47 protein-coding genes and 2 tRNA genes (1 of these 49 running past the window's edge) are annotated in these 57,671 nt (G+C 37.8%); 23 read left to right on the top strand and 26 right to left on the bottom strand.

Features of this window, described 5'->3' with window-relative positions; all coding sequences use genetic code 11:
* Positions 1–1,768: the 3' portion of a cyanophycin synthetase gene (cphA, locus tag B5488_RS10010; RefSeq protein ID WP_079736578.1), read on the top strand. The gene continues 860 nt to the left of window position 1, outside the view; the window shows 1,768 of its 2,628 coding nt (coding positions 861–2,628); its start codon lies off the left edge, out of view; its stop codon occupies positions 1,766–1,768.
* Between the two features lie 153 nt (positions 1,769–1,921).
* Here the strand turns inward: cphA and B5488_RS10005 are convergent, their stop codons facing one another.
* Positions 1,922–2,893: a N(4)-(beta-N-acetylglucosaminyl)-L-asparaginase gene (locus B5488_RS10005; protein ID WP_079735132.1), complete on the bottom strand. Its 972-nt coding sequence runs from the start codon at positions 2,891–2,893 to the stop codon at positions 1,922–1,924.
* Positions 2,894–3,098: 205 nt separating this feature from the next.
* Here B5488_RS10005 and B5488_RS10000 point away from each other — a divergent pair, with 205 nt between their 5' ends.
* Together B5488_RS10000 and B5488_RS09995 are read left to right on the top strand one after the other, a co-directional pair.
* Positions 3,099–4,325, top strand: coding sequence for a metallophosphoesterase (locus B5488_RS10000; RefSeq protein ID WP_079735131.1), 1,227 nt, complete (start codon positions 3,099–3,101; stop codon positions 4,323–4,325).
* 105 nt (positions 4,326–4,430) lie between these two features.
* A complete protein-coding gene (locus tag B5488_RS09995; RefSeq protein WP_079735130.1) occupies positions 4,431–4,727 on the top strand; it encodes a thioredoxin family protein in 297 nt (98 codons plus the stop codon).
* Here B5488_RS09995 and B5488_RS09990 read toward each other — a convergent pair.
* Complete coding sequence (locus B5488_RS09990) at positions 4,724–5,521, bottom strand: polysaccharide deacetylase family protein (RefSeq protein ID WP_231919723.1); 798 nt, start codon at positions 5,519–5,521, stop codon at positions 4,724–4,726. The two genes, B5488_RS09995 and B5488_RS09990, sit on opposite strands and share 4 nt — an antisense overlap.
* Before the next feature lie 76 nt (positions 5,522–5,597).
* A complete protein-coding gene (locus B5488_RS09985) occupies positions 5,598–8,900 on the bottom strand; it encodes a DUF2723 domain-containing protein (protein WP_079735129.1) in 3,303 nt (1,100 codons plus the stop codon).
* Between the two features lie 236 nt (positions 8,901–9,136).
* Here B5488_RS09985 and B5488_RS09980 point away from each other — a divergent pair.
* Positions 9,137–9,209 (top strand) — tRNA-Gln (locus tag B5488_RS09980).
* 52 nt (positions 9,210–9,261) lie between these two features.
* On the opposite strand, the gene B5488_RS09975 is transcribed toward B5488_RS09980, so the two are convergent.
* Positions 9,262–10,020, bottom strand: a complete 759-nt coding sequence (locus B5488_RS09975) for a DUF481 domain-containing protein (RefSeq protein ID WP_079735128.1) — start codon at positions 10,018–10,020, stop codon at positions 9,262–9,264.
* 301 nt (positions 10,021–10,321) lie between these two features.
* Here B5488_RS09975 and B5488_RS09970 point away from each other — a divergent pair, with 301 nt between their 5' ends.
* The 4 genes from B5488_RS09970 (at position 10,322) to B5488_RS09955 (ending at position 14,313) form a co-directional block, all read left to right on the top strand.
* Positions 10,322–11,554 carry a PAS domain-containing sensor histidine kinase gene (locus B5488_RS09970; protein ID WP_079735127.1) on the top strand — a complete coding sequence of 411 codons (1,233 nt, stop codon included), beginning with the start codon at positions 10,322–10,324 and terminating at the stop codon, positions 11,552–11,554.
* Positions 11,555–11,594: 40 nt separating this feature from the next.
* On the top strand, positions 11,595–12,623 hold the full coding sequence (locus tag B5488_RS09965) for a response regulator (RefSeq protein ID WP_079735126.1): 1,029 nt from the start codon (positions 11,595–11,597) through the stop codon (positions 12,621–12,623).
* 84 nt (positions 12,624–12,707) lie between these two features.
* A complete protein-coding gene (locus tag B5488_RS09960) occupies positions 12,708–13,454 on the top strand; it encodes a universal stress protein (protein WP_079735125.1) in 747 nt (248 codons plus the stop codon).
* 292 nt (positions 13,455–13,746) lie between these two features.
* Entirely contained in the window at positions 13,747–14,313 is a 567-nt protein-coding gene (locus B5488_RS09955; protein ID WP_079735124.1) for a carbonic anhydrase, read from the top strand.
* 156 nt (positions 14,314–14,469) lie between these two features.
* On the opposite strand, the gene B5488_RS09950 is transcribed toward B5488_RS09955, so the two are convergent.
* From B5488_RS09950 to B5488_RS09920, 7 genes are all read right to left on the bottom strand, one after another.
* Positions 14,470–14,862 carry a group III truncated hemoglobin gene (locus B5488_RS09950; RefSeq protein WP_079735123.1) on the bottom strand — a complete coding sequence of 131 codons (393 nt, stop codon included), beginning with the start codon at positions 14,860–14,862 and terminating at the stop codon, positions 14,470–14,472.
* A gap of 9 nt (positions 14,863–14,871) precedes the next feature.
* On the bottom strand, positions 14,872–15,153 hold the full coding sequence (locus B5488_RS09945) for a hypothetical protein (protein WP_079735122.1): 282 nt from the start codon (positions 15,151–15,153) through the stop codon (positions 14,872–14,874).
* A gap of 130 nt (positions 15,154–15,283) precedes the next feature.
* Positions 15,284–16,576, bottom strand: a complete 1,293-nt coding sequence (locus tag B5488_RS09940) for an acetyl-CoA hydrolase/transferase family protein (RefSeq protein ID WP_231919722.1) — start codon at positions 16,574–16,576, stop codon at positions 15,284–15,286.
* The gene (locus B5488_RS09935; protein ID WP_170065266.1) at positions 16,563–17,141 is read right to left on the bottom strand and encodes a YceI family protein; all 579 of its coding nucleotides are present in this window, start codon (positions 17,139–17,141) and stop codon (positions 16,563–16,565) included. Before B5488_RS09935 ends, B5488_RS09940 begins: the two co-directional genes overlap by 14 nt.
* 128 nt (positions 17,142–17,269) lie before the next feature.
* Positions 17,270–18,544 (bottom strand): hypothetical protein, encoded by a 1,275-nt coding sequence (locus B5488_RS09930; RefSeq protein WP_079735120.1) that lies wholly within the window; start codon positions 18,542–18,544, stop codon positions 17,270–17,272.
* A gap of 25 nt (positions 18,545–18,569) precedes the next feature.
* A complete protein-coding gene (locus tag B5488_RS09925) occupies positions 18,570–19,157 on the bottom strand; it encodes a YceI family protein (RefSeq protein ID WP_079735119.1) in 588 nt (195 codons plus the stop codon).
* A 254-nt stretch (positions 19,158–19,411) separates the two neighbouring features.
* Complete coding sequence (locus B5488_RS09920; protein WP_079735118.1) at positions 19,412–20,290, bottom strand: cell division protein FtsX; 879 nt, start codon at positions 20,288–20,290, stop codon at positions 19,412–19,414.
* Positions 20,291–20,546: 256 nt separating this feature from the next.
* Here B5488_RS09920 and B5488_RS09915 point away from each other — a divergent pair, with 256 nt between their 5' ends.
* Positions 20,547–21,473: a ketopantoate reductase family protein gene (locus B5488_RS09915; protein ID WP_079735117.1), complete on the top strand. Its 927-nt coding sequence runs from the start codon at positions 20,547–20,549 to the stop codon at positions 21,471–21,473.
* Here the strand turns inward: B5488_RS09915 and B5488_RS09910 are convergent, their stop codons facing one another.
* The 5 genes from B5488_RS09910 to B5488_RS09890 all read right to left on the bottom strand — a co-directional run bounded on the left by B5488_RS09910 (position 21,474) and on the right by B5488_RS09890 (position 29,406).
* Positions 21,474–23,885 (bottom strand): glycoside hydrolase family 31 protein, encoded by a 2,412-nt coding sequence (locus B5488_RS09910; protein ID WP_079735116.1) that lies wholly within the window; start codon positions 23,883–23,885, stop codon positions 21,474–21,476.
* A gap of 191 nt (positions 23,886–24,076) precedes the next feature.
* Positions 24,077–24,784: a PA3715 family protein gene (locus B5488_RS09905; RefSeq protein WP_146128732.1), complete on the bottom strand. Its 708-nt coding sequence runs from the start codon at positions 24,782–24,784 to the stop codon at positions 24,077–24,079.
* 29 nt (positions 24,785–24,813) lie between these two features.
* Positions 24,814–26,724: a 1,4-alpha-glucan branching protein GlgB gene (gene glgB / locus B5488_RS09900; RefSeq protein ID WP_079735114.1), complete on the bottom strand. Its 1,911-nt coding sequence runs from the start codon at positions 26,722–26,724 to the stop codon at positions 24,814–24,816.
* Position 26,725: 1 nt separating this feature from the next.
* A complete protein-coding gene (locus B5488_RS09895) occupies positions 26,726–27,994 on the bottom strand; it encodes a glucose-1-phosphate adenylyltransferase (protein WP_079735113.1) in 1,269 nt (422 codons plus the stop codon).
* Positions 27,995–27,996: 2 nt separating this feature from the next.
* Positions 27,997–29,406, bottom strand: a complete 1,410-nt coding sequence (locus B5488_RS09890) for a glycogen synthase (RefSeq protein WP_079735112.1) — start codon at positions 29,404–29,406, stop codon at positions 27,997–27,999.
* 311 nt (positions 29,407–29,717) lie between these two features.
* Between B5488_RS09890 and B5488_RS09885 the strand changes: the two genes are divergently transcribed.
* The 3 genes from B5488_RS09885 (at position 29,718) to tnpA (ending at position 34,262) form a co-directional block, all read left to right on the top strand.
* Positions 29,718–33,152, top strand: a complete 3,435-nt coding sequence (locus tag B5488_RS09885) for a leucine--tRNA ligase (RefSeq protein ID WP_079735111.1) — start codon at positions 29,718–29,720, stop codon at positions 33,150–33,152.
* Between the two features lie 446 nt (positions 33,153–33,598).
* Positions 33,599–33,865, top strand: a complete 267-nt coding sequence (locus B5488_RS09880; protein ID WP_079735110.1) for a GIY-YIG nuclease family protein — start codon at positions 33,599–33,601, stop codon at positions 33,863–33,865.
* Positions 33,831–34,262, top strand: a complete 432-nt coding sequence (tnpA, locus tag B5488_RS09875; protein ID WP_079735109.1) for an IS200/IS605 family transposase — start codon at positions 33,831–33,833, stop codon at positions 34,260–34,262. The genes B5488_RS09880 and tnpA overlap by 35 nt, the downstream gene beginning before the upstream one ends.
* Positions 34,263–34,747: 485 nt before the next feature.
* Here the strand turns inward: tnpA and rimM are convergent, their stop codons facing one another.
* Both rimM and B5488_RS09865 read right to left on the bottom strand, forming a co-directional pair.
* Entirely contained in the window at positions 34,748–35,275 is a 528-nt protein-coding gene (gene rimM / locus B5488_RS09870; protein WP_079735108.1) for a ribosome maturation factor RimM, read from the bottom strand.
* Positions 35,276–35,289: 14 nt separating this feature from the next.
* The gene (locus B5488_RS09865; protein WP_079735107.1) at positions 35,290–35,868 is read right to left on the bottom strand and encodes a 30S ribosomal protein S16; all 579 of its coding nucleotides are present in this window, start codon (positions 35,866–35,868) and stop codon (positions 35,290–35,292) included.
* Positions 35,869–36,132: 264 nt separating this feature from the next.
* Here B5488_RS09865 and B5488_RS09860 point away from each other — a divergent pair, with 264 nt between their 5' ends.
* The 7 genes from B5488_RS09860 to B5488_RS09830 all read left to right on the top strand — a co-directional run bounded on the left by B5488_RS09860 (position 36,133) and on the right by B5488_RS09830 (position 45,158).
* Positions 36,133–36,579 (top strand): ferritin-like domain-containing protein, encoded by a 447-nt coding sequence (locus B5488_RS09860; RefSeq protein ID WP_079735106.1) that lies wholly within the window; start codon positions 36,133–36,135, stop codon positions 36,577–36,579.
* 24 nt (positions 36,580–36,603) lie between these two features.
* The gene (locus tag B5488_RS09855; protein WP_079735105.1) at positions 36,604–37,053 is read left to right on the top strand and encodes a ferritin-like domain-containing protein; all 450 of its coding nucleotides are present in this window, start codon (positions 36,604–36,606) and stop codon (positions 37,051–37,053) included.
* Positions 37,054–37,282: 229 nt separating this feature from the next.
* Positions 37,283–41,674: a DNA polymerase III subunit alpha gene (gene dnaE / locus B5488_RS09850; RefSeq protein WP_079735104.1), complete on the top strand. Its 4,392-nt coding sequence runs from the start codon at positions 37,283–37,285 to the stop codon at positions 41,672–41,674.
* A 464-nt stretch (positions 41,675–42,138) separates the two neighbouring features.
* Positions 42,139–42,456: a thioredoxin gene (trxA, locus tag B5488_RS09845; protein ID WP_075325050.1), complete on the top strand. Its 318-nt coding sequence runs from the start codon at positions 42,139–42,141 to the stop codon at positions 42,454–42,456.
* A gap of 103 nt (positions 42,457–42,559) precedes the next feature.
* The gene (locus B5488_RS09840; RefSeq protein WP_079735103.1) at positions 42,560–43,492 is read left to right on the top strand and encodes a DUF58 domain-containing protein; all 933 of its coding nucleotides are present in this window, start codon (positions 42,560–42,562) and stop codon (positions 43,490–43,492) included.
* An 86-nt stretch (positions 43,493–43,578) separates the two neighbouring features.
* A tRNA-Asp gene (locus tag B5488_RS09835) sits at positions 43,579–43,652 on the top strand.
* A gap of 240 nt (positions 43,653–43,892) precedes the next feature.
* Positions 43,893–45,158 carry a site-specific integrase gene (locus B5488_RS09830; protein WP_079735102.1) on the top strand — a complete coding sequence of 422 codons (1,266 nt, stop codon included), beginning with the start codon at positions 43,893–43,895 and terminating at the stop codon, positions 45,156–45,158.
* Between the two features lie 72 nt (positions 45,159–45,230).
* On the opposite strand, the gene B5488_RS09825 is transcribed toward B5488_RS09830, so the two are convergent.
* Positions 45,231–46,133 carry an OmpA family protein gene (locus tag B5488_RS09825; protein WP_170065267.1) on the bottom strand — a complete coding sequence of 301 codons (903 nt, stop codon included), beginning with the start codon at positions 46,131–46,133 and terminating at the stop codon, positions 45,231–45,233.
* 334 nt (positions 46,134–46,467) lie between these two features.
* Positions 46,468–46,698, bottom strand: coding sequence for a fibronectin type III-like domain-contianing protein (locus tag B5488_RS18180; protein WP_262507357.1), 231 nt, complete (start codon positions 46,696–46,698; stop codon positions 46,468–46,470).
* Between the two features lie 558 nt (positions 46,699–47,256).
* On the opposite strand from B5488_RS18180, the gene B5488_RS09815 reads away from it, so the two are divergent.
* Together B5488_RS09815 and B5488_RS09810 are read left to right on the top strand one after the other, a co-directional pair.
* Positions 47,257–47,574, top strand: coding sequence for a DUF6660 family protein (locus B5488_RS09815; protein ID WP_231919720.1), 318 nt, complete (start codon positions 47,257–47,259; stop codon positions 47,572–47,574).
* A 336-nt stretch (positions 47,575–47,910) separates the two neighbouring features.
* Positions 47,911–49,149: an IS256 family transposase gene (locus tag B5488_RS09810; RefSeq protein WP_079733433.1), complete on the top strand. Its 1,239-nt coding sequence runs from the start codon at positions 47,911–47,913 to the stop codon at positions 49,147–49,149.
* Between the two features lie 655 nt (positions 49,150–49,804).
* On the opposite strand, the gene B5488_RS09805 is transcribed toward B5488_RS09810, so the two are convergent.
* Both B5488_RS09805 and aroB read right to left on the bottom strand, forming a co-directional pair.
* On the bottom strand, positions 49,805–50,098 hold the full coding sequence (locus tag B5488_RS09805) for a hypothetical protein (RefSeq protein WP_079735100.1): 294 nt from the start codon (positions 50,096–50,098) through the stop codon (positions 49,805–49,807).
* A gap of 61 nt (positions 50,099–50,159) precedes the next feature.
* Complete coding sequence (gene aroB / locus B5488_RS09800) at positions 50,160–51,227, bottom strand: 3-dehydroquinate synthase (RefSeq protein WP_079735099.1); 1,068 nt, start codon at positions 51,225–51,227, stop codon at positions 50,160–50,162.
* Positions 51,228–51,335: 108 nt separating this feature from the next.
* On the opposite strand from aroB, the gene B5488_RS09795 reads away from it, so the two are divergent.
* Positions 51,336–52,538 (top strand): proline dehydrogenase family protein, encoded by a 1,203-nt coding sequence (locus tag B5488_RS09795; protein ID WP_079735098.1) that lies wholly within the window; start codon positions 51,336–51,338, stop codon positions 52,536–52,538.
* A 173-nt stretch (positions 52,539–52,711) separates the two neighbouring features.
* Here B5488_RS09795 and B5488_RS09790 read toward each other — a convergent pair whose 3' ends face one another.
* From B5488_RS09790 to gcvT, 4 genes are all read right to left on the bottom strand, one after another.
* Positions 52,712–53,431 (bottom strand): YebC/PmpR family DNA-binding transcriptional regulator, encoded by a 720-nt coding sequence (locus B5488_RS09790; protein WP_079735097.1) that lies wholly within the window; start codon positions 53,429–53,431, stop codon positions 52,712–52,714.
* Positions 53,432–53,526: 95 nt separating this feature from the next.
* On the bottom strand, positions 53,527–53,817 hold the full coding sequence (locus B5488_RS09785; RefSeq protein WP_079735096.1) for a 4a-hydroxytetrahydrobiopterin dehydratase: 291 nt from the start codon (positions 53,815–53,817) through the stop codon (positions 53,527–53,529).
* 88 nt (positions 53,818–53,905) lie between these two features.
* The gene (locus tag B5488_RS09780) at positions 53,906–54,721 is read right to left on the bottom strand and encodes a sugar nucleotide-binding protein (protein ID WP_079735095.1); all 816 of its coding nucleotides are present in this window, start codon (positions 54,719–54,721) and stop codon (positions 53,906–53,908) included.
* Between the two features lie 4 nt (positions 54,722–54,725).
* Positions 54,726–55,808 carry a glycine cleavage system aminomethyltransferase GcvT gene (gcvT, locus tag B5488_RS09775; protein WP_079735094.1) on the bottom strand — a complete coding sequence of 361 codons (1,083 nt, stop codon included), beginning with the start codon at positions 55,806–55,808 and terminating at the stop codon, positions 54,726–54,728.
* A gap of 237 nt (positions 55,809–56,045) precedes the next feature.
* On the opposite strand from gcvT, the gene B5488_RS09770 reads away from it, so the two are divergent.
* Entirely contained in the window at positions 56,046–57,569 is a 1,524-nt protein-coding gene (locus B5488_RS09770) for an NAD(P)H-hydrate dehydratase (RefSeq protein WP_079735093.1), read from the top strand.
* The last annotated feature ends 102 nt before the right edge of the window (positions 57,570–57,671 follow it).

The following is a 57,671-nucleotide window of genomic DNA, read 5'->3' as shown; positions in this document are numbered from 1 at the left end:
TTCAAGTTCAGTAATCGTAGAGAGTTTTATTATTGGTGATGATTATAGGTTGTTAGTAATAAACCACAAACTGGTAGCGGCGGCAAAACGTACTCCAGCCCATGTAATTGGTGATGGGAAATCCAGTATTCAGGAATTAATAGATGAAGTGAATAGCGATCCCAGGAGAGGTTATGGGCACGAGAAAGTGCTTACCATGATTACGGTAAACGATCTTACCAAAAGTATTATCCAATCTTATGGGTATACCCTGGAAACGGTAGTGAAAAAAGGAGAACAGGTTATTTTAAAAGATACCGCTAATTTAAGTACTGGTGGAACTTCAGAAGATGTTACCGATATGGTGCATCCCGCCAATATTTTTATGGCTGAAAGAATTTCAAAAATAATAGACCTGGATATTTGCGGAATCGACCTGATGACTACCGATATTAGCAAACCTCTGGAAGAAACCAATGGTGCGGTAATAGAAGTAAATGCGGGCCCTGGTTTTAGAATGCACCTTGCACCTTCAAATGGAATTCCAAGAAATGTGGCGGCAAACGTAGTGGATATGCTTTTTCCTCCGGGAACAAGTGCCAGAATTCCTATAATAGCAGTAACCGGTACCAACGGCAAAACCACTACCACCAGGCTTATTGCCCATATGCTTAAGATGAAAGGTCACCGTGTGGGATACACCACCAGTGATGGCGTGTATATTCAAAACCGAATGTTGATGAAGGGCGATTGCACGGGGCCATCCAGTGCAGAGTTTGTATTGCGGGATCCTACGGTAGATTATGCTGTACTGGAATGTGCTCGTGGCGGACTTTTAAGAGCCGGACTCGGATTTCATAAATGTGACGTGGGGATTGTAACCAACGTTACAGGAGATCATCTTGGGCTAAAAGGAATACACAGTATTGAACAGTTAGCTCGAGTTAAGGGAGTGCTTCCGGAAACGGTAGTGAAAGAAGGATATGCCATATTGAATGCTGACGATGAGCTGGTATTTAATATGAGTAAAAGTGTAGAAAGCAATGTGGCCCTGTTTTCTATGGATGAAAATAACATCCATATAAAAGCGATGGCTGCAAAAGGTGGGTTGTCTGCTATTTATGAAAATGGCTATATCACTATTTGCAAGGGCGATTGGAAATTAAGGATTATAAAAGCGGTAAATGTGCCATTAACTTACGGTGGCAAAGCTGCTTTTATGATCCAGAATGTTTTGCCGGCGGTACTTACTGCTTATGTAAGAGGTTTTAGTATTGAAGACATTAAAGTCTCTTTAGAAACTTTTATACCCTCTCCCGGGCAAACTCCGGGAAGGCTCAATTTATTTGAATTTGAAGACTTCCAGGTTTTAATAGATTATGCCCATAACCCTGCAGGTTTGAGAGCTTTAAAAGATATGGTAGCGAAAATGGAAGCCAAAACTAAAGTAGGGATAATTGCCGGGGTGGGAGACAGGCGCGACCAGGATACCCGGGAGATTGGAAGTATTGCTGCTGAAATGTTTGATGAAATTATAATTAGGCAGGATAAGAATTTAAGGGGCAAACAGGCTGATGAGATTATAAAAATACTGAAAGACGGGATTCAGGAGAATAATCCCAAAAAGAAAATAAGTGTCATATCTTCGGAAAAAGAAGCCATCACCCATGCCATTAATCAGGCAAAAGAAGGCAGCCTAATAGTAATGTGCAGCGATATGGTTTTAGAAACGCTTGATCTTGTGATGAAGTTAAAAGAAAAAGAGGCCAGTAAATTATATGGTCTTTAATCCTTGTATTTGCTTTTCGAAAGAACATTACTTTGTAGCCTAATCTGAAATGCTGTTTTTAAACACTTTGATATTTTGTTAGTTGAAAATCGGCTTTTTTTAACGGTCAATTTTTCATCTAAATAGTTATCAATAGGAAATTCTTTGTTCTATTTATAGATAAGATTTACTGGGTGTATTTGTGTTTTTTCTATCCTGGAATTTAACATACGAAAAGCCTTCGTGAATGCAATAAGAACCTATCTCTCCGTTTTTGCTTAACGCTATAAATGCCGCCTGAAAATCTTTGTAATTGGGGTTTTGTTTAATAATTCTTTGCACGGCGATTTCACAAGCTTCCTGTGGACTTTTCCCCTGCCGCATTAATTCAACAATAAGAAAACTTCCCACACTTTTCATAATTACTTCTCCCATTCCCGTGGCAACTGCACCACCAATTTCGTTGTCCAGGTACAAGCCTGCGCCAATTATTGGAGAATCCCCTATACGGCCGTTCATTTTATAGGCCAGGCCAGAAGTAGTACAGGCCCCGGCAATATCACCCTTGTCGTCAAGGCAAAGCATCCCTATGGTATCATGGTTTTCAATATTAATAATGGGTTTGTATTCTTTATCTTTAAGCCATTCTTTCCAGGCTTTTTCCGATTCTTTAGTAAATAGATTTTTTTGTTGAAATCCTTGTTGAATAGCAAATTGTAAAGCGCCTTCTCCTGCCAGCATTACGTGCGGAGTTTCTTCCATAACTTTTCTAGCGACTGAAACCGGGTGTTCAATTTCTTTTAAATAGACTACACTGCCGCAGTCTCCCGAAGGTGCCATAATACACGCGTCTAAAGTTACATTGCCATCACGGTCTGGTGCGCCGCCATTTCCAACCGTAGTATTTTTAAGATTGGCTTCTTCAATTCTAACACCTTGTTCTACGGCATCTAAAGCTGAAGTTCCTTTATATAGAAGTTCCCCTGCAGTTTTACTGGCTTCGTGAAAATTCCAGGTGGCAATACAAATAGGTGTAGGTTTTTTCTCTTTTCTAAATGTTGCGGCGTTTAAATTTAGGCTTCCCGGCAACAGCCCGGCGCCTGCTCCCGCAATTCCGGCAGCTTTTATAAAATTTCTTCGTTTCATATACAATTTGATTTCAATTGAAAAAAGCTCTGAAAAATACTTCTTATTGCCGGTATAGTCAAATTTTATAGCTGAACAACGTTTCTGGCACTATTTAGGAGTATAATTCCCGGGTTTTTGTGTCTATCACAGGCGTTAAATTAAACCTAAACGAAATTTATAAAGTAATGATTAAAAGTATATTCGCAAAAATTTAAGATTGCTCATGCGCTGGATTATATTCATAGTTTTTTTCCTCTTTATTGAGATTTATGCCTATCAGGCTTTAAAAACATTAACCCGAAATAACTGGGTAATAATTTTATATTTTGTTATCACGGCTGCGGTTTTGGGAAATTTCCTATATCAGTGGCTTGCACCGGTAGAAGGAAGTGTACTCACCGGGGCAAGAGGATATGCCTTTGGTTTTCTACTTTCGGTATTGCTATTTAAACTTATTCTTACCTTAATTATGTTTGGGGAAGATATTTTTAGAATGGGTGTAGGGGGATATGAAAAATTATCTTCTTCTAAAGGAAATTTCTCCCTGCCATCACGTAGAAAATTTTTGAGTCAGTTGGCTATGGGACTCGCGGCAATTCCTTTGGCGTCGGTTTTATATGGAATGTACCAGGGAAAGTATAATTTTAAAGTTTTACGTTATACTCTTTATTTTGAAGATTTACCAGATGCTTTTGATGGTTACCGATTAAGCCAGATTAGCGATGTTCACAGTGGCAGTTTTGACAATGAAAACAAGATTAAATACGGCGTAGATCTACTCAACGAACAGGAAAGCGATATGGTGGTTTTTACGGGTGATCTCGTGAATAATGAAGCTTCAGAAATGGAGCCTTGGAAAGAAATGTTCGGACAAATTAAGGCGAAAGACGGGGTTTATTCCATCCTCGGAAATCACGATTACGGCGATTATAAAAATTGGAATTCTTCTGAAGAGAAAAAACAAAACCTGGATACTTTAAAAGAAACCCACGCCAAAATGGGCTGGCAGCTTTTGCTTAATGAACACAAATTTATTGAGCGAAATGGTGAGAAAATTGCTTTGGTGGGCGTTGAAAACTGGGGTGCCGGCGGATTTAAAAAAGAAGGCGATCTCGATAAAGCAGGAGCGGGCTTAAGCGAAAAAGATTTTAAAGTTTTATTGAGTCACGATCCTTCTTACTGGCAGGAGAAAATTAAAAACGACAAAAAAAATTATCATTTAACACTTAGCGGGCATACCCACGGAATGCAGTTTGGGATTGAAATTCCCGGCTGGTTTAAATGGAGCCCTGTACAATATCGTTACCAAAACTGGGCAGGAATATATGAGGAATTTGGGCGTTATATTAACGTAAACCGCGGATTTGGGTATTTGGCTTTTCCCGGTCGTGTGGGAATTTGGCCCGAAATAAGTGTAATTGAACTCAAAAAAGGCTCAAAACCTGCATAATCTGGAGAATTTGCTATATTTGATTAGTGATTTATCCGGAAAAAATATGAAGTGCTTTTCCCATCTTAAATCTCACTTAGTGAGTCTAATTAAAAGAAAAACTACATGTCAAAATTTGGAGAATTAATAGATCTTAATATTCCGGTATTGTTAGATTTTTATACCGAATGGAATGAAGATTCTAAGGCTATGAGCCCGGTTTTACGGGAAGTTGCCGCTTCTATGGGCAATAAGGCAAAAGTGATAAAAATTGATGTAGATAAAAATGCTCAACTTGCCGAAGCTCTTCGGGTTAAAGCGCTACCAACGTTAATGATCTATAAATCGGGGGAGATGAAATGGCGGCAAACCGGGGAACAAGATGCTGCAACGCTGGTAGGTATTCTTAAAGAATACGTTTAAATTGATTTAAAGCTGAACCCTTTTTCAGCATAATATTCCAAAACTTTAGGTAGTGTATATTGCAAATTTTTAAAGGCTTTTTGGCTATCATGAAAAACCACCGTGCTTCCTTCAGAAGCATTCTGGATTACATTTTTAAAACATTTTTCTTTAGAAATTCGGTTTTCAAAATCTCCACTTAAAACATCCCACATCACAATTTTATAATTCAGCTTTACAAGTTCTGTAGCCTGGGAATTCTTGATTTTCCCATAGGGCGGGCGGAAGAGTTTTTGCGTTGAAGTTTCGGGTTGCGAGTTTCGGGTTGCGAGTTTCGCGTTTTCCTGCGTTTCTCCTTTTGATTCTTGTGGCTGATTTTTATAATTTCTTCCCTCTTCTCTTTTTTTTCTCTTCTTTCTATGTTCTAAAAATATTTCCTCCGTCTTATGTACATTTTTCACATATGCCTCGGTTTTGGTTTTCCAGCCGTTTAAATGATTAAAAGTATGGTTCCCAATGCTATGTTCTTCTTGTATTAATTGTTGAAATACTTCAGGGTTTTTCTTTATGTTGTCCCCTATGCAAAAGAAAGTCGCTTTTGCATTATACTGCTTTAATTGCTCTAAAACCCAGGGAGTGATTTCTGGAATTGGACCATCATCAAAAGTGAGATAAATACTTTTTTTATCCTTAAGCCGTGTAATTCGGTTAGGATACAGTTTCCTTAAAATGGAAGGATATTTTATAAAAAACGGATTCATATTAGAAAAGTGGTTCAAAGAAAAGTTGATTCCCATTGCGACCTGAAATCCCAATTCTTGCCGCGCGGTATTTTAATAAGAAGTAAGCCTACAAGGTTTCTATACCTTGCAGGTTTACTTTAAATTTCAATTAATCTTCTACCGCAGAATCTATTCGGAGGGAATTATTACCCTGGTTCAATTCGGGGTTCAAGCCTTCCTGAATAGCACTTTCCTGTGGGTCTTGCGGATCTATTTCTTCTTCCTCTCCATAAAAATGGCGGAACATTTCGAGGTGTTTATTAAATTCATCGGCTTTTTCTTCGAGGATTTCTTCATCCTGGTGAACCACCAATAAATCTACCAGCGCACGGTAACGCTCAATATCTGATACAATTTCATTGAAATTGCGATACTGCCTATCTATATCCCAGCTGCTGTAATATTTAAGGTTTTCCTGGTAATTTTTAGCAATTTTCTCCCAAATTTCTCTTGCCTTTTCGGGTTCGCCAACTTCATAATAACCGCTTACATAAGGCTCTAATAAGGCGTAATATTTAAAATGTTCTACCGGCATATGCTCCATTGCAAGATCCAGCACTTTTTTGGCTCGTGTTGTGTCCTGTTCGTTTAACAGGTTTTCTACCAACCTGGCAAGATTGCTCCTGTAGGTAATGGAATTTCTTCGTGTTTCAGTATCGTGATAAATATCGTCTGATCCCATATTACCCCAATCCCAGTTCATTACAATATCATACATCTTATCGGTATTGATGCGTCCCATATCGTAAGGGTTTCTTTTATCTATTGGCGTTTTAATAGGAACAAGTTTATACGCAACTCCTTCAAGCTGAAGATATTCTTTCATCCAAAGATAATCTTCGTCGTTAAAGCTTCCGCCAGAAAAATAAATTGGTCTTTCCCAATTATTATTGGCAATAATATCCAGCATGAGTAAAGTATTCTTGTAAATGGCCTGCGACTCTATATTAATTACAATTTCATCTACAATTTGATCGGCAAAACGTTCTTCTACGATGCCGTTCTTTAAAACAGTTTCTTTATCTACCGGCACACGAATGTTTTTGCTAGGGAAAGTATTTATTGTTTGGCCACTTTGTAATTCGGCTTTGGTTCTGGCGTCATCGTTTTGAATATAATTCAACCAGGTTTTAATAGGAATGGTATCCTTAGTCACTTCTTTAGCAAAAACCACATCGTTAACCCCGTTGTAATCTTCATTTTCAAACTGGGAAGGGATAGGATCGCTTTCAAATGCCTTGCGCTTCATCTGGTCTATATACCAATCGGTAGCAAAGAGGCTTGTGTTTACCACTCTCACATCAGTGCGGTAGCGTTCAATTTGCTGCACATACCAGAGCGCAAAAGTATCATTATCTCCAATGGTAAAAATAATACCGTTTTCATCTACAGAATCCAGGTACATTTTGGCCATAGTAAGGGTAGTATCTCTCCCGCTACGATCGTGATCGTTCCAGTTTTCTGAAGCTAAAAGTACAGGAACCGCTAAAATTGAGGCGGCAATTACTATTGGCGCTGCAAGTTTTGGTTTCAGGAATTTTTTGGCCCAGTCAAAAAGGGCGTAAGCCCCGAAGCCAATCCAGATTGCAAAAACGTAAAACGATCCAACTAGGGCATAGTCACGTTCCCGCGGTTCAAAAGGTCTTTCATTTAAATATATTTTTAGCGCAATTCCCGTAAAAAGGAAAAACACCAGCAAGACCCAAAAATTATTTTTATCTCGTTTAAATTGAAAAACAAGACCTATTAATCCTAAGATTAGTGGAAGAAAATAATAGGTATTTCGGGCTTTGTTGTTTTTCATATCACTGGGAAGATTTTCTTGCGGGCCAACATGCATCTCGTCTATAAAATCTATGCCGCTAATCCAGTTACCGTGCATATCGGTGTATTTTCCCTGGATATCATCCTGCCTCCCAACAAAATTCCACATAAAATAGCGCCAGTACATATAGCCAATCTGGTATTCTAATAAGTACCCGATATTTGAAGCGAAGGAAGGTTTTTCAATATTTAAATAATCGCCAAATTGCCTTAAGAAATTATGATAATCGTTATTATCCAGTTCTCCCTGCGCAAAACGGTTTTGAAATTCATTTACCGCGCTTACCAGCCTTTCTTCACCCTGGTATTCCGGTTTTATAGTAAAATCTAAGGGACCGGTAAAATCCATATAATTGGCTGCGTGCTGCGAACTCCACATCCTGGGAAGAATTGCTTTGTGTGAATCGTCCAGGTTTTGTTTAGCATTTTTATAATGGTTTACAATAATGTATTCCCCGGCTTCTTCATCTTTTTCATACTTGGGTTTAGCATCGGTATAAGGATTGTCTTCATCTAAACCAGCGTACATTTCAGAAAACTGCGGGCCATAAAACAAATGGGTTTCCCCGTATTGTTCACGGTTGTAATAGGCTAATAATTCTCGTGCATTATCGGGACTGTTTTCATTAATAACAGTAGGTGCGTTGGATCTAATTGGAAGCATTACCCAGCTTGAAAAACCAATGAGGATAAAGAGTATACAAAGGAATAAAGTGTTTAGCTGAAAATAATTTTTCTTTCGGGTATAATTAATTCCGAAGTAAAAAGCCGCTACTATCACTAACAGGGCGATTATCGTTCCGGTATTAAAAGGAAGCCCCAGCGAATTGGTAAAGAATAATTCTGAAGCAGCAAAGAACGTAAGGGTGTAGGGTAGAAGCAACTTAAAAATAAACATCAATACGGCTACTACCACAATATTGGCGATCACAAAATTCTTTACCGTAACCTTTTTATAATTTTTAAAGAAATATAAAAATCCGATGGCAGGAATGGTAAGCAGTCCCAAAAAGTGAACTCCAAAAGATAAACCTACAACCAGGGAAATTAAAATAAGCCAACGATTTCCGCGGGGTTTAAACATATCACGTTCCCACAGCAAACCTAAATAGAACATAAGAGCCATTAGGCAGGCGGCCATTGCATAAACCTCGGCCTCTACGGCACTAAACCAAAAACTATCGGTAAAAGTAAAGGCTAAAGACCCTACCAGGGCACTACCTAACACAGCCATTTTATTGGCGGGTTTAAGTTTCTCTACAGGGCCGGCAACTTTTAAAACCAATAAGCTAATAGACCAGAACATAAATAAAACAGCAAAAGCGCTGGCTGCTCCAGACATGAAGTTTATCGCAAGGGCAACATCAGAATCGCCTGGCGCAAAAGTAGAAAAGAAGGCACCCAGCATTTGATAGAAAGGTGCTCCCGGTGGGTGGCCTACTTCAAGATTTGCTGAGGTTGCAATGTATTCCCCGGCATCCCAAAAACTTGCGGTGGGTTCTAAAGTGAGGGTGTAAGTGGTGAGCGCAATTACAAATACTAGCCATCCTAATATTTTATTCCACTTCCTGAAGCTAAAATCTGTCATTATTGAGTAAAGTTGAGTCTTATGTGGCGAATTTAATAATAAAATTGTGAATGCTTTAGTAACGGACTTTAAAACGAAATATTTTCTGAAAAGACTGAAAATTAAGCTGTTTTAAGCCTGTTGTTTTTATGGAACATAATCCCGGAATATCCTTCTCAAAAAATAGGATTATTTTTTTGCAGAAAAAGTTTGTGTAATAGAAACTTTGTTTTAAATTTGCATCCGAATTACAGCAATGGCCTATGGTGTAACTGGCAACACGTCTGTTTTTGGTACAGAAGAGTCTAGGTTCGAGCCCTAGTAGGCCAACAAAATTAACCGAATTCTAAAAAGAGTTCGGTTTTTTTGTGTTTGGAAAAGTCTAAAAACTAAACCCAATTCCAATTTGTAGTTGCGAGGTGTATTCCCTAGTATTTAAAGGTGTTTTACTGTCAAAATAATAATCATAGATCGTAAAAACCTTAAACCATTCTGACAGTGGAATATCTAAACGAAATTGCTCCAATATCCTGTAATCTTCCAGGTCTTTGTAAAGCGGCTGGTAATAAACCGTGTTTGTGATAGAAAAATTCTTTGATTTTGAAAGGTAAGAAAGTGAAAGATACGTACTATTTCTATGGTTGTATTCTGTAGTCCCGGCCCTGTCGCTATATTCTACTTCATACAAATAGCTATTGCCAAGGTAACCCGAAAAGTTTTCGCGGTTTATCCATTTTATTCTTAAACCTGCGCCTACAAGATTTCTTTGCTCTACCACGAGTAATTGGTTGTATTGTCCCTGCAAAAAAGCTTCGAATCGTAATAATTGGTTGAATTTATAATTAAATCTTGTATGCAGAAACCAGGAGTTTTGCAAATTTCCTTCATCAGCATCTATTAACCGGTAGTTTCCCAACAAGAGATAAGTTTTTTTAAAATCTTTAGATTTTAGCTGCGTGGTTAGCGTTCCGTTTATTTGGTTTACCGAAACGCCATCGTTGTTGGAGTGATTAAAGGCAAAATCGGCGTTTAATACAAATCTGGTAGAATCGGTTTGCAAACGTTTGGTTTCAATATTCACCAGTTGAGCCTGCCCCAGGAAGGGAATAAGCAGAAATAGCAAAAAGAATCTCCAGATCATTTAATTTTTTTTAAAAAGCAAAGATAGAAGTTGTATATCCGTATAGTGTCCTAATTATAAAGTTTAGCTTTATATGTCACGTCGAGCGCAGTCGAGACGTTTTTGTTAAACCTTTCGACTGCGCTCAAGGTGACAAAAACAAACTTAGGATTGTTTACGGACAATCATATAGAAAGTATTGAAAGTCTTCTACAAAAACCAATTTTGTTCTTTTTATTATTCTGAAATTAAAACTCTCTTTACATAGTAATTCATTAAACACTTTGTAATTTAGTTTCCATAAATACCTAACCTATAAATTGTGGCTTTAGAATTTTTTAAAGAGAACGAGCAAATATTCAATACTTTATTCGAAGCGGCTTCAGAAGGAGTTATCGTGGTAGACAGCCAACAAGTAATAGTTACGGCCAATAAAGCTGCCTTAATTATGTTTGGTTATGAAAAGGAAGAACTTTTAGGTGAACATCTCAACATTTTAATCCCTGTACGCTATAAAGCTAATCACCATGAGCATTTTGACAAGTTTATGAAAGATAGTGAGAAAAGGCAAATGGGCCATGGTAGGGATTTGTTTGGGGTAAAAAAAGACGGAACCCAATTTCCGGTAGAAGCGGGGTTAAATCCGTTTAAGGTAGATGGGGAGTGTTTTGTGATGTCTTTAGTTGTAGATATTACGGTTAGAAAAATAAATCAGCAACGCATTAGGGAACTTAATGTAGAGCTGGAAGACAAAATTAAAATACGAACCCGGGAACTAAGACATACGGTAGATGACCTTGAAAAGGAAATCACAAAGCGAAAGGAAGCCGAAAAACGTATTAAACTCGCACTAAAACAGGAAAAAGAACTCAATGAGTTAAAAACAAAATTTCTTTCCCTGGTGAGTCACGAATTTAAAACTCCCCTAAGCGGAATCCTGACTTCGGCTACTTTAGCCGAAAAATACACACAAGCGGAGCAACAGGAAAAAAGGACAAAACACCTTACTACAATAAAAAATAAGGTACATTATTTAAATAATATTTTGAATGATTTTCTCTCGTTAGAACGCCTGGAATCTGGAAACGTGAATTACAAATACACAGCTTTTAGCCTAAATAAACTGGTAAACGAAGTTATTTATAATGCCAATGTTACTTTAAAATATGGGCAGGAGATAGAATATGATAGTGAGATGGAAGATGTAACCCTGTACCAGGATGAAAAAATCCTGGAACTTATTCTTTCAAACTTAATAGGAAATTCTATTAAATACTCGCCGGAAGATTCCACGATCTATTTCCGAATATTTCCTACTAAAGAAAAAATTATCTTTGAAGTTGAAGATGAAGGAATGGGAATTCCGCAGAAAGATCAAAAACATATTTTTGAACGTTATTTTAGGGCCGAGAATGCTTTGCTGAACCAGGGGACAGGCATAGGACTTAATATAGTTAAAGTTCATCTTGAAAATATGGGAGGCAGAATTAAATTTGAAAGTGTAGAAAATAAAGGCACTAAATTTACCGTAACATTACCTAACCAAAATAGATAACCGCTTATGTTACTTGAGCGTACTTTGAAAATAGTTTAAGATGAAGAAAATACTTTTAATTGAAGACGATGTAACCGTTAGGGAGAATACTGCAGAATTGCTGGAACTCTCAAATTATGAAGTAGTAACCGCACCCGATGGAAGGAAAGGTGTAGATAAAGCAAAAGAAGAAATTCCCGATATTATTGTGTGCGATATCATGATGCCAGAGTTGGATGGCTATGATGTGCTTACCCGCCTTTCAGAAGATTCACAAACCAAAGGGATTCCTTTTATTTTCCTTTCGGCCAAAACCGAGCATAAAGATGTAAGAAGAGGGATGGATCTTGGCGCCGACGATTATTTAACCAAACCTTTTGAAGAAGAAGACCTTTTAAGCGCCATAGAAAGCAGGCTGGCAAAAGTAGAGATTTTACAGGCCCAGGAAAATAATAACGGGGAGGCTGTTCAAAACCTATCGGCTTTTCGTGAAATGATGAGAAACCGGGATCAAATTAGTTTTAAGGCGGGTGAGAATATTTATGAAGAAGGCAAATCTTCCCTGCATTTTTATATGGTAGAACGCGGGGTTGTTAAGGCGCACAAATATGATAGTCGCGGTAAAGAAATGATTACCGAACTATACAAAGAAGGTGATTTCTTCGGAAATCTTAGCTTCAATAAGAATTCAGCTTATGGTGAATATGCTACCGCTTTAGAAGACAGTGTGCTTTACGTGGTTTCTAAAGATGAATTAAGGGAAATTCTTAAGAGTAACAGCAATATTAGTATGGAATTGCTGCAGGAAATGGGCGATCATCTTATGGGTGTAAAAGAGCAACTTATGGAAATTGCCTATGCTTCAGTAAGAAGAAAAACAGCCCGAACTATTTTACTTTTTGCTCATAAAATTAAGAAAAACCCATTACACAGTATTAGAATTTCTCGGGCAGACTTGGCAGGAGTCGCTGGTATAGCTTCAGAAACGCTAATAAGAACTCTTTCCGATTTTAAAAAAGAAGGACTTATTGAAATTGAAGGCAGAAATGTGAAGCTTTTAGATGCAGAAAAACTAGAGGCAATTAGTTAATTTTTACAGAACTGACCGGAATCATATTTAGGATTGATCTTTCACGCTATTTTTGGCCAAAATTAGTGCTGAAAGGTCAAGCCTATGAATATTTTAATACTTACAGATTTTTCTCCCCAGGCTTATAATGCTGCACGCTATGCCTTGAATTCAAATTCAGGCTCATCAAAATTTTATGTGCTTCATGCTTCTTCTACCGGCGAAGCTTCGCAGATAGATGAGGCGCTTTTAGATTTTGTTGCCAGGCTTAAAAAAGAGCCGGCAGCAAATGGACATTCATTTTCTACCCTTCCTTTTTCCGATAATCTTATAAACGCAACCCGAAAAGCGGTAACCGAAAAGCGGATAGACCTAATTGTAATGGGGGCATCAGGAAAGAACACTTCTAATTTTCAAGGCTTAGGCGGTAATACCTGTAATGTGGTAAAGAAAGTAAAATGTCCGGTATTGGTTGTGCCTAATTGTGATTTTAAGCAATGGGAAAACTTATATCTTCCATTAGATTTACGTTTTCCGGTCCATACTGAGGCTTTACAGTTATTGCAAAAGTTATCGGTATCAAAAGATGTGACCTTAGATGTGTGGGAATTTAATTATAATAAGGCTGGAACACAAATAGAAGATTTTAAACTCCCTAATTATAAACTTGTAAGAAAAACGCTGAAAGAAGAGTCAGATTTCTTCGGGAAATTTTGGCCAGAGGCAAATATAAAGGCCAATGTTATTGTGTTTTTTGCGCGCCAACTTCATATTACAGAAAAGCTTTTAAACAGGCTTTCAGCTACCGAAACCCGGAAACAAAATCTTCCGGTTCTTATACTTCACGGTTAAATTTCTAAAATTAGGTTAAAGTTTTCTGTTAGGCTATTAAAGTTAGCCCTTTAGCGGCTTGCTGCTTTGCTAATTATAGTAGAAAACCTTATGTTTATAGTTCAAGCAAAATGGGGTGTCTGAAAGATTTTATTGCCGTCAAGCTGAACTTGTTTCAGCTTCTAACATGTTTAGAACAATAACAACTTAGATTCTGAAATATCCCGACGTTTCGGGGCAGAATGATGTTTTTATTTTTTCAGCCTGTCTCTTTTGTTTACAATAAAATAATAAAATTCTTAAAAAAGAAATTATGACTAAAGACGAAGTATTAAATAGACTTAAAGATGGTAACGGCCGTTTTACTGCGGATAAAAAAGAAGGAAAGTTACAGGATAAATCTCGCCGGGAAGAATTAACCAAAGGCCAGGAGCCTTATGCAATTGTTTTAAGCTGTGCCGATAGCCGTGTAGTACCAGAACTTGCTTTTGATACCGGCCTGGGTGAATTATTTACCGTGCGTGTAGCCGGAAATATAGCCAATAGTTCTTCTATTGCGAGTATGGAATATGCAGTTGCTAATCTTGGAACCGAAATTATTGTAGTAATGGGTCACGAAAGTTGTGGAGCTGTAACTGCGGCAATGAGTGGGGGAGACAATGGTTACAACTTAAACCACCTTGTTTCTCACATTGCTCCGGCAATCGCTGCTTCAGCCAAAGATGCACCGGTGAATGATGTAGTGAAGAAAAATGCACAGCTGACGGCTGAAGAGCTTAAAACGCGTTCTACCATCATTAAAGATGCTGCAGATAGCGGAAAAGTGAAAATCGTACCGGCTTATTATAATTTAGACTCCGGGAAAGTAGATTTTCTATAATATATCCGAGAAGTGAAATTTTAAATAGGCTGTCTAAAAAGTTTTTTAAACCGTCATTCTGATTTCTATTCAGAATCTAAGTTGTTTGGAATCGAAACATCTTAGAATCTGAAACCAGTTCAGCTTGACGAAATTAGGCCTTTTTAGACAGCTTATTTATTTATTCTTTTCTCTCTCCTGAAACATCTTTAAATATAAATGTGAAGACATCTTCCTGGCGTTATTTTTTGCCCGGTTGGCGAGTTCACCTTCATATAATTCGTCTATAGTTTCAAACCATAAGTTTAGCCAAATCCCAAAATGATAATTGGAAATCGCCTGGTTGTTTTCCTGGTCTACTTTTACGTGAACTTTTTGGGGATTGCCTTTGTAGGTTGCTTTAAAAAAGAGGTTGCTTTCCCAGAAATCGGTTAACTTCTCAAAATGTGCATCCCAGTCTTCTATTACCTCATTGAAAAAATGACCAATTTCAGGATTTTGCCTTACTTTTTTATAAAATCCGGTAACCAGTAGAAAAACATCTTCCCGGGTTTTAATATCATTTTTCATAAAGTGGTTTTAGAAAATATTTATAAGAATAAAGATAGAGGATATGGCAAGGCTTAGCAAAAGTGAGTTAAATACAATTTTTGATTTAAACTGCGCTAAAATTACGGTATTGAAGCCCATACAAACCACAACCACTATAAAAAGCTGAAGCATATCTACAAATGTATGCCCATTCATTAAAATTAGCATTGCAGCCACAGATCCTAAACAACTAGAGGCGATAATACCAATGGCAGAATACCCCATACTCATTTCTTCAAAATCGGCCAGTAAATTTTTGTAAAGTTTCATAGTTTTTAATTTTTAATGAGATGTAAAATTAAGGCTGAAGAGGCTGGCGTCTTATGAGTACAATCATAATTCAATAAAAAAGCCTGGAGAAAATTAAGTTTCTCCAGGCTTAAAATCATTATAAAAAATTTTACCGAAATTGATTGTGAGAATCTTTCTCCAATTGCTCCCTATGGTTGGGATGGGCTATAGAGATAAGTTCCTTTGCTCTTTGTTTTAGGTTTTTTCCGTAGAGATTTACTACCCCATATTCTGTAGCAATGTAATGCACGTGAGCCCTGGTTGTGGTTACGCCGGCACCTTCTTTTAGAAAGGGCACAATCTTGGAAATTCCTTTTTTGGTGATAGATGGCATAGCGATAATGGGTTTGCCACCTTCAGAAAGTGCTGCGCCTCTTATAAAATCCATTTGCCCGCCAACTCCAGAGAATTGATATTTCCCAATAGTATCAGCACAAACCTGGCCGGTAAGATCTATTTCTATAGCAGAATTTATTGCGGTAACTTTGGGATTTTGTCTAATTATGGCTGTATCATTTGTATAGGCTGCTTCTTTAAAGTGCACAATGGGATTATCATCAATAAAATCATATAAATCAGGCGAACCTATGGCAAAACACGTCACCAGTTTCCCGGTTTTTATTTCCTTATTTGCACCGGTTATTACTCCCGATTTAACCAATGGCAAAATTCCGTCAGAAAACATTTCGGTATGTATTCCCAGGTTTTTATGGTTTTGGAGATTATTTAAAACCACATTGGGGATTCCACCAATTCCCATTTGTAGGGTAGCGCCATCTTCAATTAGTTCGGCTACATGTTTGCCTATTTGCCTTTCAATTTCGGTAGGAGCGGTAATGCTTGTGGAAAAAATAGGTTGATTAACTTCTATAGCAGCATCAATTTGGCTGCTGTGGATAATGCCGTCCCCGTGGGTTCTTGGTACATTTGGGTTTATTTGCGCGATTACTTTTTTGGCCTTTTGAATAGCAGGTAAAGTAATATCTACTGAAACTCCAAGGGAACAATAGCCGTGTTTATCGGGAGGGGAAACCTGGATAAAAGCAACATCTAATGGCAAAATATCCCTTCGGAAAAGGTTATGAATTTCACTTAGAAATATGGGAATATAGGTTCCTTTATGTGAGTTAACTGCATGTCTAACATTGCCGGCAACAAAACAAGTGTTTATGCTAAAAGAACCGGCGTAAGGTTCTTCGGTGTATTTTGCTTTTCCCTCGGTATGAATTTGTATAATTTCAACATCGGTCAATTCATTATAACGGTCGCATAACGCATCAATTAGGGTCACCGGCGTCATTGCGGCACCCTGAATAAAAATGCGGTCACCAGATTTTACTGTGGCAACCGCATTTTGCGCCGATAATATTTTTAAATGTTTCAGCATGTTAGGTTTTAACATTAAGGTTGAAATTAATTTCTATCTCTTCATCCAGCACAATTAAACCAAAGATCTTACTCGGTGCTTCCAGGTTAAAATCTTTGATGTTAAGTTTCAGTTTTCCATTAAAACAAAGTTGCTGCTCCCTGGTAATCTCTACCGGAAATTTATAATCCTTATTAACTCCTGCAATTGTAAAGCCTATGGTTACTATAGAATTTCCTTCCCCGCGCATATCTATTTTCTTTAGTTTCAGCAGGATTTCTGGATGTTCTTTAGATTTTAAAAGCTCGTGAAAGTCTTTATTTATTTTTCGGTTTCCACAATCAAAATTCACATTTTCCAGGGGTAAAACACTATTCTTAAAATGAAGAATTTCACCATTCTCTGTATAATGCACTTTAAAAGTTTCATTTTTAAACCTAAGGGTATTAAAGTCACATTCAAAATCGTTGATATTGGTGGTGCCTTTAATACTTAGGTGGCTATCTGGGAGGATATCAATTTTTTTGGTTTCTATACCAGTCTGTGCTACTCCCGTAATAGTAAAAAATAATATAAAAAGTAAAGGAAAATAAGTTTTCATCCTGGTTTGATTTAGGGCATTTCTATAAAGATAAGTAATTGAATTCTGGTTAAGAAATGGTTGGCAACAGGAAATAAAAAGCCCCGGATAATCTCTTGGGAGATAACATCCGGGGCTCAACATTCAACTTAAAAACTAATCGCTGCTTCTAGCATAAGTCCGTTGAATTGTCCTCCGTTTAAAGGTGAACTTGTATTATAACCATCATACTCCTGGTTTACATATTCTATTTTCGCAAGGATGTTTTTAGTCATAAACCATCCTGCAGAGGCTTGAACTCTATTGATGTCAATTTCATCACCGCTTGCGTGGTCACCGTTTACAGTGTTGTAACGTCCAGCTACGTAGAAGTTCTCGTTTTGTCCAAATCGGTAGATAAGTTCTCCAGCAAGTTGGGTGAAACTACGGTCTTCAGATTGAGAAAGTTGTTTTCCACTAGATCTTTCAAAAGTTCCGAAGAATTCAAGTCCGCCATACTTTAAGAATGGGTTTACCATAAAGGCAGTAATTTCATTTCCATAGCGAGGGTTGTATCTACCAGAGGCAAAACCTTCTCCCATAACATCGTAGTATCTTGATCCTGCACGGTCAGCACCGTAAAGGTAAGAGCTTGCTACACGGTTAGTGTGATATACAGATCCTGTTAATCTTACTCTTAGATCATCTGCACCAGTAAATTGCTGGTTGTCGTATCCTAATTTAGCTAACCATGATACCCCGTTGGCATCTGGATTAACAACAGATTGGTTTAATTTACCGTTGGTAGCTCCAACCATTCCAATAAATCCATTGCTTCGGTAGTAAACTTCAGCACCAACTTCGGTAGTGAAAGCATCCATAATAAGGTTACCTACAAATGGGTTGTAAATGGCCTGCGCATTATCGGTTCTTCTAAAGTGAGCATCACCATAGTTGTTTTCCATATGACCAATTTTAATAGTCACTTTGTTCATTAGGTCTTCCATAAAGCCTGGACGTACAAACTCCAGTTTGTCAATTTGAATATACCCGTCTTTTACATATGGTTCTGGGTGGTGACGAGAAGATAGGTATGTTCTAAGGTGCATTCTAACTCCGTCGTAAAGAGCAACATCAAGGTCAAGGTTAGCAGTAGGCAGGTTAAAGTTTGCGCCTATTTCTGGTAATCTTCCCACGCTTCCATCTTCATTTGTCCATTGTCCTGAAGATTCGTGATCTAGCGCCTGGAACTGGATAGTAGATGCTCCACCAACTCTTACTTTTACACCATCAAAAGTTGAAACGGTATCTTTTGGAGCTTCAAACATGTTAATGCCACGTTGGTCTAAAGGTCTAAAGTTGTCCAGGTCTCTGTCTTGTGCCTGCATTTGCAAGCCAAAAAGAACGAATGCAATTAAGCCGAAATATTTGATTGAATTTTTCATTGTGATAATTTTTAAAATTGAATAGTTATTTAGAAAATGTTGATTTGAATTTAATAGTTAGTTCTTCTCCTGTAGTAATTGTTCCAAACATAGCAGTAGGAGGGTCAATCTTGTAATTGGTCATATTTAGGCTTTCTTCCCCGTTTATTTCCAATTTGTTTCCGTTAAGCTTGGCGGTAAATTCAACCGGAACTTGTTTAGAAACTCCTGAAATTTTTAGCGTGGCCATACCGTTTACTTTATAAGAGTTGCTGCCGTTGGACTCGATTTTCTTAACCTCGTCCAGCTTGAATTCGATAGTTTTATATTTTTTGGTATTAAGTGCTTTGTATGCATTTTTATCCATTCCGCCTTTTCCACTTTCCAGGCTTTCAGCAGGAATGCTTACCTGAAGTTTAGAGATTCCTGTTAATTTCCCGTCTTCGGTGGTAATGGTTGCACCTCCTTGTTTTGAGGTTGCATTCATTTCCCAATCGTGGATATTAGAGGTTCCTTCAACAATAATTTCTGAAGAATTATCCATTTTGAAATTTTGCCCGAACATGCTGCCTGCGGTTAGCAACATAAAAAATACGCCTGTAAGAATAACTTGATATGATTTTAAAACTTTCATGATATTAGGTTTTTAAGTTTGGTACAAAGTTGGGGTAGAAATGCAGCAGAATCTATGACGAGAATCAGGTTTGAGAATATTTCTGAGAAAGAATTTTAAGAGACACGATAAAGGACTTTATAGTGTTTACAAGGGTTTTCGCTAACTAAAACGTTTGCGATTTCAATATAAAAAAGATTTTTAGGCTTAAAAAATTAGAAAAATATTTCGAATTATTTCTATAGTTGAACAAAAAGAAAGCTAAAGCAAGCTTCTTAGTAATAAAGCTCGTCGGTTTTTAGGTTTAAGAACCTTGAAGTGGCAAAAAATGTACTTAGCCAGGTGATAAGGATTCCCATAACGAAAACGCCTATAAATAAAGCAGCGAGTAATTTCACATCTGAAGTTAATGAAAGCTGCGGGAAGCTGTTGTTGAGGTAATAAAGCGCTCCGGCCATACCAACAAGCGCGATAATGGCACCTATTATTCCCAATTTTACACTTTGCCAGATAAAAGGCTTGCGAATAAAACCTTTGGTAGCGCCTACCATTTGCATGGTTTTTATAATAAATCGTTTAGAATATACCGAAAGCCTAATAGAACTATTTATAAGCAATACCGCAATAAATGTGAAAATCCCGCTGGCAATAAGTACCCAAAAACTAATTTTCTTTACGTTTTCGTTTAAAAGTGCGATAAGCGGTTTGTCGTAAACCACTTCATCTACAAAGTTTTTAGAAGTAAGATCGGTTGCTATTTCGTCTACCTGTTCTCCAGAGACAAAATCGGCGTTCATATACACATCTATAGAATTCTGTAAGGGATTATAGCCTAAAAACTCCATAAAATCCTCGCCTATTTCCTCGCTGTGCGCCTCGGCGGCGGCTTCTTTAGAAACGTAGGTGGTAGATTTGGTATACTCGGCCATCGCCAGGCTTTTCTTGAGCTGTTCAATTTCAACCTCTTTGGCGGTATCTTTTAAATATACGGTAAGCGCAATTTGCTCTTTAAAATGATCGGCTACTTTTTTAGTGTTTAAAACCAGTAATCCCAACATTCCCAATAAAAAAAGGACTAAAGCAATACTAATCACTACCGAAAAATAAGACGAGATTAATCGACGTCTCTGGTACTTTTCAAAAGATGTGCTCATAGGTGACCTTAGATTTTTTGTAAAAATATAAAAGTTAAGCGTTCATTTTCTTTAAAACGTTTAAAGTTTAAAAAAATTAGCAAAGACATGAATTTTTTATTCAGGAACATAAGAAATTACCATAAGGTATCTGTGAATGATTATAATTTCGTCAAGCTGAACTTGTTTCAGCTTCTAACATGTTCACTAACTTAGATGCTGAAATATGTTTAGAGTTTAAACATATTTCTAATTTTATGTTGAAAAGCAGAACACTATGAAAATATTAATCTTCGGAATTGGAGGCGTAGGCGGTTATTTTGGTGGAAAACTCGCCCAGGCAGGTGTTGACGTAACCATGATTGCCCGCGGAAAACACCTCGAGGAAATCAGGAGTAACGGACTTGAAATTGAAAGCATCAATGGTAGCTTTAATGTGAAACCTCAACTGGTAACCGATAATTTGGCTGAAGTCCATACGCCAAACCTGGTAATTTTAGGTGTAAAATCCTGGCAAATTCCCGAAGTGGCCGGGCAACTAAAATCAATAATTTCAGCTGGAACTATGGTTTTACCTTTACAAAATGGTGCGAATAATGTAGAAATACTGCTGGAAATTCTACCGAAGCGAAATGTTTTGGCCGGGCTTTGCCATATTGTGAGTTTTGTAGAAAGACCGGGAAAGATAAAACACGTTTCTTTTGAACCGCGCATCACTTTTGGTGAGATTGATAATTCAAATTCAGAAAGAATTCAGCAATTAAAATCAGTGTTTGATAAAGCTGGAATTAGCACTTTTAACCCGGAAAATATTCAGTTGGAAACCTGGAAAAAGTTTTTGTTTATTGCCACAATTAGTGGTCTTGCTGGGTTAACACGGGTTTCTATAGATAGAATAAGGGAGAGCGAATACTTGTTTGATTTACTGAAAAAAACTGCGCAGGAAATTAAACTGGTAGCCAATGCTAAGGGAATTCCGCTGGCAGAAGAGCATTTGGAAAAAGCTTTTGAGATTATTGAAAATCAGCCGCCGGGAACTACCGCTTCTACACAACGCGATATTATGGCAGGGAGGCCTTCAGAATTAAAAAATTTCAACGGATTTATTGTGAAAGAAGCCAAAAAATTAGGCATTGCAACACCCGTAAATAAAATGATCTACGAGTGTTTATTGCCTATGGAAATGGAAGCGAGAAAAAGTTAACTATTCGCCGTTTTCCCCATTGAAATCCAGTTCGGTAAAGTTTTCATCTATAATCATGGTGAGGCAGCCGTTAACCTGTAAATGCTCTAAAGATTTAGTTTCATTATCTAACTGAATGGTTTTTATTTCAAATGGCAATCCGTGAATTTTTAATTTGAAATTTTTACAATCACCGTCAAAAGAACCTTCTTTATGCTGCTGAATAATTAGTTGATTTTTTCTGCCAGTAAGTTTGAAACTTCTCAAACAAAAACGCCCCTTGGTATAATCGTAACCATCGTGGGCATCCTCAAAAAATTGTGAATCTTCTTTGCCTTTTTTGTAGTAAACTTCCAGGGTTACTTCTTCTATTTTTTTCTCGGCTACGTGCTGCTGTACAGGGTATTTTGGAATAATAGCACCTTCTTTAATAAAGACCGGCATACTATCTATATCGGCATCTACCCAGATTTCTTTACCGCCTTTTACCAGCTCGTCGGTCCAGTAGTTGTACCAATTTCCGCGCGGCACATACATACGTCTGCCTTTCGCGTTTGGTTCGATTACGGGGCAGGCAAGAATACTGTCTCCAAAAATAAACTCATCTATTCTATAGTGGGTGTTTATATCTTCCTGGTCAAACATCACCAAAGATTTTATCAACGGAATGCCTTTCTCGGTATAATCCCAAAATGCGGTGTAGAGATAAGGAAGTAATTGATACCGCAATTCGATAAACTTTCGCACTATATCGGTAATATCTTCATCAAAAGTCCAGGGTTCCTGGTCGCCGTGATCTCCCGAAGAATGCACCCTAAAAAACGGGTGAAAAGTTGCTAATTGAATCCACCTGGTAAATAATTCGCCGTGAGGTTGTTCAGCAAAACCGCCAATATCACTACCTGCAAAAGAAAAACCAGACATTGCCAGGCGCTGTACCTGCACGTTGGCAATCCATAAATGTTCCCAGTTGGCGATGTTATCTCCGGTCCAGGTTGAGGTATATCGCTGCGTTCCCGAATAGGCCGCTCTGGTAATTACAAACGGGCGTTTAGGATGGGAGAATTTTTTTACCCCGTGGTAGGTTGCGCGTGCCATTTGCATCCCGTAAATATTGTGGGCTTTTCTATGGCTACAGGGATTTTCATCATAATCGTGCCTTACATCGTGTGGAAATGTCTTATTGGGCACTTCCATTACCGCAGGCTCGTTCATATCGTTCCAGATACCTTTTACCCCAATATCTTCTATTAATTCTTTGAAAAGCCCAGACCACCATTCTCTTACTTTAGGATTGGTGAAATCGGGGAAATAACACTCTCCCGGCCAAACTTTTCCTTTTATATAAGGGCCATCGGCACGCTTACAGAAGTAATCGTTTTCAAGTCCTTCTCTATAAACCCAGTAATTTTTATCAATTTTAATTCCCGGGTCAATAATGGCTACAGTTTTAAAACCATCTTCTTCAAGTTCTTTCACCATTCGTTTAGGATCGGGGAAATATTCTTTGTTCCAGGTAAAGCAGCGGAAACCTTCCATATAATCAATATCCAGGTAGATAGCATCGCAGGGGATTTGCAATTCCCTGAATTTAGAAGTGATTTCTTTTACCTTGCTTTCAGGATAATAGCTCCATTTACACTGGTGAAACCCTAAGGCCCAAAGAGGTGGTAAATCTGGTTTTCCGGTAAGATCGGTATAGTATTCTACCACATCGGTCATTTTAGGGCCGTAGATAAAATAATAATTCATCTCGCCACCCTGCGCCCAAAAGCTGGTTACAAATCGACGTTCCTGTGCAAAATCAAAATAAGATCTAAAGGTGTTATCAAAGAAAATTCCGTAGGCTTTCTTGTTGTGAAGCCCGGTGTAAAACGGAATTGTTTTATAAATTGGATCGGTATCTTTTCCGTAGGCATAAGAATCGGTTACCCAATTTTCAAAGCGCTTTCCTTTTAAATTAAGATGCCCTGGTTTATCGCCAAGTCCAAAATAGCTCTCACCATCGTGAGAAACTTTACTCATTTTCACGATGTCACCACCAAATTCGTAGCTGTCTTCCCAATGAAAACCGAGCTCATCTTCGTTAATCAATGTGCCGTCTGTACGATCATAAATCTTAACTTTTAAACCCTTTTTAGAAACCTCACAGATAATTTTAGTAGTGGTAATATTGTAATTATCCTCTTTTTCTTCAATATCTAATTGATTGTAACCTATGCTTGCGTGTTTGGTAATCGCGTAAGAAAAATCTTTAGCAAACATTCCAGTAGTGGAATATCTAAAGCGAAGCAGCCCATCCCGAAGGATTGTAATTTGCAATGACACATCATTTTCTGTGGTGAAATAGAGCGTATCTACATCTTTACGGAAGGAAATTACACTAGATGGAAAAGCATTTCCCTTTTGTTCTAACTCGGTATTGGTGATCATATTTTATAATGGATTGCTGTAAGGTAAAAAAACTGAATAGTTTGCAAATATAAGTTAGAATTGTCAAAGTATTTATGAGCGTTTATTAACTATGTCGTTTCGTAGAAACACAGTGCGTGCGTGCGATCTTCATTTTTCCGCAGAACAATCAGGCGTTGCAAGCGAGCAGGAAGTTTCGTTTTAGGACAAGTTCAAGCCTTGTTTTTATACTCACCATTCTCGTATTTTAGTATTTCAAATTCCTTCCTGGTATCTGCTTTTACTTTTTCGCAGTCTTCATTCCTTTCACTCAACTCAATCTTATCGATGAATTTTAAGTCGGCATAATTATTTGAGAAAGTGTTTAATACCTGCATATTTTTGGAATGCTCTTCAAATTCACCTTTGCAAGTTGTGTCTGTTTCACCATTAAAAGACTTCATTGGAAAATCTTTCAATACACGGTTCAATTCATTTCCTTCCAAAGCGTATAATGATAATTGTGTACTTGAATAAGGATTTGGTCGGCTCTGGTTTGAATAAAATATTTTAAGTGCGAAGGCTGTAGTTAATTCGTTCAATTGATAAAGTTTGGGTTCTATTTCGATTTTATCAATGGAAACAGCATCGATAGACCAGTCTTTCTGGCCACTATATTTTGCTTTTACTGCACCGGTTTTATTATCGGTAAAAATAATATTACTGTTTAAAATTATATATCCTTCTCCTTCTTCAGTGATTTCAGGGATTACTATTAAAATACCGTTATCGAATTTTTGTGAGGTCGCAAGTCTGGAAAATATGTCTGAATTTTGAATTCCAACTTTTTGAGCAGTTTGTTCAATCAGTTGTTGAGATTGATTCTGACCTAAACAGTTCCAGAATAGCGTCAATAAAATCATTGTCAGTAAGCTTCTCATAAATGTTTTGTAGGTTATTATTCATTTAACTAATCCGAATACTTAAACGCAAGCATCGCTAAAGGCGGAATATCAATTTCTATTGAATACTTCCTGGAATGCCAGGCTTTATTTGTAATTATTTTAGCTGCATTTTTGTAATCTCCTGTGCCATAAAATTTCTTTTCATTGCTATTGAAGATTTCTTCTAGTTTACCGCCTTCAGGTAAACCGATTTTATAATTTTCACGCGGAATTGGAGTCAGGTTACAAACAATAATCAAATTGTCTTTTGGTTCATTTCCTTTTCTGATAAAGCTAATAACTGAATTCTCGGCGTCGCTGTAATCTATCCATTCAAAGCCCTCGGGCACAAATTGCTTTTCATATAAAGCGGGCTCAGATCTATAGAATTCATTTAAAGCTTTTATCAATTCCTGCATTCCTTTGTGCGAGTCGTATTCCAATAGATGCCAGTCTAAACTTTTTTGAAAATTCCATTCTTCACTTTGTCCAAATTCACAACCCTGGAATAATAATTTTGTTCCAGGGTGGGTAAACATATATGCATAAAGCAGGCGTAGATTGGCAAACCGTTGCCATTGGTCTCCCGGCATTCTTCCTAAAATAGAATGCTTGCCGTAAACCACTTCATCGTGAGATAAAGGCAGCATAAAATTCTCGGTAAAGGTATAAGTGAGGGAAAAAGTAATATTGTTTTGATGATGTTTACGGTATATAGGTTCTTTTGCAAAATACTGCAGTGTATCGTGCATCCAGCCCATCATCCATTTCATCCCGAAACCGAGTCCGCCTAAAAACACGGGTTTTGAAACTCCGCTATAGGCAGTAGATTCTTCGGCAATGGTTTGTACATCGGGAAAAGAGGCGTAAACTTCTTTGTTTAGTTCTTCTAAAAACGAGATGGCTTCCAGGTTTTTATTTTCGCCATACTCATTGGGTTCCCATTCGCCTTCTTCCCGGGAATAATCCAGGTAAAGAATAGAAGCAACGGCATCTACCCGAAGCCCGTCAATATGAAACTGTTCTAGCCAATATAAAGCATTACTAATCAAAAAAGCTCTTACTTCGTTTCGGCTGTAGTTGAAAATCAAACTTTTCCAATCGGGATGGTAACCTCTTTTAGGGTCGGGGTGTTCATAAAGATGTGTGCCATCAAAATAACCGAGTCCGTGGCTGTCTTCCGGAAAATGTGAAGGCACCCAATCCAGGATCACTCCAATGTCATTTTCATGAAGTTTATCTACTAAAAATTTAAATTCATCTGGATAACCAAACCGAGAGGTTGGGGCAAAATATCCAGTAATTTGATATCCCCAACTCGGGTCATAGGGATATTCCATAATAGGCATAAACTCTACGTGAGTAAAGCCCATTTCCTTAACATAGGAAACTAGATCGGTGGCAAGTTCCCCATAAGAAAGCGACCTGTTTTCTTCGGTTTTCTTCTTCCAGGAAGATAAATGCACTTCGTAAACCGAATAAGGGGCTTGTAAAGAATTATTCTTTTTGCGTTTTTGCAGCCAGGATTTATCTTTCCACTTGTAATCATCTTCCCAAACCACCGAAGCTGTATTTGGCGGATGTTCGCATCGCCTCGCATAAGGATCGGCTTTCTCGGTAATAATTTTGTTATGGTTACTATGGATTTTATACTTGTATAAATTCCCTTTTTCCACCTCAGGAATAAAACCTTCCCAAATCCCGCTGCCGTCCCAACGCACATTTAGTTGGAGCTCCCCATCTTTCCAGAAATTAAAGTCTCCAATTACCGAGACTTGTTTCGCGCCTGGAGCCCAAACGGCAAAATAAGTTCCTTTAACCTTATTTAAAGTGAGTGGGTGGGAGCCAAATTTCTCATAAAGCCGATAATGTTTCCCCGACTTAAATAGATCAATATCAAATTCTGAAAATAAACTGTGCGTTATAACTTCTGCCATATTATCCTATAGTTGTTCCGGGTGGAAGTACTGCTTCTTTTTTAAGCACTACAATTCCTTCCTTTATTACGTAAGCATCGGTTTCACTATCCTCGAGATGGGTGCCGCCATTGATGGTAGTATTGTCTCCAACTCTACAATTTTTATCGATTATTGCATTTTTAATATTACAATTTTCTCCAATTCCTGCGAGGATTTCAATTTTATTATTTTCAATTTCCTCTAAAGATTCATAGAAATCGGTTCCCATCATATAGCAATTTTTTATAACTGAACCTTTTCCAATCCTGGACCTGACGCCAATTACCGAAGATTCAATCTTATCGGCGTGAATAATGCAACCTTCAGCAATAACTGCTTTTTTGAGTTTAGTATTGGTGTATTTTGAAGTTGGGAGAATCCTGGCGTGGGTATACACCTGGTTGTCCATGTCATATAGATTGAATTTGGGAATATCTTCGGTTAAGCCAATATTTGCTTCAAAGAACGATTCTATATTCCCAATATCTGTCCAATAACCTTCAAATTGATAACCGCAAACTTTTTTATTTCCTATTGCCTGCGGGATGATCTCTTTACCAAAATCTACGGTGTTAGGATCGTCCATTAATTTTTCCAACAATTTTCGGTTAAAAACATAAATCCCCATGGAGCCCAGGTAGTTTCTACCTTCAGCTTCCATTTCGGGGCCTACAGGCGAAGTCCAGTCGGGTAAAAGTTCAGATTTCGGTTTTTCAATAAATGAAGTGATATTATTGTCTTTGTCAGTTTTCATAATTCCGAAACTGGGAGCATCCTTCGCATTTACCGGAACGGTTCCAATGGTAATATCGGCGCCGGTATCTATATGCTGCTGCACCATTAAGTTGTAATCCATATGATACAATTGATCTCCTGAAAGTATAAGGAAATAATCGAATTTATGTTTTCTAAAATGATGCATTCCCTGTCTAACCGCATCTGCAGTTCCCTGGTACCAGGTTTTGTTATTCGGGGTTTGTTCTGCCGCCAGAACATCTACAAATGCCGAACTAAAAAAGCTAAAGTGAAAGGTATTTTTAATGTGCATGTTCAGAGAAGCCGAATTGAACTGCGTTAACACATACATCCTTTTTATGTTTGAATTAAGGCAGTTGGAAATGGGAATATCTACCAGCCTATATTTACCCGCAATAGGAACAGCAGGCTTAGACCTGCTTTCTGTTAAAGGATGGAGCCTGGTACCCTGACCGCCCCCAAGAATAACCGATAATACTTTGTCGTTTAGCATGATTAGTCGCTTTTTAGTGAGTTATACAAATCGATATACTGTTGGGCCGAAACATTCCAGGAATGGTCAATGCCCATAATATGTTTTCTGGTTTTTTTAAATGCGGGTTGATCCTTATAAAATGCTATGGCCCTGTTTAAAGTTTGAAGAATATCAACTTCTGAAGCTTCCTGGTGCGAAAACCCAAAACCACCATCTTCAACATCTATAACGGTATCTTTTAAGCCGCCAATACTTCGCACAACCGGGATGGTTCCATAACGAAGGGAATATAACTGGTTTAGTCCGCAGGGTTCAACCCGGGAAGGCATTAATAAGAAATCTGCGCCAGCATAGATGAGGTGCGAGAGTTTTTCATCATAACCAATAAAAGTGTTATAAACGCCCTTATGTTTTTTCTTTAAAGCTTTTAAGCTGTCTTCTATTTCAGGATTCCCAGAACCTAAAATGAGAATATTGCATTCTTTTTTTGAGAGAATTTCATCAAATACTTCCGGTAGTAAATCGGTTCCTTTTTCAAGAACCAGTCTGCCAATAAAAGCGGATAAAGGTTTTGATGCTGAAAAGCCAAATTCTTTACACAGCCATTTTTTATTAGCTGTTTTCCCGGTTTGAATATTTTTAGCCGCATAATTTTTTACAATAAATTCATCGGTTTCGGGATTCCATACATCAGTGTCAATTCCGTTTAAAATCCCAACACATTTTTTATTTTCGTGGCTCAGCAAACTTTCCAATCCGTTTGCAGCTTGTTGCAATTCCTCCATATAACTTGGGGAAACCGTAGTTACCCGCCAGGCGCATTTTATTCCCGCAGCCAATGGATTTATAACACCGTCCCAATCAAGTAAGCCAATATTAGAAATATCAAAAGCCGGTAGAAAATGTACTTTATCGTGAGCAAACCAGCCCTGGTATTGCGCGTTGTGAATAGTAAGAATAACAGGAATTTGATTCAAGGCTTCGTATTTAAAACATTCCTGCGCCATAAAAGGAATTAATCCTGTATGATGATCGTGACAATGAATTATAGAAGGTTTGGTTTTTAGGGTCAACATCCAATCCATCACCGCAATTTGAAAAGCGGTAAAACGCGCAGTATCATCTGTAGAGTAAACATAATCCTTAAACAACAGTTCAGGAATATCCACAAACAGGACTTCAATATCTAAGACATCTTTTTTTAATTTCAGAATTTTATAAGGATAAATATCTTGCCCCAAAACCAATTCTGAATCGTAAACACTTTCAAATTTGTGCGTAGCGGTAAATTTATTGTCATAAAATGGCATTACTACCTTCGCTCCAATCCCCGACTGTTGCTGATATTTTGGTAAAGAACCTACAACATCTCCCAGGCCTCCAACTTTTGCGATTGGGTAACATTCAGCGCTTACGTGTATCACGTTCATATTAAAATTCTTGTGAGATTATTTTAGTTAATCAGGTTGTTTTAATGATTTTAAGGACGTTTTTTGTAAAATTTTAAAATTATATCCCTTCTTATCACTATTTCCTTATAAATCTACTGAAATAATAGGATAAGCTGCATTAAGGAAGTCTTAAAACTGTTTCTATTTGTTATTATAAGATTTGTTTCAGATAGAAACTTATCTTCTAATCCCTTATGCCTAAATTCCCATAAGTGGTTTAAAATTGTAAATTTGCAGGCATTAATATAAAGTCGCGTTGCGCGTAAGCCGCAGGTAAGAAAAATAAAACAATGAGTTACAACTTCAACGAAATTGAAGCCAAATGGCAAAAATACTGGGCCGAAAATCAAACTTTTCGCGCCAGCAATTCATCCGATAAACCTAAATATTATGTGTTGGATATGTTTCCATATCCATCGGGCGCCGGGCTTCACGTTGGGCACCCGCTTGGTTATATTGCCAGTGATATTTATGCACGGTACAAGCGCCACTCAGGGTTTAATGTGCTGCATCCGCAGGGTTACGATAGTTTCGGTCTGCCTGCCGAGCAATATGCAATTCAAACCGGGCAACATCCTGCGCTTACCACGGCTAAGAATATTAAAAGATATCGCGAGCAGCTGGATAAAATAGGCTTTTCATTCGATTGGAGTAGGGAAGTGCGCACCAGCGATCCCGAATATTATAAGTGGACACAGTGGATCTTTATTCAGCTTTTTGAAAGTTGGTACGATATGGAAGCTGAAAAATCAAGAGATATTTCTGAGCTTGAAGAGATTTTTGCTGCGGAAGGGAACTCTCGTTTAAATGCGGCCTGTGATGATGAGGTAGAGGAATTTTCAGCTGATGCCTGGAAAGCTTTTTCTTCAGAAGAAAAACAACAAATATTACTAAAATACAGACTTACATATTTAGCTGAAACCGAAGTAAACTGGTGCCCGCAACTGGGAACCGTTTTAGCTAACGACGAGATTGTAAACGGCGTTTCCGAACGTGGTGGCTATCCCGTAGTTCGCAAAAAAATGACGCAATGGAGTATGCGAATTTCGGCATTTTCAGAACGTTTATTACAAGGTTTAGATCAACTGGACTGGACCGAAAGTTTAAAGGAAAGTCAGCGTAACTGGATCGGGAAATCGGTTGGGGCAATGGTGAAATTCCCCATCCTATCCTTCCCCAAAGGGGAAGAGAAAGCAACGCCGGGATATATGACCGGAGGAAACAATGCTTATTTACTTCTTGAAAAGGCAAGGGAAAACAGAAATAATCCTACAGATGCTGAAAAAGCGCTTTGGAATTATTTGAGAAATAAGAATTTAGGCTTCAAATTCCGTCAGCAACATCTAATAGATGACTTTATAGTTGATTTTGTTTGTTTATCGAAAAGACTGGTGATTGAAGTAGATGGAGACATTCACGATCAACAGGTTGAACAGGATGAAAACCGAACAAAAATTCTGGAAAGCAAAGGATTTAAGGTTATTAGGTTTAGAAATGAAGAGGTTATTGGAGATATTGATCAAGTTTTAGAAAGGATTGAGACTTCTCTTCGGGAGCAACCTAATATTTCGAATGATCAGGATCAAAAAGCTCCCCCTTCGGGGGATGGGGGGATCTGGGTTTTCACCACCAGACCCGATACTGTTTTTGGAGTGACTTTTATGACTTTGGCTCCAGAACACGAATTGGTTAAAAAGATAACCACGCCTCAACAAAAAGAAGAAATTGAAGCCTATATCGCTGCCAGTGCAAAACGCAGTGAGCGCGAACGTATGGCCGATGTGAAAAGTATTACCGGGGTTTTTACCGGCGCTTATGCCGAGCATCCTTTTACAGGGGAGTCAATACCTATCTGGATTGGGGATTATGTGCTTGCAGGTTACGGAACCGGAGCCGTAATGGCCGTGCCTTGCGGAGACCAGCGGGACTATGATTTTGCCAGACATTTTGATATACCAATTAAAAATATTTTTGAAAACACTGATATTTCTGAAACTGCGTTCTCCGGAAAAGAAGGAACGGTAATCGCAAATTCTGATTTCCTTAGCGGACTCGAATACAAAGAAGCACTTCAAAAAGTGATTTTAGAATTGGAAAAAACCGGTCACGGTTACGGGAAAACAAATTATCGTTTGCGCGATGCGGTATTTAGTCGCCAGCGTTATTGGGGAGAGCCATTCCCGGTGTATTACGTAAACGGAATGCCGCAAATGATAGATGCGCAGCATTTGCCTTTGCATCTTCCCGAGGTTGAAAAATACCTACCAACCGAAACAGGCGAACCACCGTTAGGAAATGCTACCGATTGGGCCTGGGATGCCGAAAAAAATGAAGTTGTTTCCAATGATAAGATCGATAATAAAACCGTGTTTTCTTTGGAATTAAACACGATGCCCGGTTGGGCCGGGAGTTCCTGGTATCTTTTCCGTTATATGGACTCTGGAAATAGTGAAGAATTTGTATCTAAAGAAGCTCAAAACTACTGGGAAAATGTAGATCTCTATATAGGCGGAAGTGAACACGCCACCGGTCATTTATTGTATTCCCGATTCTGGACAAAGTTTTTACGAGACCGCGGATATCTTTCGGTAGAAGAACCTTTTAAGAAGTTGATCAATCAGGGAATGATTTTGGGAGAAAGCATGTTCCATCCTGCGTATGATTATACTTTAACCGTTAAATCAAAATTAACTGAAAAGTGGGATGAGATTCCGCATATTAGAGAGTCTGTGGCGGAAACCACATTAAATATTACAGTTTTTCAAGATTCTGATGAAATTGTAAATGATAGTGAAATTTGCTCAAATGTTAAAGAACAAATTATTGAGAATTATAGTCAAGTAAAAGACAAGGAAAAGATAATCGATGAAAAAATAGAGGTTGTTGTAAACGGATACTCATATCAACCAGAAAAGAGAATTCCATATAGCTGTGTAGATCCTAAAAATTATTCAATAATAAAAGAGAAGTTAAAAGAACATTCCAGGTTTATTTTCGCCCAATTTTTTACAGATGAAGAATTAATATGTAGAATGGAGGTTGAAAAAATGTCAAAATCTAAGGATAACGTGGTAAATCCCGATGATATTTGTGAAGACTATGGCGCTGATACTTTAAGGATGTACGAGATGTTCCTTGGGCCATTAGAGCAGGCTAAACCCTGGAATACCGCAGGAATTACCGGCGTGCATAATTTCCTCAAAAAGCTTTGGAAGCTATATCACAACGGCGAGCAGTTTGAAGTTTCAGATGAAAAAGCTTCAGCAGATTCTTTAAAAAGTCTGCATAAAACCATTAAAAAGGTTACTGAAGATATCGAAGAATTCAGTTTTAATACTTCGGTTTCCACCTTTATGATATGTGTAAATGAGCTTTCAGTACAAAAATGCAATAGCAGGGAAGTGTTGGAGCCACTTGTTATTTTACTGGCGCCTTACGCGCCGCATATTTCAGAAGAGTTATGGAGTAAACTTGGAAATTCAGAATCTGTAGTAACCGCTGAATATCCGGTTTTTGAAGAAAAATACCTGGTAGAAAGCACAAAAAATTACCCGGTTTCTTTCAACGGGAAAATGCGATTTACAATGGAACTTCCGTTGGATATGGCAAAAGAAGAAATCGAAAAAACCGTGATGGCAGATGAACGAACTCAGAAACAATTAGATGGTCGCGCACCTAAAAAAGTGATTGTAGTGCCGGGAAAAATTGTAAATATTGTAGGTTAGAAAGGCTTAGAAAATTATATAATTTTGAAGATTTGAGAATCCGTTTCCTTAATTGAGAACGGATTTTTTGTTTTAAATAGCGTCATTGTGAAACTGCTTTTTTTTGCAACTGAAGTAATCTCTTTCAGAAAAATATCGCAAAAACTAAGAACAGATTGCCGCACTTCTTCGTCGCTCGAAATGACGGAAAACTAACTTCAGAGTCATTGCGTAGCCATTTTTTATGGCTTAAGCAATTTTTTGAATTGAAGGCAATGGTGGCTTTCAGGTTGGTCTGGTTCAAATAGAATAGATTGCCACGTCAGGCTATGGCCTTCCTCGCAATGACGAATACTTCTTGCGCAAACGTCATTGCGAAGTTGCTTTTTTGCAACTGAAGCAATCTCAATCAGAAAAGCGTAAAATCCCTTATTTCTTTAACTACAGCAGGTTTCTAATTTTATAAAATGAAAGCTTCTTGGGTGTATATAATTACCAGCAAAAACAATACGGTTCTTTATACCGGAGTTACTTCCAACCTTCAGAAAAGAATGTATGAGCATAAGAATAAAATAAATAAAGGGTTTGCGACGAAGTACAATTGTGATAAACTGGTTTATTGGTCTCAAAATAGGGATTTAAACCCTGCAATTTTATTGCAGAACTTTAGTATTGCGAAAAAATCCATATTTTCGGACCATGAGTTATCAGCGAAAAGGTTCTCATACTGTTAGTCATTTGACTTGTCATGTTGTTTGGGTGACCAAATATCGATACAAAGTTCTTCGCGGTGATATACAAGTGCGTTGTCGAGATGTTTTAATCCAAATCTGTGAAGCAGAGGGAATAGAAATATTAAAAGGAGTCGTTAGTTCTGATCATGTCCACATGCATATTGAATATGCTCCGAAACTAAATGTAAGCACCATCTTAAAGAAGTTAAAAGGTAGAACTTCCAGAAAACTTCAACAAGAATTTCCCAAACTGAAGGAGCGGTATTGGGGACAACATTTTTGGGCAAGTGGTTATGGAGTTAGGAGTACAGGAAATATCACCGATGAGATGGTTAATGAATATTTGGAACATCATCGTCGAGACACGAATGATAATTCCAATTTCATATTGGAATAGCTTGGGGACTTTCAGTCCCTAGTAAAAAAACCTCTGCACTTGGAGTGCAGAGTGGTTTAGTTTGAAGATTTTAGTGATATAACTCAGGGAATTGAGTATGAAAAGAAGATAAAAGGTGGGAATAGAGCGAGAAAGGAAAAACTTATAAACGCTCAGAATCCAGATTGGATTGATCTTTCAAAAGATATGATTTTAGGATAAATAATATAAGATTGCCGCGCTCCCCAAATCTCCCGTCCTTGCGAGGGAGGCGCGACTGAAGCAATCTATTGAATTGAAAGCAAAGGCAGCTTTATGGTTAGTCACGAATCCTTCTGGGTTACGTCATTGTGAAGTTGCTTTTCTGCAACTGAAGCAATCTTTTCTTGCGAGGAACTAATCTTGAAAAGATGCAGTAAATAATGAAAGATTGCCGCGTCACAATTCTCCTACCGTCGAATTGTTTCTCGCAATGACGCTTAAAATTACTGCCCACTAAAAAACTGCTAACTAAGATACAGCTCCACCAAACCTTCGGGAGTAGTTAAATAGATGGTGTTATTTTCCTTATCTATTTTATCTATAAACTCATCATTCATGGGGATAAGGATTTGCTTTTCGCCTTTCTGAATTTCAAAAAGAGCCTGTGCGGTACTGTCATTTATAGAAGTGATTTTGCCAATATTGCCGTGGGTGGCGTCTATTACCTCAAAACCAATAATTTCATGAAAGTAAAACTGGTCGTCTTCCAGGTCTGGAAGCATAGTAAGCGGAAGATAAGTGAGTGCCCCTATAAGGTCTTCGGCATCCTGCTCGGTTTCTATATCTTCAAATTTAACGCGAAGTAAGGTGCTTTTTTGCAGGTTACTTCTTTCAATAAAAAATGGAACCAGGTTCTCATTATATTCAATGAGCACTGATTCCATTTCTAAATACATTTCGGGAACATCGGTGTCTAATTTAATAAGCACCTCGCCCTTAAAGCTAAATTTACCAACGATCTTTCCTAAAAAGAAACATTCATCTTTAGTCATCGCCAGTTAAGGTTTTAGCCTTTTTTTTCTTCGGTTTTTGCTTCTTCGGCAGTCTCTTGATCAACTTCCTTTTCCACATTAGCCTCTGGTTCACCTTCTTCGGTTACCGCAGCACCTTCAGCTTCAGCAGCAGCTGCCGCTTCGGCTTCTTTTGCTTCAGCTTCACGCTTAGCGTTCACCTCTTTTTCAGCATCAAGAGCTTTCTTTCTTGCTTCTTGTTGTTCTTTGGTAAGGTTGTCTTTCTTAGCAGCGATTTTAGCATCTTTTTCTTCCAACCAGGCTTCGAATTTCTTCTCAGCTTCTTCTTCAGTTAAAGCGCCTTTTTTAACGCCACCGGCAAGGTGTTTTTTAAGTAAAGCTCCTTTGTAAGAAAGAATAGCACGAGCTGTATCTGTTGGCTGTGCACCATTTTCTAACCATTTTACCGCTCCGTCTACATCTAACTCGATAGTAGCTGGGTTGGTGTTTGGATTGTAGATTCCTAGTTTATCTAAGAATTTACCATCTCTTTTTGAGCGCGCATCTGCGGCTACGATCCAGAAAAAAGGTTTCCCTTTTTTACCGTGTCTTTGTAATCTTAATTTTACTGGCATAAAAATTAATTTGTGGGGTTCCCGACCCCGATTATTAATAAGGCTGCAAAGATACTACATTTTTCTAATTCACAAGGAGTTGGACTTAAATAAATTTTAAGCACTAGCCGAGCCAAAAACTACTGAATTTGGGAAGTTTTTAGGTTAAAATAACCGGCTGCTGTTAAAAGCAGTTAATTAGTGCTAAACCCTGTTAAACAGGTTGTTGCTGTAGATTATGCGCTTTATCTTTATAACTGAAATTATTAAAAAAGCGAAGTGAAGATGAGATATTCTGAAAAAGTTTCAAAGAAATTGAATGCCTTACTTGAAAAGAATTATGATGCCGAGAAAGGTTATAAATATGCTTCTGAAAATGCTAAGAACCCACAGCTAAAAGCTTTTTTTTCTGAAAGGGCTCAGGAACGATACGATTTTGGCCACGAGCTTAAAACTGAAATCCGCGATTTCGGGGAAAACCCCGATAAAGGTTCCAGTTTAGCCGGTGATGCCCATCGCACGTGGATGAACCTAAAAACAAATTTTTCAGGAAATAAAGATGAGGCTGCGCTTGAGGAGGCAATAAGAGGAGAGAAAGTTGCCGTAGATGAGTATGAAGATGTTTTGAAAGATCCTGAAATACCACCTACTACGGCAAATTTATTATTAAAACAAAAAAATGGTATTGTGGCCGCTCTCAATAAATTAAAGAGTATGGAATTAGAAGCCTAATCGTAAACCAAAAACTAACAAAATATGAGAACCAAAGAAGAAATGGGCGATAAGCTCAATGAATTACTTGAAAAAAGTTACGATGCCCGGGAAGGTTTTAATGCTGCTTCTAAAAACGCAAAAAACAGGAAGCTCCAGGAGTTTTTTAAACAGAAGTCACAGGAGCGGGAGATTTTTATAAAGGAATTGAGAGAGGAAATTGCCGGTTATGGGCAAGTGCCTAAAGAAGATGGCAGTACCAAGGGAGATATGCACCGTACCTGGATGAAATTAAAATCTTCTGTAGAAAGTGATAATGATGAAGCTATGTTAGAAGAAAGTCTGCGTGGTGAAAAAGCGGCTTTAGAAGATTACAAAGAAATTACCAAAGAAAAAGATTTACCGCCCACCCTAAGTTCTAAACTTAACAGGCAGCAACAAAATATACAAAGTAGCATTAATAATGTAAAAGTGTACGAACAGATGTTTGATTGAAGTAGTAGTTTTTAGTGTTCGTATAGGCCTCACAGCTTACCGGAAACGGTATTTGTGAGGCTTTTTTTATTAAAAATGGCCTAAATACAAGGAATGCAAATCGTTAATAAATCCTGATAAATTAACTTGAGACTGCGCTAAATTATATGTAATTTTAGCCTCAGATCAGGTGGTTTTTCTTCTGAAATAATCGCTTGATATTCAGCTTAATTCCTAATTTTCGCCGCACATGTACCTTATTTTTGATACCGAAACTACCGGTCTTCCCAAACGTTGGGACGCTCCTTTAACCGATTCTGATAACTGGCCAAGATGTATTCAAATTGCCTGGCAGTTGCACGATGAAATGGGGCGACTTGTAGAAAGTCAGGATTATCTGGTAAAGCCTGAAGGTTTTAATATTCCTTATGATGCCGAGAAAGTGCACGGAATCTCTACCGAGCTTGCTGCTGAAGAAGGAATTTCCTTAACTGAAATGCTTGAGAAATTTCAGGAAGTGCTGAATAAAACCAAGTTTGTAGTAGGACAAAATGTGGGTTTTGACCTGAATATTATGGGTGCCGAATTCCATAGAGAAGCGATGGATAATAACCTCCAGGAATTACCTGTTTTGGATACCTGTACCGAAGTGACCGCCCAAATGTGTAAAATTCCCGGTGGGCGTGGCGGTAAATTTAAATTACCTACCCTAACCGAATTACACGAATTTTTATTCGATGAGCCTTTTGGAGAAGCCCACAACGCCACTGCAGATGTGGAAGCGACTACACGTTGTTTTTTGGAATTGGTGCGTCAAAGAGTTTTTACGAAAGAGCAGCTGGATGTACCTGCAGATTATTTTGAGAATTTTTCAGAAGCGAATCCGCAGCGAATAGAACTTATTGGTTTAAAACACATAAACCTTAAAAAAGCTTCAGAAGAAATTAGAAAAAGACTTCAGAAGCAACAACCTACCGAAGAAATTACCACCGAAGAAATCGAGGAAAACCTCGAAAAACTGGATGAGGTTCCTTTTGCACATTTGCATAACCACTCGCAGTTTTCGGTATTGCAATCTACCATTAGCATAAAAGACCTGGTTAATGTAGCTGCAGAACAAAATATGCCTGCTGTAGCGCTTACAGACCATGCAAATATGATGGGTGCTTTCCATTTTGTGAAGGAAATAGGCGATTATAATAAAGCGATTAGAGCAAAAAATGAAGAGGCACTTGCCAATAATGAGCCGGCAGAAGCCAGGGAGTTAAAAGGTATTGTAGGTTGCGAATTCTTTGTTTGTGAAAATCATGCCGATAAATCCCGAAAAGATAATGGCTACCAGGTAGTGATGTTGGCCAAGAACAAAAAAGGCTATCATAATCTGGCAAAAATGTCTTCAAAAGCCTATACCGATGGGTTTTATTATGTGCCGCGAATTGACAAAGAGATTATAAAGGAATACAAAGAAGACATTATTGTGCTTACCGGTAACCTTTACGGAGAAGTGCCGAGTAAAGTTTTAAATGTGGGAGAAAACCAGGCCGAAGAAGCTTTACTTTGGTGGAAAGAAGAATTTGGTGATGATCTTTATATCGAGATTATGCGCCACGACCAGGAAGATGAAGACCGGGTAAATACTGTTTTAGTCGATTTTGCCAAAAAACATAAAGTAAACCTGGTGGCTACCAACAATACCTATTATTGCGCTAAAGGAGATGCCAATGCCCACGATATTTTATTGTGTATAAAAGACGGTGAAAAACAGGCGACTCCAATTGGCCGGGGTCGTGGTTATCGTTATGGTTTGCCAAACCAGGAATATTATTTTAAGAGCGGGGAGGAGATGAAAAATCTCTTTAAAGACCTGCCACAAGCCATTAGTAACGTGCAGGACGTGGTAGATAAAATCGAGCCTTTTGAGCTGGCTCGAGATGTTTTGTTACCTGCGTTTACGATTCCGGAAGCATTTTTAGTTGAAGAAGATAAAACAGACGGTGGTAAAAGAGGAGAAAATGCTTACCTGAAACACCTCACTTTTGTTGGAGCTAAAAAACGCTACAAAGAAATTACCCAGGAAATTGAAGACCGGCTTAATTTTGAACTTTCGGTTATTGAAAACACCGGTTATCCGGGATATTTTTTAATTACTGAAGATTTTATTCGGGCCGCTCGTGAAATGGATGTTTCGGTAGGTCCCGGTCGGGGTTCTGCTGCCGGAAGTGTGGTAGCCTATTGCCTCTGGATCACCAATATAGACCCTTTAAAATACGATCTGCTTTTTGAGCGTTTCCTGAATCCCGATCGTGTGAGTATGCCCGATATTGATATTGATTTTGATGATGAAGGTCGAAGTCGGGTTATGGATTATGTAATTGAGAAATACGGCGCCAACCAGGTTGCGCAAATTATCACTTACGGAACCATGGCCGCCAAATCTTCAATTCGGGATACGGCTAGGGTGCTGGATCTTCCGTTAGGAGACGCCGATAGGATTTCGAAATTGATCCCTACCATGTCCAAACTCGGAAAGATTTTCGGGATGGACGAAAAGGAGCTGAAAAAGAAATTTAGAAGTGAGGATTTAGAAAAAGTAAATGAACTTTTAAATATTGCTGAAGGGGACGATCTGGAAGCCCAAACTGTAAATCAGGCGCGGGTTTTGGAAGGTTCGGTAAGGAATACCGGGATTCACGCTTGTGGGGTAATTATTACGCCAGGTGATATTACTAATTACGTACCGGTTTCGGTAGCCAAGGATTCCGATCTTTATGTAACCCAGTTTGATAACTCGGTTGTAGAAAGCGCCGGATTACTAAAAATGGACTTCTTGGGGTTAAAAACACTAACCCTTATTAAAGATACGGTTCAGATTGTAAAAGGCAGGCATAATATAGATCTGGTGCCCGATGAATTTCCGTTGGATGATGAAGAAACCTATAAACTTTTCCAACGTGGGGAAACGGTAGGGATTTTTCAATATGAATCGCCGGGAATGCAGAAGCATATGAAAGATCTTAAACCTACGGTTTTTGATGACCTTATTGCCATGAACGCCTTGTACCGCCCGGGACCGATGGAATATATCCCGAGTTTTATTGCACGTAAGCACGGGAGCGAGGAAATCGCCTATGATCTACCCGAAATGGAAGAATACCTCCAGGAAACTTATGGGATTACGGTTTACCAGGAGCAGGTGATGCTTCTTTCGCAAAAGCTGGCTGGCTTTAGTAAAGGTGAAGCCGATGTTTTGCGGAAAGCAATGGGTAAAAAAATCTTCGCCTTACTGGAACAATTAAAGCCTAAATTTTTAGATGGTGGTGAAGCAAAAGGTCATCCAAGGGATGTTTTAGAGAAGATTTGGAAAGACTGGGAGGCTTTTGCAGCTTATGCCTTTAACAAATCTCACTCTACGTGTTATGCCTGGATCGCTTACCAAACCGCCTATTTAAAAGCGCATTATCCTGCGGAATATATGGCGGCGGTGCTTTCTAATAATATGAACGACATTAAGCAGGTTACTTTCTTTATGGAGGAATGTAAACGAATGAAGCTTGATGTCCTGGGTCCAGATGTAAATGAATCTTTCTATAAGTTTTCGGTAAATAAAGATTATGCGGTTCGTTTTGGAATGGGAGCCATTAAAGGAGTAGGTTCCGGAGCGGTGGCAACTATTGTAGAAAACCGAAAAACAGAATCTGGGCCCTATAAATCTATTTTTGATATGGCGAAACGTATTGATTTACGTTCGGCTAATAAAAAAGCTTTTGAAAATCTTGCTTTAGCGGGCGGTTTCGACGGATTTGGGGATACACACCGCGCACAATATTTTCATGATGATGGCGACGGAATTACCTTTTTGGAAAAGGTGATAAAATATGCCGCAAAATTTCAGGAAAATGAGAATTCTTCCCAGGTGAGTTTGTTTGGGGAGGCTAGCGAAGTGCAAATTCCGGAACCTGTTGTGCCGCCTTGTGAAGAGTGGGGTACTATGGAGAAGTTAAGGCGCGAACGCGAAGTTGTCGGGATTTATATTTCGGGTCACCCGCTGGACGATTTTAGGTATGAAATGGATTATTTCTGTAACTCAAAATTGGGAGAATTTAATGATCTTGAGAGATGCGTAAACCGAGACCTTACTTTTGGCGGTGTGATTAGCGACGTGCAACATCGTGTTTCAAAAATGGGTAAAGGCTGGGCGATGTTTAGTGTAGAGGATTATACCGACACCTATGAATTTAGAATGTTCGGTGAGGAATACTTGAAATTCAGGCATTTTCTGGTTCCGAATTCTTTTGTGCATATCAAGATCTTTGTGAAAGAAGGCTGGACCAACAAAGAAACCGGTAAAAAGGGAGATCCAAGAATTCAGTTTAATAATATTTATTTACTGCACGACGTGATGGATCAGTTTGCGAAAAAGCTTACGATTCAACTGGATATTGCCGATCTCCACGAAGAGAAAATCAACTGGTTTAAGGATGTTTTTAGAACACATAGAGGTGATCATAAACTGAATTTTGTGGTGTATGAGATGAAAGAGCAGGTGAAATTACATATGCCGAGCAAGAAACAGAAAGTGAAAATTTCGCAAGAGCTTTTACATACTTTGGAAGATGAGCAGGTGATGTATAAGTTGAACTGATTCAGTCTTCAGTAAGCAGTCGCAGTGGGCGGTTTTGCAGTGGCAGTAATAAATTTTTAAAGCCACGAATTCACGAATATTTATTCGTCCTTGCGAAGGAGCCTTTTTAGGCGACTGCGGCAATCTTTTATTATCTTTTATTTTAGTTTCTTTGGCAATTTGCAGTTATCTATATAAGTCACGATTTCAATAATAATTATTTTTTACTGTCTACTGCTACTGCTTACTGCCAACTAAACAACTGCTCACTGCCAACTGAAAACTGATTTTTCCGGTTAGGGATTGAAGCAAGCTACCGTGTAGCGCTGAAAGCCCGACCCCGCGCCACGAGCGCGGGGAAACCGCCAAATAAATGCCTTGAATAAGCGTATAACCAAATACAATATCGCTTGTGTAAGGAAAGCAAAAATAATTGACTAATTTTACACTTTAATGATAATAACAGAAATTAAAAATAGATAATTATGGCTATTGAAATAACTGATGCGAATTTTGAAGAGCAGGTACTAAAAAGTGACAAACCTGTAATGGTAGATTTTTGGGCTGCATGGTGCGGACCGTGCAGAATGGTAGGACCAATTATTGAGGAAATTAGTACTGAATATGACGGGAAAGCCGTTGTAGGAAAACTAGATGTTGATGCAAACCAGGAGTTTGCTGCGAAATACGGAGTGAGAAATATTCCAACTGTACTTATTTTTCAAAATGGAGAAGTAGTAGGCCGCCAGGTAGGTGTTGCGCCAAAAAATACTTACGCTGAGGCTTTAGACGAATTGCTATAAGTTTTAGCATTTTATATAATTTATAAACCCGGTCTTGTGCCGGGTTTTTTATTGGCCGCTTTTTAAGTAAAAAAACAGCTGCTTTTATTTATCTTAGTGGGGTATGAATTTAAAAGAAGAAATATATAGTTCGGCAGCAGGGTTTACGCAGTTAGAGCTTTTGGCGAGACAGGTTGTAGAAGGTTATATTTCGGGAATTCATAAGAGTCCGTTTCACGGTTTTTCTGCGGAATTTGCCGAGCATAAGATTTACAATAATGGCGAAAGCACCAAGCATATAGACTGGAAGCTTTTTGCTAAAACCGATAAGCTCTACACAAAACGCTACGAGGAGGAAACCAATTTACGTTGTCATTTTATTATGGATAATTCGGCTTCGATGCATTATCCCGAAGTAAAGAACTTTTCGATAAACTCGCTTAATAAGGTTGGATTTTCAGTATTATCCATAGCTAGTATAATGCAAATTTTAAAGCGCCAGCGCGATGCTGTGGGTCTTAGCATATATAGCGATGAATTTGAATTCTATGCGCCTGAAAAAGGTAGCGATCGGCATCAGCATATGTTACTGGACGCGTTAAATAAAAGTCTGCAGAAGAAAACCGATCATAAAGCCACCAAAACCTATACTTTTTTACACCAGATTGCTGAAAAATTAAAACGACGTTCACTGGTGTTTTTGTTTACCGATATGTTCCAGGCAGATACCGAAGAAGCAGCACTTTTTGAAGCTTTACGGCATTTAAAATATAATCGGCACGAAGTGGTGTTGTTTCACGTAATGGATAAAAAGCGGGAATTCGATTTTGACTTTGAGAATATTCCCAAGCGATTTACCGATGTGGAAACCGGTGCAGAAATAGACCTATATTCTGAAAATATTCGAGAAAACTACCAAAAGGCGGTGCACAAGTATGTTGCAGATCTAAAATTAGAATGCGCAAAATACAAGATTAACTACGTGGAAGCCGATATTAATAAGAACTTCGATAAAATTTTGACAACCTATTTTATTGAAAGACAAAAGTTTGCCTAGTGCTCTAAAAAAATGCTGAAAAAACTTTAAAAAAAGGTTTGTGTAATTATAAAACAGGTGTATATTTGCACTCGCAATAACGCAACGGTCTGGTAGTTCAGTTGGTTAGAATACCTGCCTGTCACGCAGGGGGTCGCGAGTTCGAGTCTCGTCCAGACCGCTTTTTAAATATCAAAATATCCCAAAAAGCCTCAAAATCAATGATTTGAGGCTTTTTTTATTCCCCAAAGTATCAAAATAACACAAATAATGCTAAGTGATTGGTGCTGAATTCGGTGCATATTTTTTTATGAAATTATATGCACCTCGAAACTCCTAACAACCTGTTAATAAAATAGTTGCAGCGTTTTTTTAACACTTTAATTTTATACCTTGAGGTGCATATTTAAAACAAGCACCGATGATCAATTCACTATTTATTACTTTTTATCCGAAAAAAACGACTTCTAATCAAAACACGAAGGCCGTTATTTACGCACGTCTTACATATAACAGTAAGCGCACAGATTTTACAACATCACGGAAAATTGATGCAGCCAAATGGAATAGCCATACGAATAGTACCAGGGGGAATTCGACGGAGGCAAAAGCATTAAAAAGATACCTTGATGATATGCGAGCTGCCATATATGATATTCACGATCGCCTGGTAAGAGAGGGGAAAAGAGTTTCCGCGAAGATTGTCAAGGATATCTATATGGGCAAGGGAGAGAAGCAGTATATGCTGGTAGAAATTTTCCAGGATCATAATGACGATATGGAAAAACTAATCGGAAAAGGATATACCAAAGGAACTTTGCAGCGATATAATGCCTGTAAAAAACATATTGAAGATTACATTGCGTTCCGGTTTAAAACAAAAGATCTACCTGTAGAAGATGTGGATCATCAATTTATTGTCGGGTTTAATCATTACTTAAAATCAGAAAAAAACTGTGCTCACAATACTGCCCAAAAGTATATTGTGAACTTTAAAAAGATCATTCGGATCGCATATGCTAATCAATGGATAGAAAAAGATCCCTTTTTCCATTGGAAAGGGAGTTGGAAAACTTCCGAACGGAAATATCTTACAGATATTGAACTTCAGAATTTGGTGGAACAGGAATTTGAAATTCCGCGCCTGGATCGGATGAGGGATATTTTCGTCTTTTGCTGTTATACCGGACTATCATTCTCTGATGTAGAAAAACTTAGTGAAGATGATATCGTCACGGATATAAAAGGTAAACAATGGATTAAAACCGAAAGACAAAAAACCAAATCGCTAAGCAGCGTACCTTTACTTGATATTCCAAAAGCACTACTTGAGAAATATAAGGATCATCCCCAGGTGAAAATCGGAAAAGTAGTGTTGCCGGTTAATTCTAATCAAAAGTATAATGCTTATTTGAAGGAAATAGCGACCATTTGCGGCATCAAAAAGAATCTTACCACTCATTTAGCTCGTCATACATTTGCAACGACCGTAACACTGTCTAAAGGTGTTCCTATAGAGTCTGTAAGCAAGATGTTAGGACATAGATCACTTAAAACAACTCAGATCTATGCAAAGGTTTTGGATGAGAAGATAGAAAAGGATATGGAAAAGTTACAGGAGCAACTTCGGCTTTTACAGGAACAAAAGGAAGGTGAAGCCAAAAGAGAGTCGAGGAATGAAGAGTAGCGGGCGGAGTAGATAATAATCTCATTTTATTTCAAATTTTCAAAATACCTGCCTGGGCGGAATATTCATCAATTAATTTGATTTTTTTACGAGTTCTGTGCGTCTATTGAGAGCCTTGCATTCATCAGTGATATTTGAAGCTTTTGGTGACAGAAAACCAACTCCATCGCCGGTTAATCTTGAGGTAGAAATTCCATAGTTTTTGGTTAATTCGTTTACTACAGCGCGGGCTCTATCTTTAGATAGTTTAAGGTTATATTCTAGGCTTCCATCCATATCTGTATGTCCCACTACATAAAGAGAGATTTCGGGATTTTGTTCTAAATATTTGGCAATTTCAGCGATCACCGGCTGGGATTGTTCTTTAAGATTAGAACTGTTAGAATCAAAATTAATTCCATAGATAGTGGCGCTTCCCTGCATTTCTATCTCTTTTTTGATAAAATCCGCATTTGCTGAAACTTTACCGGTTTCTGCTGTTTTCTCTTCAATGATGTCTACCTGATACATTATTAATTCGTTGCTATGTCGCTCCCCATATTGTGCTATGTAAACATTTCCTTCAGGATTTTGGATTTGACCTACGATGCTAAATGTGCCTCCAGAACTACTGGTGCCTTTAAATAATAGATTTGCAGCCGAATTGCTCCCAAAACTATTTGGGCTTAATTCCGTTCCAATCCAACCTCCCATTCCTACTTCCCCTTGTGGTTTAGATTGTGGATGAGACCCTTTTGCCAGGATATTTATTCCTGCTTTTTCTAAAGCCTGTAAATTATCCTGATATACTTCAGTGATAGAAAGTTCCTCTTTAGACATTAGAAGGTAATAGGTTATGCGGGTAAGTTTGCCTGAAACTGTATCTCTTTCAGCTATATAGCGGTATCCGGTGACCGGTCCTGTGGCCAGGCTATATTCTCTAAATTTCTCTACCTCGTAACCTGCAATATAGGCTCCGGGGTATCTGGTTATCATGGGGTGATCTGAACTTCCCTCTAAATCCTGTTGCGAATACAAGGATAAAGGTAGACTTGAAAAAATTATAAATAAAATTAATAAGCCTTTCATAGGAAGTACTAAATTAAATAGTTAAGTAAGTGAATTGTGGTTAGTTAAAATAGCTATAGGGTAAAATAAGGGATTTTACTAAGGAGACTAAGTGGTGAGATACCAATTAGATTTTAGTTTTTTTTGAATATGTTTAGTAAGTAAAATCATTGCATTTACTATCACAAATAAAACCGCTATAAAGATGATTTTGAAAACCATTTTTATAGCGGTTAATTATTTTTGAATTTTATAGTTGGATCTATTCCACTATTTTAAAAGTCTGTTTTAAATCTTTATCCATTAATTCAAATTCACCAGGTTCAACTACAGGATCTCCATTTTTGTTGAAATATGCTAAATCTTGAGCTTTAATAGTGAATGAAACAGTTTTGGTTTCTCCAGGGTTTAATTCTAATTTGGTAAACCTTCTTAAACGTTTCACATCAGGTGTAATTCCTGAAGCATAAAGATCGGAAGTATAGACTTCAATGACTTCCTTCCCCTTTCTCTTACCTGTATTGGTTATTTTGACATCAATATTAATTTCTCCCTTTGTGTTGATTGAAGTTTTATCTAATTCTAGATCTTTTACTTCAAAATGGGTATAACTTAAACCATCTCCAAAAGAAAATTGCGGATTATAATCGGCCTCATAACCCGAAGGTCACTGGTTCGAGTCCAGTTCCCGCTACTAGCAAAGACAAGGCTTCACAGAAATGTGAAGCCTTTTTTTTTGGACTGGGTACAACATAGGTACAACATTTTCGTAATTTGAAAATTTCATAAGAATTAATGTTAATTCACATTATTTGACGACATTTCCTATCTCATACGAAGAGTAGGCCTGTAATTTGGAGGGTTTATATAATTCACTATTTCTTTAAATAGCTTATTTGATAAACCATGTTCTAATTCTTCAGGATGTGATCCTAGTAATTTTTTTAAATGAAATTATTACCAAAATATTAGATAAACCTTTTGAATTCTGTTCCTATTCTTTTTGCACACCCTGTGCATAGGTATTTACTATCTTTACATTGTGAAAATAATGGCATTCATATTATCTTTATATGTAATGGGGCTAAATTTTTTAGCCTGTAATGACAGTGATAGTTCACAAGTTAATTCTGATTCAGAAATAACAATGGTTAATGTCCAAAATTTAGATATTGATCATTCACATGACAAAGTAGCGGATTTATGCCCTCCTTTTTGTAGTTGCCATTGTTGCCATGTACATACAGTAGATTTTGGTTCTTCAAATTTCAGGCCTTTGATTACTGAAATTCCATCAAAAGCTTTTGTTCATTTTGACAGTTCAGTAGAAGAACCTATTCTTTCTTTTTTTGATTCTCCAAAAGTTTAATTCAGTTTTTATAGGATAACCCTTATTGTATAACATAAAAATCTCAATTTCAAAAGGTACATAGGTGGCCATTTAAAGAAATAGAAAGAAAATACAGATAGAAAGACTTTAGTAATCAGAGGGGAAAGTAGGAGAAACTACGTTGGTAAATTATTTTGCAAAAAAATCTAAGAAATTAATTTTTTAAATTTGGAAAATGCCTCAGATAAAAAGATATTTGAGTTTAGAGCTCTAAGTAATTAGATATTTAATAGTTGAAATGTAAACCATAGGAGAGGGTGTAATCTCAAGTCTGTCTAGACTTTGAAAATTAAATTAAAATTTTTAGACTAGATTATGACACAAGAAGAGATTAAGGAATTAAAGGAAAAAGCATTAAAACAATTTTTATCAGGAGAATCCCTAACCGGCAAAAACGGCGCTTTTGCTCCAATGCTTAGGGAGTTTATGGAAGAGGCCCTGGAAGCAGAAATGTCTTCGCACCTTTCCGATGAAGAAAAAGGCTCAAAAGCAGGTAATAAGCGTAATGGCAAAGGCAAAAAGACCCTAAAGAGCAGCCAAGGGGACGTCACCATTAACACGCCCCAGGATCGTAACAGTACCTTTGAGCCGGAGATCGTAGCGAAACGCCAGCGTATCCTGGCCGATAATTTAGAAAAGCAGATTATAGGCATGTACGGGATGGGCAATAGCCTGCGGGATATCTCAGCTCATATAGAGGAAATGTATGATTCCAAGATATCCACACACGTTCTAAGTGATATTACGGACCGGGTGATTCCCAAGGTTAAGGAATGGCAGGATCGCCCCTTGGAGCCGGTATATTGCATCCTATGGCTCGACGCGATGCACTTCAAGGTACGCGAAGAAGGCAAAGTAAAGCACAAGGCCTTGTATAATATTTTAGGAATAAATAAAGCTGGAAGAAAGGAAGTGCTGGGTATGTATATCTCGGAAAGTGAAGGGGCCAATTTTTGGCTTCAGGTGCTGACCCAATTAAACAACCGTGGCTTAAAAGATATTCTGATTGCCTGTACGGATAATCTTACGGGCTTTAGTGAAGCCATTCATTCTGTTTATCCCAAGACTGATATTCAGCTATGTATTGTCCACCAGATCCGCAATAGTATGAAGTATGTGGCCAGTAAGGATCAAAAAGATTTTATGAAAGACCTTAAACTGGTGTACAAGGCTGACACCAAAGACCAGGCTGAATCGGCTTTACTGGATCTGGAAGAAAAATGGGGCAAAAGATATCCCATAGTGATCCGTTCCTGGAATGATAACTGGGACCGATTGAGTGCTTATTTTGAATATACCGCACCCATTAGAAAACTCATATACACCACAAATGCCGTAGAGGCTTTTCACCGGCAGGTAAGAAAAGTAACCAAGACCAAAGGCGCTTTTACCAATGATATGGCACTATTGAAGCTGGTTTACCTAGCTACCAGAAGAATTGAAAAGAAATGGAACGCCCCACTGCAGAACTGGGGTTTGGTAGTTCAACAATTAGCTATTAAATTTGAAGGTCGGCTAGAGTTGGACTTAGCCACCAATGAAACGAAAAACTAAAATTTTCTTCTCCCGGGGGTACCCCCGGGAGAAGAAGCAGACAGAGTTGAGCTAACACTCCCAATGATCAAGCATCAAAAGGGAATGCGATGGCACTGGAAGAAGTAAATGAATAAAAAAAATAAACCTGTTCAACCTGATCTACACTATTTTTTCTTTTCGTCGGCAAAAGGAAAATGTTCCAGATGAAAAAAGTAAATTGGTTTTTTTCTAAACTTTCCGAATTGAACAGGTTCGATGCAATAATCTTTGAATTTATTTGGAAACGGAACTTTTAATTTCCTTCAACAAATTTGAGCGAATTACTAATCCAATTATTTGTATATTTGGTTAGGTCAGAATATCAAACTGCACCAATACGTTCTATTTAAATTGTGAGTTAATCGTGAGTTCAAGAAATTGAAGCTTCGTGAAACCATACAAATACTGGGGTTTTCAACGTTTTAAAAGCGTTCTGCCACCCCGACGAGCCTTCTTTAAAAGGATATAAAAACACTGTTAAACTATTTATTTTCAGTGTTTTTTGTTTTTATGATATCATTTGATATCACCCTATCCAGTGAATGATTCGGTGAATACAGTTAAAAATAATTCATTAAAAAAGGGATTCTTCCTTCAGAAAAATCCCTTTTTTAAATTTATGTTGTACAATTTTTTAGTCTTTGTCTTCCTCTTCGTCTTTTTCAGGAATCTCTACGATTGGCTCGTTATAATCTGAATCATCGTAATCGTCTTCATCAAAATTGGCCATAGTATTTTCAAGTCGCGTACTTACTTTTACCAGGTAAATAGCGTCTTCGGTCTTTACTTCAACCGCTTCAACCGTTTCATTTTTTGCATTTTTAAAGGAAATGATCTGGTCGTCATCATACCCGTCGGGATATTTCTCAACTAAAAGTCCGAGGATTTCCGGAGTTAATTTTTTGTAGTCAACAATAATTCTTTTCATAAATAAAAGTTTATGAGGATGTGGTTAGTAGGTTTTAAAAATACTGTTTTTATATTATAAATCAAGTTTTCTTGTAATATTCAAAAGCATTCCAAATTAGCTCGTTAGGTACTTTGCAATCTATCACGCTGTCTCCTATATCTTTTAGCAGCACAAAATTTATATTTCCGTGAGAATTTTTCTTATCGTATTTCATCAAATCTATGATTTGCTGAATATCTTCCTTTATAAATTCTACTCTTTCATAAATATCCAGAATTTTACTGGTAATTTCCTTTAATTTTTCTTCAGGAAACTCCTGCAGTTCTTTAGAAAGGTAAGTGGCCAGGATCATCCCTACTGCAATAGCTTCGCCATGGAGTAAGGTGGTTTTTTCTGGATGAGTTAAAAAGTAAGATTCTATGGCGTGACCCAGCGTATGGCCGTAATTTAAGGTTTTCCGCAATCCGTTTTCCTGGGGATCTTCGGTTACTACTTTAGATTTTATTTCTACCGATTCTTTAATAATATCATCAAGATCATCTAAAGTAAGTTCGCTCAAATTCGTCACTTTGTTCCAATAAGCTTCGCTACTAATTAAGGCGTGTTTTAGAATTTCAGCCAATCCACTTCGCATTTCGGCCTGTGGTAAGGTGGCGAGGAAAGCCGGATCTATTACCACCATCTCGGCGTGATTAATTACCCCAATCTGGTTCTTTAAATTTCCAAGATCAACACCGGTTTTTCCGCCAACCGATGCATCTACCATAGCCAGTAAACTGGTGGGCACGTTTATATAGCTAATGCCACGTTTAAAGATAGAAGCAACAAATCCGCCAAGATCGGTTACTACGCCGCCACCCACATTTATTATTAGGCTTTTGCGATCTGCGTCTAATTCTGAAAGAGCATTCCAAACGCCGGTACAGGTTTCCAGGTTTTTATTAATTTCCCCGGCTTCAATTTCTAAAATCTCAAAATTTTCTGAAGTATCAATTTTCTGTAGAAAAGCAGGCAGGCATTCACGATGCGTATTATTATCTACTAAAATAAAGACTTTAGAAGGTTTTGATTCCTTTAAATAAGTATTTATCTTAAGAAAACCATCTTCCTGATAGTAGACCGGCCCTTTAGCTGCCATATTAGACATATTTCCTGACGTTTTTAGTATTTGTGATTCGGGTTCGAAAATAAGCAGAAATATTCATAATGAAATCAAACTTCAATAATTATATTTGCGCTAATTAAGACATACCCCATGATTAATAGAAAAATTTTTAATGATACTAAAACAGCTTTTAAATTAAAATCTGATTTAGAACTGGATCGTGCTATCTTTTTATTTAGCATGATGAAGAACAAGCAACTGGTAGACGCCGGTTCCTGGTTAACTAAAATTTCTTTAAAACTTCACCTGCCTGTAGAGGGATTGATTAAAAAAACCATTTTTGAACAATTTTGTGGGGGTGTAACCGAAGATGATTGTAAGCCGTTAACCAAAGAGATGTATGCTGAAAAACTGCACGGTATACTTGATTATTCGGTAGAAGGCAAAGAGACTGAAGAACAGTTTGATGCCGCCTTGGATAAGAAAATGAAGCTGATAAAATTCGCTGCTAAAAGTAACGAATTACCTTTCTCCCTTTTTAAACCAACTGGAATTGGAAGGTTTGCTATCTGGGAAAAAATCACAGAACGCATTAATCTTAGCGACGAAGAAAAGGAAGAATGGGAACGTGTTAAGGAGCGAGTAGATAGCCTTTGTAAATGCGCTTACGATAATAACGTAAGATTGTATGCTGATGCCGAGGAAAGCTGGATGCAACTTGCAGCCGATGAATTGATGGAAGAAATGATGAAGAAGTATAATAAAGAGAAAATCCTTATTTATAATACTTTTCAGTGCTACCGTTGGGACAGGTTGGAGTATGTAAAAAATCTTCACGAAAGAGCTAAAGAAGAAGGCTTTAAAATAGGCGCTAAAATTGTGCGTGGAGCTTATATGGAGAAGGAAAATGCACGTGCTAAAAAATATAATTATACTACCCCAATTTGCGAAAACAAAGAAGCCACCGATGTTAACTTTAACAGTGTGATGTCTTACTGTTTAGCAAACCTTAATGATATTCATTTATTTATAGGTACTCATAACGAGGTGAGTAATTATCTCGCCTTACAAAGTATGGAAGATAAAGGTTTGCCTTTAAACGACGATCGTATATGGTTTAGCCAGTTGTATGGGATGAGTGATCATATTAGTTATAACCTTGCAAAAAAGGGATATAACTCAGCTAAATTATTGCCTTTTGGTCCCGTAAGGGAAGTAGTGCCTTACTTATTAAGACGAGCGCAGGAAAATACTTCGGTTAAAGGGCAAACAGGTCGTGAACTTTCACTTTTAGAAGAAGAAAAGAAACGCCGAAAGGGCCAACCTACCAAACACGATAGGGGAGAGCATTAAAAATTAAAAAGCTGTTTAGGGTTAGTTCTTTAAACGTCAACCTGAACAAATTTCAGAGCCTGCTCCGAAATTTTTTCGGAGTTCTAACATAATAGATTCTGAAACAAGTTCAGAATGACGTTATTAAAAAACTTAATTCTAAACAGCTTTTTTATGTCTTATAATAAAGAAGATTAAGCTTCAGTTTCTTCCATAGTGTGATATACATTTTGCACATCATCATCTTCTTCCAGGCGTTCCAGTAGTTTTTCAACATCGGCAACTTCTTCAGCTGCAAGGGGTTTTGTTACCTGCGGGATTCTTTCAAATCCTGAAGAAAGTATTTCAATTTCCCGGTTTTCCAATTCTTTTTGAATGGCTCCAAAATATTCAAAGGGTGCATAAATATGGATACCATCCTCATCTTCAAAAACTTCTTCAGCGCCAAAATCTATAAATTCCAGTTCCAGTTCTTCCACATCCAGTCCTTCTGCATTTAACCTAAAATTGCAAGTATGGTCAAACATAAATTCAACCGATCCTGAAGTTCCCAGGTTTCCGTCACATTTATTAAAATGGGAGCGAACATTGGCAACGGTACGGTTATTATTATCGGTTGCGGTTTCTACTAGCACGGCAATTCCGTGGGGTGCATAACCTTCAAATAAAACAATTTTATAATCGCCCTGACTTTTGTCGCTCGCCCTTTTTATGGCACGCTCAATATTGTCTTTGGGCATATTTACGCTTTTCGCGTTTTGGATAACCGCTCTTAATTTGGCATTGGTATCAGGATCGGGGCCGCCTTCTTTAACAGCCATTACGATATCTTTTCCAATGCGGGTAAAGGCTTTGGCCATTGCAGACCAGCGTTTCATCTTACGCGCCTTTCTAAATTCAAATGCTCTTCCCATTTATTCTGAATAAAAATTGAGGCAAAAATATAAAAAAGCTTCCAATTCAATTTAAAAATTGGAAGCTTTAAATTTTTGTGTTATTTTTTCTAAAATTAAGCTGAAGCCTCTACTATTTCTTCAACCGCTTTTGCCAGCTTAAAATCCTTTTCTGTTACTCCATCGGCATCGTGGGTAGAAAGGGAGATTTCCAGTTCGTTATATACATTTCCCCAGTTTGGATGGTGCTGCTGCGCTTCGGCTTCAAAAGCTATACGCGTCATAACCGTAAAAGCATCTTTAAAATTGGCAAACTGAAAAGAGGTGTGTATAGCATTATCTTTATAAACCCATCCATCAAGATTCTCCAGCTTTTTGTTTATTTCGTCTTCGCTAAGCTTTTTCATTAGAATTATTTTTGTGATTAGTCCTTTAAATTTAAGCAACTAAAGGCTGATTTCTTAATCTAAATCACTTTTAGTACAAGATTAACACCTAATTCTTTATTGAAGCCTTCGCGACCTGCTGCACCGAAACCTGTAAGTTTTTAGGTAGAATATTTTCTTTTGGTAAAACTGCCAAAAATCGATCGAAATTAGAGTCGTAGATATTTTTGAAAACCAGGTTTTTGTAACCTAAAACTTCGCAAACCTCTTCAATAAAATCTTTTTGGTGCACTAAATCAGAACTGCCTAGATGAAAGACCCCCTGTTTTTTTCTATTGATGATATAATGAATTTGCTGGGTTACTTTTTCTATTTCGGTAACATTAATCACCACGTTTGGGAAAACTTCTATGGCTTCATCTAAATCAATTAGATTTTTAATCTGGTTTAGTCGGGGAGAATTATGGCCAAAAACCATTGGTAAGCGTAAAATGTTGTATTTATCGTTTGGAAGTCTTAGCAGTGCATTCTCAATCTTAATTTTAAACCTGCCGTAAATACTTTGCGATAAAGTCTTGTCGTATTCATAAGATGGGTAATTGGTAAAAGCATCAAATACATTGGCCGATGATATAAACAGCAATTTACATTTATGGGTAAGGATGTAATTAATTATTTCAAAATGAGTGATAATTTGCGCATCAAAATTTCCCCGAACGGCAGAAATAATTATAGTAGGCTTTAAATTCTGAAGTAAAATTTCAATATTTTCAGTTTCCATATCAAAATGGTGAAACTGATGATTTTCTTCAAAAGCGCGGTTTGGAGTGTGGTAGGTACCGTGGGTATCAAAAAAGGAGCATAGCTCTTTATATAAGGCGTTGCCTATAAAGCCGCTTGCTCCTAAAATTAAAATTCGTTTCAAAAAATTAGCCTTTATAAAAGGGCAATTTCACCTGTACGGCCGGAATGGATTTTTTTCTAACTTTTATAAAAATCTTGTTGCCAAATTTAGCAACTTCAGAAGGCACGTAGCCTAAACCTATTCCTTTTTCCAGCGATGGTGACATTGTACCTGAAGTTACTTCGCCAATAACCTTGCCATCTTCATCTTCAATTTCGTAACCCTGGCGTGGGATTCCACGTTCTTCCAGTTCAAAAGCGATAAGCTTTCGTTTTGGCCCTTCTTCTTTTTCCTTTTTTAACTCTTCAGAATTAATAAAGTCTTTAGTGAATTTTGTGATCCATCCCAGTTTTGCTTCAATTGGGGAAGTGGTTTCATCTATATCATTACCGTAGAGACAAAAACCCATTTCAAGCCTTAAAGTATCGCGGGCTGCTAAACCAATAGGTTTTATCCCGAAGTCTTTTCCTGCTTCCATGATGCGATCCCAAATTAGTTCGGCATCTTCATTTTTAAAATAGATCTCAAATCCGCCGCTCCCGGTGTAACCCGTAGCCGAAATAATTACTTTATCAATACCTGCAAATTCGGCTACTTCAAAAGTGTAGAATTTCATATTAGAAAGATCTACATCTGTCAATGATTGCATTGCTTCAGCCGCTTTTGGTCCCTGTATAGCCAAAAGTGAAAATTCGTCAGACATATCACGCATTGTGGCATCCATTGAATTGTGTTGCGCAATCCAATTCCAGTCTTTATCTATATTAGAAGCATTTACTACCAGTAAATATTTTTCAGAATTAATCCTGTAAATAATTAGATCGTCAACAATTCCACCGGTTTCGTTGGGCATCACGGTATATTGCGCTTTCCCATCTACCAGTTTTGAAGCATCGTTGGTGGTGATTTTTTGGATAAGCTCTAAAGCCTTATCGCCGGTAATTAAGAATTCCCCCATATGGGAAACATCAAAAACCCCTAATTTTTCACGAACGTTCTGGTGTTCTATATTCACACCTTCGTAAGAAACAGGCATATTATAACCTGCAAAAGGTACCATTTTGGCATTTAATTCTTTATGTCTGGCAGCGAGGGCAACTTCTTTCATTTTTCTAAAATTTGGGCAAATTTATTGATTTCACTTTGAATACAATATTAAAAAAGGCTTTTTATGAAGAATCCTTAGCATTCTAATGCGAGCAGGTGATTCTTTTGTTTATAGTTGCCATATTAAACTATTATTGGCAAATCTATAGGAATTTTAAGTTTAGATTAAATTTTTAGATCGAAGCTTTCAAGCTTTAATTTGTAATTTTATAAGAATAATTTTTTAACAAAAACTATTATGAAAATATTATCTGCGGAACAATTAAAAGAAGCCGATGAAGTCACGCTTAAAAACGAAGGAATTTCAAGCACGCGTTTAATGGAGCGTGCGGCAAGCCTGGTTTTTAGTGAGATTCACACAAGGCTGGAAGGTGCAGATATTAATATTAAAATTTTTTGCGGAATAGGAAATAACGGTGGAGACGGCCTCGTAGTTGCGCGTTTGCTCCATAAATACGGCTATAAAGTTGAAGTGTATGTAGTGAATTACAGTGATAAGCGTTCAGATGATTTTCTTGTGAATTATGATAGGTATAAAAAGGAAAGCAACACCTGGCCTGCATTGATAAAAAGAGAAGAAGATTTTCCTGAAATATCTCCTGGCGATTTTTGTGTAGACGCTATTTTTGGAATAGGACTAAACCGTCCTGCTGAAGGCTGGCTCGCGAAATTGTTGTTACATATTAATAATTCTGGAGCTTTTTGCCTGGCAGTAGATATGCCATCGGGATTGTTTCCCAATAAGGTGCCGGGAGAAGATGCCGCTGTGATAAAAGCAAATTATACCCTTACATTCCAAACGCCTAAACTGGTATTTTTTCTGCCGGAAACAATGAAATATGCGGGTGAAGTTCAGGTTATGGATATTGGTTTGGATCGTGCCTATCTAAAAGAAGTCAAGGCCAAGGCACAGCTAATTGGTAAACGTGAAGCCAGGCAGCTTTATAAACCACGCGATAAGAATTCCCATAAAGGCGATTACGGCCATACTCTTGTTGTTGGTGGAAGTTATGGGAAAATTGGAAGTATGGTGCTTTCGGCTAAATCTGTCTTAAGAGCGGGTGCCGGTTTATGTAGTGTTTTTATTCCAAAATGCGGATACGATATATTACAAACCAGCTTTCCTGAAGCGATGCTAATTACCGATAAAGATGAGCACGAACTCACCAATATTGAAACCGATCTTGAACCAGATGTGATCTGTTTTGGAATGGGGGCCGGGAAATCTTCTAAAACCGTAAAAGCTTTTAAAGCCTTATTAGAACAAACCCAAAAACCTATGCTTATTGATGCTGATGGATTAAATATGCTTTCAGAAAATAATGAACTTCTTAATTTGCTTCCAAAACATTCAGTACTAACACCGCATCCTAAGGAATTGGAGCGACTAATAGGGAAGTGGGAAGACGATTTTGAGAAGATGGATAAAATCGAAAAATTCACTAAAAAATATAAAATAATTCTGGTTTTAAAAGGAGCTCACAGCTTTATTTTTAGTGGTAAACACACTTATATTAATAACTCTGGAAATCCCGGAATGGCAACAGCTGGAAGTGGTGATGTTCTTTCAGGAATTATTGCTGGTTTAATGTCGCAAGAATATGAGCCTCTTGTGGCAGCGATTTTAGGGGTTTATTTACACGGACTTTCAGGTGATATTTGTGCTGAAGAAAAAGGGTATGAGGCTTTAATTTCGGGTGATATAAGTGATAACCTGGGAAAAGCATTTTTGGCTTTAATGAATGATGAAAAGAAGATATAGGTTCTTCTTTTAGAATTGTTTAAAACTTTAATTTGAGAAATTCTTAAAATTTCGGTTTTAAATTTGGATTGCATCAATAGAAATAAGAATTTTGGCGCAGAA

It is taken from the genome of Salegentibacter salegens, assembly GCF_900142975.1.
Taxonomy (GTDB): Bacteria; Bacteroidota; Bacteroidia; order Flavobacteriales; family Flavobacteriaceae; genus Salegentibacter; species Salegentibacter salegens.
The sequence above is the reverse complement of the archived record's forward strand: the minus strand, read 5'-3'. Positions and strand labels throughout refer to the sequence as shown.

Coding starts and splice junctions, on each gene's coding strand:
- B5488_RS09885 (WP_079735111.1), top strand. CDS start 29,718: ATGAGTTACAACTTCAACGAAATTGAAGCCAAATGGCAAAAATACTGG.
- B5488_RS09995 (WP_079735130.1), top strand. CDS start 4,431: ATGTCAAAATTTGGAGAATTAATAGATCTTAATATTCCGGTATTGTTA.
- B5488_RS09940 (WP_231919722.1), bottom strand. CDS start 16,576: ATGTTAAAACCTAACATGCTGAAACATTTAAAAATATTATCGGCGCAA.
- B5488_RS09905 (WP_146128732.1), bottom strand. CDS start 24,784: ATGAGAAGCTTACTGACAATGATTTTATTGACGCTATTCTGGAACTGT.
- B5488_RS09805 (WP_079735100.1), bottom strand. CDS start 50,098: ATGAAAAGAATTATTGTTGACTACAAAAAATTAACTCCGGAAATCCTC.
- B5488_RS09795 (WP_079735098.1), top strand. CDS start 51,336: ATGATTAATAGAAAAATTTTTAATGATACTAAAACAGCTTTTAAATTA.
- B5488_RS09895 (WP_079735113.1), bottom strand. CDS start 27,994: ATGCTAAACGACAAAGTATTATCGGTTATTCTTGGGGGCGGTCAGGGT.
- B5488_RS09770 (WP_079735093.1), top strand. CDS start 56,046: ATGAAAATATTATCTGCGGAACAATTAAAAGAAGCCGATGAAGTCACG.
- rimM (WP_079735108.1), bottom strand. CDS start 35,275: ATGACTAAAGATGAATGTTTCTTTTTAGGAAAGATCGTTGGTAAATTT.
- tnpA (WP_079735109.1), top strand. CDS start 33,831: ATGAGTTATCAGCGAAAAGGTTCTCATACTGTTAGTCATTTGACTTGT.
- gcvT (WP_079735094.1), bottom strand. CDS start 55,808: ATGAAAGAAGTTGCCCTCGCTGCCAGACATAAAGAATTAAATGCCAAA.
- B5488_RS09790 (WP_079735097.1), bottom strand. CDS start 53,431: ATGGGAAGAGCATTTGAATTTAGAAAGGCGCGTAAGATGAAACGCTGG.
- B5488_RS09960 (WP_079735125.1), top strand. CDS start 12,708: ATGAATATTTTAATACTTACAGATTTTTCTCCCCAGGCTTATAATGCT.
- trxA (WP_075325050.1), top strand. CDS start 42,139: ATGGCTATTGAAATAACTGATGCGAATTTTGAAGAGCAGGTACTAAAA.
- B5488_RS09865 (WP_079735107.1), bottom strand. CDS start 35,868: ATGCCAGTAAAATTAAGATTACAAAGACACGGTAAAAAAGGGAAACCT.
- B5488_RS09815 (WP_231919720.1), top strand. CDS start 47,257: ATGGCATTCATATTATCTTTATATGTAATGGGGCTAAATTTTTTAGCC.
- B5488_RS09910 (WP_079735116.1), bottom strand. CDS start 23,885: ATGATCACCAATACCGAGTTAGAACAAAAGGGAAATGCTTTTCCATCT.
- B5488_RS09915 (WP_079735117.1), top strand. CDS start 20,547: ATGAAAATATTAATCTTCGGAATTGGAGGCGTAGGCGGTTATTTTGGT.
- B5488_RS09785 (WP_079735096.1), bottom strand. CDS start 53,817: ATGAAAAAGCTTAGCGAAGACGAAATAAACAAAAAGCTGGAGAATCTT.
- B5488_RS09955 (WP_079735124.1), top strand. CDS start 13,747: ATGACTAAAGACGAAGTATTAAATAGACTTAAAGATGGTAACGGCCGT.
- B5488_RS09975 (WP_079735128.1), bottom strand. CDS start 10,020: ATGATCTGGAGATTCTTTTTGCTATTTCTGCTTATTCCCTTCCTGGGG.
- aroB (WP_079735099.1), bottom strand. CDS start 51,227: ATGTCTAATATGGCAGCTAAAGGGCCGGTCTACTATCAGGAAGATGGT.
- B5488_RS09830 (WP_079735102.1), top strand. CDS start 43,893: ATGATCAATTCACTATTTATTACTTTTTATCCGAAAAAAACGACTTCT.
- B5488_RS09925 (WP_079735119.1), bottom strand. CDS start 19,157: ATGAAAGTTTTAAAATCATATCAAGTTATTCTTACAGGCGTATTTTTT.
- glgB (WP_079735114.1), bottom strand. CDS start 26,724: ATGGCAGAAGTTATAACGCACAGTTTATTTTCAGAATTTGATATTGAT.
- B5488_RS10005 (WP_079735132.1), bottom strand. CDS start 2,893: ATGAAACGAAGAAATTTTATAAAAGCTGCCGGAATTGCGGGAGCAGGC.
- B5488_RS09840 (WP_079735103.1), top strand. CDS start 42,560: ATGAATTTAAAAGAAGAAATATATAGTTCGGCAGCAGGGTTTACGCAG.
- B5488_RS09880 (WP_079735110.1), top strand. CDS start 33,599: ATGAAAGCTTCTTGGGTGTATATAATTACCAGCAAAAACAATACGGTT.
- B5488_RS09965 (WP_079735126.1), top strand. CDS start 11,595: ATGAAGAAAATACTTTTAATTGAAGACGATGTAACCGTTAGGGAGAAT.
- B5488_RS09860 (WP_079735106.1), top strand. CDS start 36,133: ATGAGATATTCTGAAAAAGTTTCAAAGAAATTGAATGCCTTACTTGAA.
- B5488_RS09890 (WP_079735112.1), bottom strand. CDS start 29,406: ATGAACGTGATACACGTAAGCGCTGAATGTTACCCAATCGCAAAAGTT.
- B5488_RS09945 (WP_079735122.1), bottom strand. CDS start 15,153: ATGAAACTTTACAAAAATTTACTGGCCGATTTTGAAGAAATGAGTATG.
- B5488_RS09920 (WP_079735118.1), bottom strand. CDS start 20,290: ATGAGCACATCTTTTGAAAAGTACCAGAGACGTCGATTAATCTCGTCT.
- B5488_RS09810 (WP_079733433.1), top strand. CDS start 47,911: ATGACACAAGAAGAGATTAAGGAATTAAAGGAAAAAGCATTAAAACAA.
- B5488_RS09855 (WP_079735105.1), top strand. CDS start 36,604: ATGAGAACCAAAGAAGAAATGGGCGATAAGCTCAATGAATTACTTGAA.
- B5488_RS09950 (WP_079735123.1), bottom strand. CDS start 14,862: ATGAAAAATGATATTAAAACCCGGGAAGATGTTTTTCTACTGGTTACC.
- B5488_RS09985 (WP_079735129.1), bottom strand. CDS start 8,900: ATGACAGATTTTAGCTTCAGGAAGTGGAATAAAATATTAGGATGGCTA.
- B5488_RS09825 (WP_170065267.1), bottom strand. CDS start 46,133: ATGATAACCAGATACCCCGGAGCCTATATTGCAGGTTACGAGGTAGAG.
- dnaE (WP_079735104.1), top strand. CDS start 37,283: ATGTACCTTATTTTTGATACCGAAACTACCGGTCTTCCCAAACGTTGG.
- B5488_RS10000 (WP_079735131.1), top strand. CDS start 3,099: ATGCGCTGGATTATATTCATAGTTTTTTTCCTCTTTATTGAGATTTAT.
- B5488_RS09930 (WP_079735120.1), bottom strand. CDS start 18,544: ATGAAAAATTCAATCAAATATTTCGGCTTAATTGCATTCGTTCTTTTT.
- B5488_RS09935 (WP_170065266.1), bottom strand. CDS start 17,141: ATGAAAACTTATTTTCCTTTACTTTTTATATTATTTTTTACTATTACG.